The sequence below is a fragment of the Nocardia sp. NPDC004260 genome, assembly GCF_053603155.1.
In genome coordinates, this window is the sequence record NZ_JBSGEZ010000017.1 from 1 (window position 1) to 54,385 (window position 54,385).

57 protein-coding genes and 2 pseudogenes (1 of these 59 cut by a window edge) are annotated in these 54,385 nt (G+C 69.1%); 31 read left to right on the top strand and 28 right to left on the bottom strand.

The genetic code is table 11. The annotated features are described in order from the left end of the window. Both ACWEO7_RS12535 and ACWEO7_RS12540 read right to left on the bottom strand, forming a co-directional pair. Positions 1-1,077 (bottom strand): hypothetical protein (locus tag ACWEO7_RS12535; protein WP_452423081.1); only part of this gene is annotated, 1,077 nt, incomplete at its 3' end. A 285-nt stretch (positions 1,078-1,362) separates the two neighbouring features. Continuing rightward, complete coding sequence (locus ACWEO7_RS12540; RefSeq protein ID WP_379254201.1) at positions 1,363-1,995, bottom strand: TetR/AcrR family transcriptional regulator; 633 nt, start codon at positions 1,993-1,995, stop codon at positions 1,363-1,365. A gap of 148 nt (positions 1,996-2,143) precedes the next feature. Between ACWEO7_RS12540 and ACWEO7_RS12545 the strand changes: the two genes are divergently transcribed. Genes ACWEO7_RS12545 through ACWEO7_RS12555 form a run of 3 tightly spaced genes read left to right on the top strand, consistent with a single transcriptional unit; the run spans position 2,144 to position 3,493 of the window. Then, the gene (locus ACWEO7_RS12545; protein WP_355075803.1) at positions 2,144-2,299 is read left to right on the top strand and encodes a CopG family transcriptional regulator; all 156 of its coding nucleotides are present in this window, start codon (positions 2,144-2,146) and stop codon (positions 2,297-2,299) included. Beyond that, on the top strand, positions 2,296-2,637 hold the full coding sequence (locus ACWEO7_RS12550) for a VOC family protein (RefSeq protein ID WP_452423083.1): 342 nt from the start codon (positions 2,296-2,298) through the stop codon (positions 2,635-2,637). Before ACWEO7_RS12545 ends, ACWEO7_RS12550 begins: the two co-directional genes overlap by 4 nt. A 4-nt stretch (positions 2,638-2,641) precedes the next feature. After that, the gene (locus ACWEO7_RS12555; protein ID WP_452423086.1) at positions 2,642-3,493 is read left to right on the top strand and encodes a class I SAM-dependent methyltransferase; all 852 of its coding nucleotides are present in this window, start codon (positions 2,642-2,644) and stop codon (positions 3,491-3,493) included. Positions 3,494-3,573: 80 nt separating this feature from the next. Here ACWEO7_RS12555 and ACWEO7_RS12560 read toward each other — a convergent pair whose 3' ends face one another. Continuing rightward, positions 3,574-3,732 (bottom strand): DUF6011 domain-containing protein, encoded by a 159-nt coding sequence (locus tag ACWEO7_RS12560; RefSeq protein ID WP_364430161.1) that lies wholly within the window; start codon positions 3,730-3,732, stop codon positions 3,574-3,576. A gap of 228 nt (positions 3,733-3,960) precedes the next feature. Here ACWEO7_RS12560 and ACWEO7_RS12565 point away from each other — a divergent pair, with 228 nt between their 5' ends. Both ACWEO7_RS12565 and ACWEO7_RS12570 read left to right on the top strand, forming a co-directional pair. Further along, positions 3,961-4,377, top strand: a complete 417-nt coding sequence (locus ACWEO7_RS12565) for a hypothetical protein (RefSeq protein WP_452423087.1) — start codon at positions 3,961-3,963, stop codon at positions 4,375-4,377. 188 nt (positions 4,378-4,565) lie between these two features. Further along, positions 4,566-5,516: a serine/threonine-protein kinase gene (locus ACWEO7_RS12570; protein ID WP_452423089.1), complete on the top strand. Its 951-nt coding sequence runs from the start codon at positions 4,566-4,568 to the stop codon at positions 5,514-5,516. On the opposite strand, the gene ACWEO7_RS12575 is transcribed toward ACWEO7_RS12570, so the two are convergent. Next, entirely contained in the window at positions 5,449-6,537 is a 1,089-nt protein-coding gene (locus tag ACWEO7_RS12575) for a Ppx/GppA phosphatase family protein (protein WP_452423091.1), read from the bottom strand. The two genes, ACWEO7_RS12570 and ACWEO7_RS12575, sit on opposite strands and share 68 nt — an antisense overlap. Positions 6,538-6,687: 150 nt before the next feature. Between ACWEO7_RS12575 and ACWEO7_RS12580 the strand changes: the two genes are divergently transcribed. Next, the gene (locus ACWEO7_RS12580; protein WP_355075793.1) at positions 6,688-7,110 is read left to right on the top strand and encodes a hypothetical protein; all 423 of its coding nucleotides are present in this window, start codon (positions 6,688-6,690) and stop codon (positions 7,108-7,110) included. Between the two features lie 43 nt (positions 7,111-7,153). Here ACWEO7_RS12580 and ACWEO7_RS12585 read toward each other — a convergent pair whose 3' ends face one another. Beyond that, positions 7,154-8,077 (bottom strand): SDR family NAD(P)-dependent oxidoreductase, encoded by a 924-nt coding sequence (locus ACWEO7_RS12585; RefSeq protein WP_452423093.1) that lies wholly within the window; start codon positions 8,075-8,077, stop codon positions 7,154-7,156. Between the two features lie 137 nt (positions 8,078-8,214). Here ACWEO7_RS12585 and ACWEO7_RS12590 point away from each other — a divergent pair, with 137 nt between their 5' ends. Continuing rightward, positions 8,215-8,451, top strand: coding sequence for a hypothetical protein (locus ACWEO7_RS12590; RefSeq protein WP_452423095.1), 237 nt, complete (start codon positions 8,215-8,217; stop codon positions 8,449-8,451). A 25-nt stretch (positions 8,452-8,476) separates the two neighbouring features. Here ACWEO7_RS12590 and ACWEO7_RS12595 read toward each other — a convergent pair whose 3' ends face one another. After that, positions 8,477-9,145, bottom strand: a complete 669-nt coding sequence (locus tag ACWEO7_RS12595) for a TetR/AcrR family transcriptional regulator (RefSeq protein WP_452423097.1) — start codon at positions 9,143-9,145, stop codon at positions 8,477-8,479. A 20-nt stretch (positions 9,146-9,165) separates the two neighbouring features. Between ACWEO7_RS12595 and ACWEO7_RS12600 the strand changes: the two genes are divergently transcribed. From ACWEO7_RS12600 to ACWEO7_RS12615, 4 genes are all read left to right on the top strand, one after another. Next, positions 9,166-10,173, top strand: coding sequence for a GlxA family transcriptional regulator (locus ACWEO7_RS12600; protein ID WP_452423099.1), 1,008 nt, complete (start codon positions 9,166-9,168; stop codon positions 10,171-10,173). Between the two features lie 103 nt (positions 10,174-10,276). Continuing rightward, entirely contained in the window at positions 10,277-10,999 is a 723-nt protein-coding gene (locus ACWEO7_RS12605) for an alpha/beta fold hydrolase (RefSeq protein ID WP_452423101.1), read from the top strand. Between the two features lie 39 nt (positions 11,000-11,038). Next, entirely contained in the window at positions 11,039-12,004 is a 966-nt protein-coding gene (locus ACWEO7_RS12610) for an alpha/beta hydrolase (protein WP_452423104.1), read from the top strand. A 37-nt stretch (positions 12,005-12,041) separates the two neighbouring features. Beyond that, positions 12,042-12,770: an alpha/beta fold hydrolase gene (locus tag ACWEO7_RS12615; protein ID WP_452423106.1), complete on the top strand. Its 729-nt coding sequence runs from the start codon at positions 12,042-12,044 to the stop codon at positions 12,768-12,770. 196 nt (positions 12,771-12,966) lie between these two features. Here ACWEO7_RS12615 and ilvD read toward each other — a convergent pair whose 3' ends face one another. After that, positions 12,967-14,673, bottom strand: a complete 1,707-nt coding sequence (gene ilvD, locus ACWEO7_RS12620; RefSeq protein WP_452423108.1) for a dihydroxy-acid dehydratase — start codon at positions 14,671-14,673, stop codon at positions 12,967-12,969. A 129-nt stretch (positions 14,674-14,802) separates the two neighbouring features. Here ilvD and ACWEO7_RS12625 point away from each other — a divergent pair, with 129 nt between their 5' ends. After that, the gene (locus ACWEO7_RS12625) at positions 14,803-15,189 is read left to right on the top strand and encodes a helix-turn-helix domain-containing protein (RefSeq protein ID WP_452423110.1); all 387 of its coding nucleotides are present in this window, start codon (positions 14,803-14,805) and stop codon (positions 15,187-15,189) included. Here ACWEO7_RS12625 and ACWEO7_RS12630 read toward each other — a convergent pair whose 3' ends face one another. From ACWEO7_RS12630 to ACWEO7_RS12645, 4 genes are all read right to left on the bottom strand, one after another. Next, complete coding sequence (locus ACWEO7_RS12630; protein WP_355075775.1) at positions 15,190-15,783, bottom strand: ClpP family protease; 594 nt, start codon at positions 15,781-15,783, stop codon at positions 15,190-15,192. A 219-nt stretch (positions 15,784-16,002) separates the two neighbouring features. Continuing rightward, positions 16,003-16,608 (bottom strand): ClpP family protease, encoded by a 606-nt coding sequence (locus tag ACWEO7_RS12635; protein ID WP_450023977.1) that lies wholly within the window; start codon positions 16,606-16,608, stop codon positions 16,003-16,005. A gap of 63 nt (positions 16,609-16,671) precedes the next feature. Next, entirely contained in the window at positions 16,672-17,514 is an 843-nt protein-coding gene (locus tag ACWEO7_RS12640) for an SDR family NAD(P)-dependent oxidoreductase (protein WP_452423112.1), read from the bottom strand. Next, positions 17,511-18,383 carry an SDR family NAD(P)-dependent oxidoreductase gene (locus tag ACWEO7_RS12645; RefSeq protein ID WP_452423114.1) on the bottom strand — a complete coding sequence of 291 codons (873 nt, stop codon included), beginning with the start codon at positions 18,381-18,383 and terminating at the stop codon, positions 17,511-17,513. The genes ACWEO7_RS12640 and ACWEO7_RS12645 overlap by 4 nt, the downstream gene beginning before the upstream one ends. A 141-nt stretch (positions 18,384-18,524) precedes the next feature. On the opposite strand from ACWEO7_RS12645, the gene ACWEO7_RS12650 reads away from it, so the two are divergent. After that, positions 18,525-19,061, top strand: coding sequence for a PadR family transcriptional regulator (locus ACWEO7_RS12650; RefSeq protein ID WP_452423116.1), 537 nt, complete (start codon positions 18,525-18,527; stop codon positions 19,059-19,061). An 87-nt stretch (positions 19,062-19,148) separates the two neighbouring features. Here ACWEO7_RS12650 and ACWEO7_RS12655 read toward each other — a convergent pair whose 3' ends face one another. Together ACWEO7_RS12655 and ACWEO7_RS12660 are read right to left on the bottom strand one after the other, a co-directional pair. Further along, positions 19,149-20,720 (bottom strand): hypothetical protein, encoded by a 1,572-nt coding sequence (locus tag ACWEO7_RS12655; RefSeq protein WP_452423118.1) that lies wholly within the window; start codon positions 20,718-20,720, stop codon positions 19,149-19,151. Between the two features lie 405 nt (positions 20,721-21,125). Further along, positions 21,126-21,737: a TetR/AcrR family transcriptional regulator gene (locus ACWEO7_RS12660; protein ID WP_356967033.1), complete on the bottom strand. Its 612-nt coding sequence runs from the start codon at positions 21,735-21,737 to the stop codon at positions 21,126-21,128. Positions 21,738-21,827: 90 nt separating this feature from the next. On the opposite strand from ACWEO7_RS12660, the gene ACWEO7_RS12665 reads away from it, so the two are divergent. Together ACWEO7_RS12665 and ACWEO7_RS12670 are read left to right on the top strand one after the other, a co-directional pair. After that, positions 21,828-23,036: an acyl-CoA dehydrogenase family protein gene (locus ACWEO7_RS12665; protein WP_452423120.1), complete on the top strand. Its 1,209-nt coding sequence runs from the start codon at positions 21,828-21,830 to the stop codon at positions 23,034-23,036. After that, positions 23,033-24,088, top strand: a complete 1,056-nt coding sequence (locus ACWEO7_RS12670; protein WP_452423122.1) for a phosphotransferase family protein — start codon at positions 23,033-23,035, stop codon at positions 24,086-24,088. Before ACWEO7_RS12665 ends, ACWEO7_RS12670 begins: the two co-directional genes overlap by 4 nt. Positions 24,089-24,106: 18 nt before the next feature. Here the strand turns inward: ACWEO7_RS12670 and ACWEO7_RS12675 are convergent, their stop codons facing one another. Both ACWEO7_RS12675 and ACWEO7_RS12680 read right to left on the bottom strand, forming a co-directional pair. Next, positions 24,107-25,381, bottom strand: a complete 1,275-nt coding sequence (locus ACWEO7_RS12675; RefSeq protein ID WP_452423124.1) for a lipase family protein — start codon at positions 25,379-25,381, stop codon at positions 24,107-24,109. 110 nt (positions 25,382-25,491) lie between these two features. Further along, positions 25,492-26,166 (bottom strand): hypothetical protein, encoded by a 675-nt coding sequence (locus ACWEO7_RS12680; RefSeq protein ID WP_452358365.1) that lies wholly within the window; start codon positions 26,164-26,166, stop codon positions 25,492-25,494. Positions 26,167-26,528: 362 nt separating this feature from the next. Between ACWEO7_RS12680 and ACWEO7_RS12685 the strand changes: the two are divergent. Next, positions 26,529-26,851, top strand: a pseudogene (locus ACWEO7_RS12685) (YbjQ family protein). A gap of 5 nt (positions 26,852-26,856) precedes the next feature. On the opposite strand, the gene ACWEO7_RS12690 reads toward ACWEO7_RS12685, so the two are convergent. After that, the gene (locus tag ACWEO7_RS12690) at positions 26,857-27,666 is read right to left on the bottom strand and encodes an APH(3'') family aminoglycoside O-phosphotransferase (protein ID WP_452423126.1); all 810 of its coding nucleotides are present in this window, start codon (positions 27,664-27,666) and stop codon (positions 26,857-26,859) included. 134 nt (positions 27,667-27,800) lie between these two features. On the opposite strand from ACWEO7_RS12690, the gene ACWEO7_RS12695 reads away from it, so the two are divergent. Next, the gene (locus ACWEO7_RS12695) at positions 27,801-28,298 is read left to right on the top strand and encodes a MarR family winged helix-turn-helix transcriptional regulator (RefSeq protein WP_450020032.1); all 498 of its coding nucleotides are present in this window, start codon (positions 27,801-27,803) and stop codon (positions 28,296-28,298) included. 9 nt (positions 28,299-28,307) lie between these two features. After that, positions 28,308-30,875 (top strand): MFS transporter, encoded by a 2,568-nt coding sequence (locus ACWEO7_RS12700; protein ID WP_452423128.1) that lies wholly within the window; start codon positions 28,308-28,310, stop codon positions 30,873-30,875. Between the two features lie 103 nt (positions 30,876-30,978). On the opposite strand, the gene ACWEO7_RS12705 is transcribed toward ACWEO7_RS12700, so the two are convergent. Continuing rightward, complete coding sequence (locus tag ACWEO7_RS12705) at positions 30,979-31,998, bottom strand: crotonase/enoyl-CoA hydratase family protein (protein ID WP_452423130.1); 1,020 nt, start codon at positions 31,996-31,998, stop codon at positions 30,979-30,981. Between the two features lie 108 nt (positions 31,999-32,106). Here ACWEO7_RS12705 and ACWEO7_RS12710 point away from each other — a divergent pair, with 108 nt between their 5' ends. Beyond that, entirely contained in the window at positions 32,107-32,706 is a 600-nt protein-coding gene (locus ACWEO7_RS12710; RefSeq protein ID WP_452423132.1) for a TetR/AcrR family transcriptional regulator, read from the top strand. A gap of 221 nt (positions 32,707-32,927) precedes the next feature. Next, positions 32,928-33,830 (top strand): cutinase family protein, encoded by a 903-nt coding sequence (locus tag ACWEO7_RS12715; RefSeq protein WP_452423134.1) that lies wholly within the window; start codon positions 32,928-32,930, stop codon positions 33,828-33,830. Between the two features lies 1 nt (position 33,831). Here ACWEO7_RS12715 and ACWEO7_RS12720 read toward each other — a convergent pair whose 3' ends face one another. After that, on the bottom strand, positions 33,832-34,281 hold the full coding sequence (locus tag ACWEO7_RS12720) for a MarR family winged helix-turn-helix transcriptional regulator (RefSeq protein WP_452423136.1): 450 nt from the start codon (positions 34,279-34,281) through the stop codon (positions 33,832-33,834). A gap of 94 nt (positions 34,282-34,375) precedes the next feature. Between ACWEO7_RS12720 and ACWEO7_RS12725 the strand changes: the two genes are divergently transcribed. After that, entirely contained in the window at positions 34,376-35,161 is a 786-nt protein-coding gene (locus ACWEO7_RS12725; protein WP_452423138.1) for a dioxygenase family protein, read from the top strand. Positions 35,162-35,170: 9 nt separating this feature from the next. Here the strand turns inward: ACWEO7_RS12725 and ACWEO7_RS12730 are convergent, their stop codons facing one another. Beyond that, complete coding sequence (locus ACWEO7_RS12730) at positions 35,171-35,539, bottom strand: Rv3235 family protein (RefSeq protein ID WP_452423140.1); 369 nt, start codon at positions 35,537-35,539, stop codon at positions 35,171-35,173. 346 nt (positions 35,540-35,885) lie between these two features. Between ACWEO7_RS12730 and ACWEO7_RS12735 the strand changes: the two genes are divergently transcribed. The 4 genes from ACWEO7_RS12735 to ACWEO7_RS12750 all read left to right on the top strand — a co-directional run bounded on the left by ACWEO7_RS12735 (position 35,886) and on the right by ACWEO7_RS12750 (position 39,552). Continuing rightward, positions 35,886-37,133, top strand: coding sequence for an alpha/beta hydrolase fold domain-containing protein (locus ACWEO7_RS12735; protein WP_452423142.1), 1,248 nt, complete (start codon positions 35,886-35,888; stop codon positions 37,131-37,133). A gap of 103 nt (positions 37,134-37,236) precedes the next feature. Next, positions 37,237-38,331: an LLM class flavin-dependent oxidoreductase gene (locus ACWEO7_RS12740; protein ID WP_450020014.1), complete on the top strand. Its 1,095-nt coding sequence runs from the start codon at positions 37,237-37,239 to the stop codon at positions 38,329-38,331. After that, positions 38,328-38,933 carry an FMN reductase gene (locus tag ACWEO7_RS12745; RefSeq protein WP_452423144.1) on the top strand — a complete coding sequence of 202 codons (606 nt, stop codon included), beginning with the start codon at positions 38,328-38,330 and terminating at the stop codon, positions 38,931-38,933. Before ACWEO7_RS12740 ends, ACWEO7_RS12745 begins: the two co-directional genes overlap by 4 nt. A gap of 70 nt (positions 38,934-39,003) precedes the next feature. Beyond that, positions 39,004-39,552 (top strand): YceI family protein, encoded by a 549-nt coding sequence (locus tag ACWEO7_RS12750; protein ID WP_397077069.1) that lies wholly within the window; start codon positions 39,004-39,006, stop codon positions 39,550-39,552. A 43-nt stretch (positions 39,553-39,595) separates the two neighbouring features. On the opposite strand, the gene ACWEO7_RS12755 is transcribed toward ACWEO7_RS12750, so the two are convergent. The 3 genes from ACWEO7_RS12755 to ACWEO7_RS12765 are packed head-to-tail and all read right to left on the bottom strand — an operon-like array spanning position 39,596 to position 42,814. Next, a complete protein-coding gene (locus ACWEO7_RS12755) occupies positions 39,596-40,435 on the bottom strand; it encodes a DUF72 domain-containing protein (protein ID WP_452423146.1) in 840 nt (279 codons plus the stop codon). Between the two features lie 48 nt (positions 40,436-40,483). Further along, a complete protein-coding gene (glpK, locus tag ACWEO7_RS12760) occupies positions 40,484-42,001 on the bottom strand; it encodes a glycerol kinase GlpK (protein WP_452423148.1) in 1,518 nt (505 codons plus the stop codon). Positions 42,002-42,049: 48 nt separating this feature from the next. Further along, complete coding sequence (locus tag ACWEO7_RS12765; RefSeq protein WP_452423150.1) at positions 42,050-42,814, bottom strand: IclR family transcriptional regulator; 765 nt, start codon at positions 42,812-42,814, stop codon at positions 42,050-42,052. 256 nt (positions 42,815-43,070) lie between these two features. Here ACWEO7_RS12765 and ACWEO7_RS12770 point away from each other — a divergent pair, with 256 nt between their 5' ends. Genes ACWEO7_RS12770 through glpD form a run of 3 tightly spaced genes read left to right on the top strand, consistent with a single transcriptional unit; the run spans position 43,071 to position 47,170 of the window. Next, positions 43,071-43,880 carry an MIP/aquaporin family protein gene (locus tag ACWEO7_RS12770; RefSeq protein WP_452423152.1) on the top strand — a complete coding sequence of 270 codons (810 nt, stop codon included), beginning with the start codon at positions 43,071-43,073 and terminating at the stop codon, positions 43,878-43,880. Between the two features lie 38 nt (positions 43,881-43,918). Further along, positions 43,919-45,439, top strand: a complete 1,521-nt coding sequence (glpK, locus tag ACWEO7_RS12775) for a glycerol kinase GlpK (protein WP_452423154.1) — start codon at positions 43,919-43,921, stop codon at positions 45,437-45,439. Positions 45,440-45,490: 51 nt separating this feature from the next. After that, positions 45,491-47,170, top strand: coding sequence for a glycerol-3-phosphate dehydrogenase (gene glpD, locus ACWEO7_RS12780; RefSeq protein ID WP_452423156.1), 1,680 nt, complete (start codon positions 45,491-45,493; stop codon positions 47,168-47,170). Positions 47,171-47,218: 48 nt separating this feature from the next. Here the strand turns inward: glpD and ACWEO7_RS12785 are convergent, their stop codons facing one another. Further along, positions 47,219-47,383 (bottom strand): hypothetical protein, encoded by a 165-nt coding sequence (locus ACWEO7_RS12785; protein WP_452423158.1) that lies wholly within the window; start codon positions 47,381-47,383, stop codon positions 47,219-47,221. A gap of 114 nt (positions 47,384-47,497) precedes the next feature. On the opposite strand from ACWEO7_RS12785, the pseudogene ACWEO7_RS12790 reads away from it, so the two are divergent. Beyond that, a pseudogene (locus ACWEO7_RS12790) lies at positions 47,498-48,172 on the top strand (class I SAM-dependent methyltransferase). A gap of 10 nt (positions 48,173-48,182) precedes the next feature. On the opposite strand, the gene ACWEO7_RS12795 reads toward ACWEO7_RS12790, so the two are convergent. Both ACWEO7_RS12795 and ACWEO7_RS12800 read right to left on the bottom strand, forming a co-directional pair. Further along, positions 48,183-49,445, bottom strand: a complete 1,263-nt coding sequence (locus ACWEO7_RS12795; RefSeq protein WP_452423160.1) for an acyl-CoA dehydrogenase family protein — start codon at positions 49,443-49,445, stop codon at positions 48,183-48,185. 190 nt (positions 49,446-49,635) lie between these two features. Then, positions 49,636-50,040, bottom strand: a complete 405-nt coding sequence (locus ACWEO7_RS12800; protein ID WP_452423162.1) for a GNAT family N-acetyltransferase — start codon at positions 50,038-50,040, stop codon at positions 49,636-49,638. Between the two features lie 195 nt (positions 50,041-50,235). On the opposite strand from ACWEO7_RS12800, the gene ACWEO7_RS12805 reads away from it, so the two are divergent. Then, positions 50,236-51,459 (top strand): L,D-transpeptidase, encoded by a 1,224-nt coding sequence (locus ACWEO7_RS12805; protein WP_452423164.1) that lies wholly within the window; start codon positions 50,236-50,238, stop codon positions 51,457-51,459. A gap of 245 nt (positions 51,460-51,704) precedes the next feature. Here ACWEO7_RS12805 and ACWEO7_RS12810 read toward each other — a convergent pair whose 3' ends face one another. After that, a complete protein-coding gene (locus ACWEO7_RS12810; RefSeq protein ID WP_452423165.1) occupies positions 51,705-52,175 on the bottom strand; it encodes a winged helix-turn-helix transcriptional regulator in 471 nt (156 codons plus the stop codon). A 106-nt stretch (positions 52,176-52,281) separates the two neighbouring features. Between ACWEO7_RS12810 and ACWEO7_RS12815 the strand changes: the two genes are divergently transcribed. Next, positions 52,282-53,535 carry a cytochrome P450 gene (locus tag ACWEO7_RS12815; RefSeq protein WP_452423167.1) on the top strand — a complete coding sequence of 418 codons (1,254 nt, stop codon included), beginning with the start codon at positions 52,282-52,284 and terminating at the stop codon, positions 53,533-53,535. Between the two features lies 1 nt (position 53,536). Here ACWEO7_RS12815 and ACWEO7_RS12820 read toward each other — a convergent pair whose 3' ends face one another. After that, positions 53,537-54,190 carry an SDR family NAD(P)-dependent oxidoreductase gene (locus tag ACWEO7_RS12820; RefSeq protein ID WP_452423169.1) on the bottom strand — a complete coding sequence of 218 codons (654 nt, stop codon included), beginning with the start codon at positions 54,188-54,190 and terminating at the stop codon, positions 53,537-53,539. A gap of 31 nt (positions 54,191-54,221) precedes the next feature. Beyond that, a protein-coding gene (locus ACWEO7_RS12825; protein WP_355075977.1) for an SRPBCC family protein crosses the window boundary here: on the bottom strand, positions 54,222-54,385 show its final stretch. It continues 289 nt past the right edge of the window; the window shows 164 of its 453 coding nt (coding positions 290-453); the start codon falls outside the window, past its right edge; the stop codon is at positions 54,222-54,224.

Sequence of the window (54,385 nt, forward strand, 5' to 3'; positions counted from 1 at the left end):
CGCATCGTCAAACGAGCCATCTCCAAACACCGCGCCAAGGGCGACATCGACCGAAACACCTACAAGATTGAGATCGACGTCACCATCAACACCAGTTGACACCAGCCCGACCAGCCTATGTGAGCGGCATTGGGGCCGGGTGAGCTGATATTGCAGCGCCAGTTCGGTGAATCTGTACAACCCGGGTTCGCGTCCGAGTTGCTCTACGGTGTCGAGCAACTCATGGGCTTGGGCAGCGGCGACGGAGACCTGCCGGGGACCCGCGGTCACGACGGTGGCGGTGACCGGCACGCGCGCCGCAACGGACAGCTTGTCGACCACGCTGTCGAGATCGAGGGCGCTGAGCTGGGTGGCGGGAATGAGGATCGTTCCTCCGTCGACCGACAGCAGCGACAGCGCCCGGCCGTCGAACAGGTCGGCGAGGCCGGACTGCAGGCGGCGCAGCTTACGCCGGGCGACGACTCGGCTGTCGAGCTGGGGAAGGCTTTCGTCGGGATGCGCGGGCACGGCGACCGCGAGCACGAAATACTCGTCGGCGACGGGTATTCCACATTCGCGAGCCATCATCGAGGACGCGTGCCCGCCGAGCAGCGCCGAAGTCAAGGTGTGCGTCGCGGTGTGGTCCTCGGCCGCCACGGCTTTGCACTCTCGCACATACGCTTTGCTGACCGTCGCGGTGATGAGGTTCAAGAGCTCGAGCGTGACGGCGGTGCCCGCGATGAGGTCGGCGCGGCCGTCTTTGTCGGCGAACAGCATGCCCAATCCGAATTTGAACCCGGCGTGGATCGCATGGAGGATGCCGTCGATCGGGATCCCCTTCCTGGCCCATCCCGCCGCCGCTGTCTGCAGAATGTCGGTTCGTCCGGCAGATGCCTGCCCGTTCAATCGCTGGACGGCCCACTCCAAGCACATCCGAACCACGGCAGCGGCTTCCGCCTCGGCCGTGCCGCCGGGCAACGCGGCGGAATCGATGAGGTGCGCGACGACCTTCGCGGCTGCCCGATGGGTTTTCGGTGCATGCGGCGTGACGCGCCGCGCCTTGTTCGATTCGACGTGGGCGATGCTCTCGATCGTCACTGGTGACCTCCTTGTCGCCGTGGAACCGATGGAGCGCCGGGTTCGCGCTCGATCGGCGACCGTGACTACCTCGCGGTGTCCGCGGCGCTTTCTGCCGTTCGGTCCGTGGAAAAACGGTAAACCGCAGGCCGACTCAGCTGCTACTCCGCTTCGTGCGGCTGGGGAAGTAACGAAAAAATAGGCTTTGACCAGCAAAGATCATGAGGGAAAGCCCGATTTGGGAAGCACATGCACACCACATACATGGTCAGGTGCTCACTTTTTTGCGCAGAGCGCCACAGCTGCTCAAACGGCCGCGCGCGCCGCCGCCTCGGCTTCGGCCCAAGCGCCGATCATCCGCGCTGTCATGTCGATCGCCTCCGCGCGCGCGGGGTCGTCGACCTCCAGGGCGGACGCGCGCAAAACCGCCGCGAAACCGGTATTGATCACGACGAAGGTCATCACGTCGTACTCGTGATCGTCGCCCGGACCGAGCACTTGGATCAGCATCACTTTCACCAGCAGGCGCAGCCGCGGTTCGAACTCGGGAATGCCACTGCTGTAGAACTGCACACCGGCGACGAGCGCGCGCACCAACTTCGCATTGGCCACCAGCTCTTCGGTGATCACGCCCAGGATGTCGGCGGCGACCTGATGCATCGTTTTTCCCGACAAGTCGAAGACGCGCTGGGTGAAACGCCGCTCCACCGTTTCGAGCAACCGCTCGAGCAGTTCTTCGACCAGGACACCGCGATCGGCGAAGTACCGGTAGACCGTGCCGATGCTCACGCCCGCTTCCGCCGCGATCTTGTTCGTGGAGGTATTGGCGATACCGCGCTCGCCGAACAGCCGCGCCGCCGTGTCCAGGATGTGCTCCCTGGTCGCTTTGGCCCGCGCCTGCGAGGGGCGACGACGTTGACCGACAGCCTTCGGCGGCATGACTTCCTCCCGCCCGTCCACGGAAAATGAGCGTCGCTCATCTTAACCACAGCCACCGGCGTCGTGCTCGAACTCGGGTTCGATGACCCGCTCGACGGGCGATGCCGGAACCCTGTCCCTTAGCATGCTAGTTTGCTAGCATCATCTCGTGGCCGAGGAAGTGAAGCAGTTCAACGTCTACCTGCCGATCGAGCTGATCAAGCAGGTCAAGTACCGGGCGATCGAGTCGGAGATGTCGTTGTCGGCGCTGGTCACCGCCGCGCTGCGCGCCTACCTCGACGACGAAGGAGAGGATCGGCAATGACCACCGATGGCATCGAGGCCGTGTTCCTGGAGACCCACAACTGGGGCCGGATGGCGAAATTCCTGCAAGGGCTGGGCTTCACGGTCGACTTCGAGACCGATCACAATTCCGGCCGGTTCCGCAACGGCGAGGGAGCCTACGTCTTCGTGGCCGAGGTGCCGCCGACACAGCAGACGAGCACCCGGTTGGTGCTGAAGGTGGCGAGCCCAGAGGTACGTCCGGGCGACGGCGTCGAGATCCGCACCGACTTCGAGCCGACCCATTACGGGACGAGGGAAATGACCGTCTACGACCCGGACGGGCGGGTTTGGAGCCTGCAAGCGCCGGGAGAGGAGTGAGCCGATGACACCCGAGACGATCGCGCCGGACAGCACCGCGGTCCGGGTAGCGCTGTGGCGAGCCGTGCACGTGCTGCACGACCAGGCACCGCACGTGTTCGACGACCGCGTCGGCCTACGCCTGGCCGCGCCCGAGGACGGCTGGCGGGACCGCCCGGACATGGATCCGCAGTCCACCGCGCCGATGCGCGCGGGCATCGTGTCCCGGGCGCGTTTCGTAGAGGATCTGCTGGCCGAGCAAGCCGAGCGCGGCGTGGATCAGTACGTGGTACTCGGCGCGGGGCTGGACACCTTCGCCCAGCGCAGACTCGAACTGGCCGCACGGTTCACCGTCTTCGAGGTCGACCAACCCGGACCCCAGGCATGGAAACGGCAGCGCCTCACCGAACTCGGCTTCGACATCCCGCCGTGGTTACGGCTGGTTCCGGTCGATTTCGAAGTGGACGCGTGGTGGCAACGCCTCCTCGAAGCCGGTTTCGACCCCGCTCGTCCGGCGCTCGTCGCCTCAACCGGCGTCTCGATGTACCTGACCCGCGAGGCAAATCTCGCTACTCTGCAGCAGCTTTCGGCGCTCGCGCCGGGCTCCGCTCTGGTCACGACCTTCCTGCTGCCGCTCGAACTCGTCGACGCCGATGAACAGGTAATGCGCGGATTCGCCGAGGAGGGCGCCCGCCGATCCGGCACGCCGTTCATCAGTTTCTTCCGTCCCGAGGACATGGTGCGGCTGGCCGAAGACGCGGGATTCGCCGCCACCCGGCACGTCTCCGCCGCGGAGCTGACCGGCCGCTACTTCGCCGACCGGACCGACGGGCTGCGACCGGCCGAATCGGAACAGATTCTGATCGCGACGACCTGAACGCATCGGTCCGCCGGGCCGTCTCGCTCCCCATGCCACACGGCTATGGAGTCGATGCGGACAACGTACCGAACCCCCGGCTACGCCGCGACATCGAAAAGAGTGAGCTCTCGGGTAGATTGGGCGCGCAGCTCCGCGCGTTCACGGATCGCACAGGTCGGGCCGATTCCTTGTGCGACCGATTGTGGCGACAGCAGCCAACCGTGACAACGACGGCAATGCGCGACCAGTCGCACCACGGGGCGGTCATCAATGTCGGCCAATTCGTTCTCCTCTGGCCAGGTGACTACACCGCCAGTGTGGCATGAGGCACCGACATCTTCCCGTCCATTGCCGGTGTTTCCATCCGTGATCGGTCACTGTGGCGCCTTCGTCTGTGCGGTGATCACGCGCGATCCCCGGGCGTAGCCATCGGTTTACCGCAGCCTCATGAGATCTCGCACGCGCGCTGAGGAAAGATGGTGCCCATGACCGCTTCTCGACTGATTCGTTCGTTGGTGGGTACCGTGCCCGCGGTGCTCGCCGTCGTCAGCTTCACCGCGGCCGGAGGGGCCGCGACCGCCCAGGCCGCGCCCGGTATTCCTTCGGTTCCCGGCGTCGTGCAACGCCTGCAGATCGCTCCCGGCCAGAACAGCGCCGAGATCAGCGGCAACGTCGCGCAGGGCAAGGCCGACAGCTACTCCATCGCCACCGCGCCGGGGCAGCGCCTGAGCTTGGACGTCGCGGGCAATGCCCGCATCTCGGTGGCCCCGCTGATCGGGCCGCAGGTCGCCAACGAGGTACCGCACGCCGATCTCGTCGCCGACGGCAACGACTACCAGGTCCTCGTCTCCTCCGCCGACGGCTCGGCGGCTGGTTACACCCTCAAGATCACCCTCGTCTGATCCACCGCTGTACTGCCCGTCGGCCTGATGTGTCGTGCCACGACCTTCGGGCCGACGGGAGAAGTCTCGCGTCCCGCAGGCTGCGCGTCGGCGGGCATCATCGCGCTTACCGCGCGGGCGCAGTGCCGTTGAGCACACCGAAGGCAAACACCGGCGTGCGGCTGGAGGCATCGCACTATGGTGAGGCGGTGCTGCTAGAACCAGGTGACCAGTTCGCGGGCTTCGTCGTGCGGGCCCCGCTGGGACACGGTGGCAGCAGCCACGTGTACCTGGCCGAGGATCCGGAGTGGTCACGCCCGGTGTCCTTGAAGATCCTGGGGCCCGAGGACAGTCGGTCACCCGAGGCGCGCGCCCGATTCGTGCACGAGTTCGACATCTTGTCGGCGTTGCGACACCCCGACATCGTGCGGATGTACACGCACGGGGAAACCGACGGCAGGCTGTGGTCGGCACACGAGTACGTGGCGGGCGCGACGGGTTCGACATTGGTGCGTTCACCGCATCGGTACCCGGACCTGCGGCGGGTGCTCCACGTACTGACGCACGTCGCGGCGGGATTGGATTTCGCGCACGCCAACGGAGTGGTCCATCTCGACGTGAAACCGGCGAACGTGCTGGTCGGGACGGACGAGTCGACGGTGAAGATCTCGGATTTCGATTCGGCGCGGTGGCTGGATCGGCCGGAACCGCCTTTGGCCACCAACGGGTTCGTCGTCGTATCGGTGCCGTATGCCGCGCCGGAACTGCTGCGGGCGGAGACGGTGTCACCGGCCACCGACCAGTACGCGTTGGCCTGTTCCGCCGTCGAGCTGCTCACCGGCCACACGCCGTTCTCTCGCGTGAACCTCATGGCCACCGCCGAAGCGCAGCTGCACGAGCCGCCACCGGCGCTCTCCGCACAGCACCGCTGGATCCCGCCCGAGGTCGACGCGATCCTGCACCGGGCACTCGCGAAAGCCCCCGGTGACCGCTACGACTCCTGCGCCGAACCCGTCCGCCTGCTCACCGAGGCGCTTCGCGACGTCGACCCCCGCCCCATCGCCCCCATTTTGAACCGCCTCAAAGTCACGGTCACCCGCTCGCCACTGATGAATGCCACATTCGGACGATTCGGCGGCAAAGCGTTCGGCAACCGCTGATGCCCTGATCACACCCGCCGCGGGAGCACGCTGACCGGGGACTCCGGGCCGTGCCGGGCAGCTCGAGCGCGTGCAACGGCAGCGTCCGGTCGCTGTCGACGCGCGTGGAGATGTGTTCCAGGACGACCCCTTCTCGCAAGGCCCACGGGCTCACTTCCAGGCTGTCGATGTCCAGTGCCGCCATGGTCGCGTCCGCCACCATCGCTCCGGCCAGGATCTGACTCGCGCGTGCCGGGGAGACCCCGCGCAGGGCCGCCCGCTTCTCGGCAGGCATGACGGCCAGCTTGCGGACGCTGCCATGCACTTGGCCCCGCCGCAAGGTGCGCGCGATGAAGGGTCCGTGGCGTTGCGATGCGGCTCCCGAGAGGCGGGCGAGCTGTTTGAACGTCTTCGAGCTGCCGATCACGTGTCGTGGGGGCCCTTCCCACAGCAAGCGGTCGCGCACCTGTCCCAGGCAGTCGCGGATGTGCCTGCGCATCAGCTCGAGCTCCGACCGCCGCGGTGGGTCCTGGGCGAAGAACGCCCGTGTGAGCCTGCCCGCGCCGAGCGGCAGCGACAGCGACAGGCTCGGCTCGGCGTCGCGGCCGAGTGCGATCTCCATGGAGCCGCCGCCGATATCGAGCATGAGCAGCGTGCCCGCACACCAGCCGAACCAGTGGCGAACGGCCAGATACGTCAGTCGCGCCTCCTGCACGCCGCTGAGGAACTGGGGCCGGATGCCGCTGGCGGCCTCGATCTTGTCGAGCACCGCCTGCTGGTTCGGCGCGTCGCGGATCGCCGCGGTGACGAACGCGTAGAAGCTGTCGATGTCGTAGCGCGTGGCCTCGGACAGCACCCGTTCGACGGCGTCGGCGACCCGCTGCGCCCCGTCCGCGGTGATCACCCCGGCCGCGTCGATGTCGTCGCCGAGCAGCACCGGCTCCTTCAACGCGCGCAGTGGCAACGGAGGCGCCCCGCGAGAGGCGTCCACCACCAGAAACTGCGCGGAATTCGAACCGATGTCCAGCACACCCAGTCGCACGCCTGTCGCCTACCCTGCGCGGCGGCTTTCATACCCGACTCCGGCGCGGTTTCGGCGCCCGGTTGCGCCTACGCCTTCGGGTCCGCCCCGGTGTAGCGCTGATTTGCCGGTTTCCTTGCGATGAGCCGGTGCTGCGGCCACCCTGAAGGTATGCGGACCCGCGATATCGAGGTCGGGTGCACCTATATGGTGTTGGTCCCGCAGCGCTTGCCACGCAGTCGCTACCCCGACTGCGACCAGCCGGGTTCGCTCACGTGGGCGTGGTCGTGGCTGCGCGGCGGCCGGTTCCGGCTCACCGTCACCGACATCGACCACACCAGCGAGCCGACCACCGTCGAAGGGCTGCGGATCACCGCGAACTCCCGCATCGCGGTGATGCTGACCAGCGAGCAAGCCGACGCGCTCGGACTGCCCATGGGTGTATTCCGGGTGCGCGGGACCTTGTTCGACGGCGAGGACCGGCCCGTGCGCCTGCCCGAGGTCGAACCGCTGCGAGTCCCCGCCCGCTGGCTGCGGCCGGTCGAGCAGCCCTGCCTGACGCACCGCGATATCGATTGCTTCCCTTACCTGTGAGCGCTGGAAACTATCGTTTCCGGCCGGGTGGCGCGGAGCAGGCTCAGGCCGCGTAAGGCGCGATGAGCCGCTCGACGGCATCCCAGAGTTCGGCCTCGCGCGGCGGATCGTACGACTCCTCCGACGAGCGGGCGACCCGGTCGCGGTCGACGTAGGAGCCGGTCGGCGCGGCGGTGGCGCCGAGGACAACGTCCGCGAGATGGCGCCCGGCGGCAGCGCGGCTGGTCGCGAACGGCGTGCGGGTCAGTACCGGCAGGACGCGGCGCATCGCGAACCGGGAGACCGGACCCGCGTTGCGAGCGAGGTCGGTGCCGGGGACGAAGCCCGGGTTGAAGCCGATGGCATCGATGCCGTCCGGCAGGCGGCGGGCGTACTCGTGCAAGAGGTGGATGGCGGCGAGTTTGCTCGTCGAGTACGCGGTGCGCCCGGCGGCGGTGGTGCCCGGCTCGGAGAACGCGCCGGGGCGGGCGAGGACGTCCGCGGACCGCCAGACCGGGCCGGGCACCATGCCCAAGTTGTGCCGGAAGTCGCCGAAGTGAGTGTCACTCACGGTGATCACGATGCGGGACGGGGTGCGGAAGCGATCCTCGAGCAGGCGGATGAACAGGTGGTTGGCGAGCACGTTGACGGTGAAGGTGGACTCGAATCCGTCCGGCCCTTCGGTGAGCGCGTTCGTGTACTGGATTCCCGCATTGCCCACGAAACCGTGCAGCGGCGGCAGCTCGCCCAGGTCGAGCCCGCTGCGGATCTCGTCCGCGGCCGATCGCACGCTGTCCAGCGAATCGAGGTCCACCGGGACGTGCGAGACCCGGTGCCCGCCCGCGCCGAGTTCGGCCGCCAGTCGCGCACCGGTGGACCCGCGTGCGGCGACGACGAGATGCGCCTGCGGCGCCGCGTGCACGATGCGCTCCGCGGCGACGCGGCCGATCCCGCGACTCGCCCCGGTCATCACGATGGTCGAGGGCATGGCGGCTCCTTCACTGGATGACAGCCCGTCGGTCGCCTCGATGGTCACCGCCGCGGCCCTCGGCAGCCAGTGCCGCGCCCGTCACCAGGACTGACAGTACCCAGGCTGATGCGGCGCGCGGCGGCGAGAATGAGCGCATGGCTTCCGCTCGCTCCGGTTTCGGCGCGCTCCTGCACGCCTGGCGGGATCGTCTCGCGCCCGCGGACGCCGCGGTTCCCCAACTCGGCGACATCACCCTCGACTGCGACGTCCTCGTCGTTCCGGGCGCCGACCTGCGCATGGTCACCTACACGGCGGCGGGCGGCAGCGAGGATGCGGGGAAGCTCGACCTGCTGCGCGTCACCAACGGGCACACGGCGGGCACACTGCCCTGAACGCACGGCGATCGACGTCCCGGGGTCAGTGCACGAGCTGATCGGCCCATTCCCGCGGCAAGGCCGCGCTCGACACATCGGCGATCTCGTGCAGCCGCTGTGCGGGAAATCCCTGACGGCTGAGCTGGATCAGGCCTTGGGCGACCACCACGACAGCGGCGCTGACCGCCGAGAGCGTGGCTTCGTCGTCGTCTCCCGCGTCGTGCATCGCGGGCCGCAGCCGGTCGGCGACGCCCCGCTCCATCTCGGTGGTGGTGCGGCTGCCGATGGTGGCGACTTCGGGGATCCGGGTGCCGAGCTGCGCGATGCTGTTGATCATCAGGCAACCGCGCCGATCGGGTTGCGCCGCACAGTCTTCGATGATCGTTTGATACAGCGCGCGCACCGCGGAGCGCGCCGAACCGCGCGCCGAACCGATGGCATCGCGCACCAGACGCGCACGGCCCTCGCAATAGCGTTCGAACGCGGCCAGGAACAGTCCGCGCTTGCTGCCGTAGGCGGCGTAAATGCTCCCGTTCCCGACGCCGGTCGCGAGCGAGACGTCTTCCACCGAAGTGCTGTCGAAACCCTTCGACCAGAACAACTCGGTTGCGGCGTCGAGCAGGTTCGACTCGTCGAATCGTCGCGGCCGTCCCATGTGCTCACCGTACCAATCGGCGTGCGAACTGCGGCACATCGCTTGTTCTGGAGCCATGCCTCCACAATAATGGTGACATGTCCAACAACTTCCCCGCCTCGCCCAGCAAACGGGTGGGCATCCTGGTCTTCGACGGCGTGAAGATGCTCGACTTCGTCGGCCCCGCGGAGGTGTTCGTCGAGGCCAATCAGTCGGTGGCGGGGTACGAGGTGGTGCTGGTCTCGGCCGACGGCAAGGACGCGCAGACCTCGATCGGGGCGCGGGTGGAGGTGAGCTGCGCGGCAGCCGACGCGGGTCGTTTCGACACCGTGGTGATTCCGGGCAGCGAGCTGCCACCAGGGAAGTTCATGACGCCGGAGGTCTTGGCGGCCGCACGGCATCTTTCCTGCAACACCCGCAGGCTGGCGTCCATTTGCAGCGGTGCGTTCGTCCTGGCCGATCTGGGCCTGTTCGACGGGCGCCGCGCGACCACGCACTGGAAGTTCGCGACCGAACTCGCGCGACGCTATCCATCGATCGAGGTGGACCCGGACGCGATCTTCGTACGGGACGGCAACCTGTACAGCTCGGCCGGGGTCGCCGCGGGCGTCGATCTCGCGCTGGCGCTGGTCGAAGAAGACCACGGCGCGGGCGTCGCGCGGCGCGTCGCGCAGGCGCTGGTGGTCTACATGCAGCGCGCGGGCGGTCAGTCACAGTTCTCCGCGTCGCTGACCGGACCGGCGCCGCGCAGCCCGCTGGTGCGCGGAGTGGTGGATCTGATCTGCGCGGACCCGGCGTATCCGCATACGGTGCAGACGCTGGCCGCCCACGCGCGGGTCAGCGTCCGGCATCTGACCCGGCTGTTCCGCGCGGAACTGGAACGCTCGCCCGCGGAATACGTCGCGTTCATCCGCTTCGGCACGGCCAGGGACATGCTGCACGCCGGATACAGCGTGACGGAGACCGCCATGGCCGCGGGGTACGGCACCAGCGAGGCGTTGCGCCGGGCCTTCGTGGCACGCGTGGGCATCTCCCCGCGCAAGTACCAGCAGCGTTTCCGGTCGACCGCCCGCATCGATCCGGCGCTGGAGCAGGCCGTGTCCTGAACGGAGGCTTTTGTGGCCGGTGGGGAGGGGCGCGCGGCGGGGCCTACGGCCGAGACTGAGTCGGCCACAGCGCCGCTCACCGAGCGCTGGAGAAAGGAAAACGATGTCCGCCCCGGCAAGTCCGACCATCGTTCTGGTGCACGGCGCCTTCGCCGACGCCTCGAGCTGGTCCCCCGTCGCCGCACGGCTGCTGGACCAAGGCCATCGCGTCGTGGTTCCCCCGGTGTTCAACCGCAGCCTGTCGGCGGACGCGGCTTACATCAAGTCGTTCGTGGAACGGATCGACGGCCCCGTCCTGCTGGCCGGCCACTCCTATGGCGGTGCCGTCATCACCGTCGCGGGCGTCGCCGACAACGTGGTGGGCTTGGTCTACGTGTCCGGTTACGCTCTGGAAGAAGGCGAGAGCCTCGGACAATTACAGGGCGGATTCCCGGATTCCGATCTGGCGACCAACCTCGTCTACGCGCCGTACCCGATCGACGGTGACGAGCCCGGCACGGACGTCTCGGTCGCCATCCACGCATTCCCCGACGTCTTCGCCGCGGGCCTGGACCCGGCGAAGGCCGCGGTCCTCGCGGTCTCGCAGCGCCCGCTGTCGGCGTTCGCGTTCACCGAGCCCGCCTCGGCGGCAGCGTGGAAGACGAAACCGGCCTGGGGCATCGTGTCCAGCGCCGACCGCACCATCAATCCCGACGTCGAACGATTCGGCTACCAGCGAGCCGGAATGCGCGCGGTGGTCGAGATCGACGGACCACACCTGGTGATGCAGACCCACCCCGACGAAGTCGTGGCCGTCATCACCGACGCGATCGATCAATCCGCCTGAATTACCGCAGTTTCCACCACTTCTACGAGAGGCACGATCATGTCAGGTAACCCGCTGGGCATCTCGCTCGAACCGGCGGCGCAGGAGTTCGTCGACGCGACCTCGCAGCCGCCGTTCCTCTACCAGCTCCCGCCCGAGGAGGGGCGCAAGGCGGTGGACTCCGTGCAGGACGCGCCGATCTTCAAGCCCGAGGTCGACGAGGAGTGGATCACGGTCGAGGGCGGGCCGACGGGCTCGGTGCGGGTTCGGATCGTCAAGCCGCAGGGCGGCACCGAACCGCTGCCGGTGATCATCTACACCCACGGCGCGGGATGGGTATTCGGCGACGCGCACACCCACGACCGCCTGGTGCGCGACCTGGCCGTCGGCACGCACGCCGCCGTGGTCTTCCCCGAATACGACCGGTCGCCCGATGTGCGGTATCCCGTGGCCAACGAGCAGTCCTACCGGGTGGCGCGGTGGGTTACCGCGGAGGGCGCGGCGAAGGGCCTCGACTCGTCCCGGATCGCGATCGCGGGTGACTCTGTCGGTGGCAACATGGCCATCGCGCTGACCCTGATGGCCAAGGAGCGCGGCGACGTCTCCTTCGTTCAGCAGGTGCTGTTCTACCCGGTCACCGACGCCAACTTCGACACCGGCTCCTACCAGCAGTTCGCCGAGGGCTACTTCCTCACCCGCGAGGGCATGAAGTGGTTCTGGGATCAGTACACCACCAGCGCCGACGAGCGGGCGCAGATCACCGTCTCACCGCTGCGGGCGACCACCGAGCAACTGGCCGGGCTGCCGCCCGCGCTGGTCATCACCGCCGAAGCCGACGTGCTGCGCGACGAGGGCGAGGCCTTCGCGGGCAAGTTGCGCGCCGCGGGCGTGCCGGTCACCCAGGTGCGCTACGGCGGGATCGTCCACGACTTCGTGATGGTCAACTCGCTGCACGACACCCATGCCGCCAAAGCCGCGGTGGCTCAGGCCATCGCGACGTTGCGGTCCGCGCTGTACACCGACTGACCGGTCCCCGACCACCCGATTCGAAGGAACCACACTTGTGAGCACCGAGCCCGCCAGTCCTTCCACGCCGACCATCGTGCTGGTCCACGGCGCGTTCGCCGACTCGTCCAGCTGGAACGGGGTCATCGAACGGCTGCGCGCCCAGGGACATCCCGTGATCGCGGCCGCTAATCCACTGCGCGGTCTGGACAGTGACGCGGCCTATGTCGCGTCGGTACTCGATTCCGTGGAAGGGCCGAGCGTTCTGGTCGGCCATTCCTACGGCGGAAGCGTCATCACGGTCGCCGCCGCCGGAAGGAGCGACGTCGAAGCGCTCGTCTATATCGCCGCGTTCATTCCGGATGTGGGCGAGAGCGCACTCCAATTGACCGACAAGTTCCCCGGATCGACGCTCGGGCCCACCACGCGGGCCGCGTCCTATCCGCTTCCCGACGGGGGCACCGGTACCGAACTCTACATCCGGCAGGCGGAATTTCACCAGCAGTTCGCCGCCGACGTGCCCGCCGCCACGGCCGAGCTGATGGCCGCGACCCAGCGACCGGTCGCCCTCGACGCGTTGCAACAGCCCGCGACCGCCACCGCTTGGCGGGGCATCCGGTCGTTCGCGCTGGTCACCGGCGAGGACAAGAACATTCCGGTGGAAGCGCAGCGGTTCATGGCCGAACGCGCGAGCGCCGAGATCGTCGAGGTCTCGGCCTCGCACGCGGTCTCGGTGTCCGCTCCCGACGTGGTCGGTGGGCTGATCGCCCGGGCCGCAGCCGGTTAGGGATCCGCGCGGTCACGCAAAGCGGCCCGCGCGGCAGAAGAATCCGCCGCGCGGGCTCGCCCCGTCCTCTGCCTCATCTGCTCGACTGGTGGTGAAGCCGTCGAGCAGTACGCCACGGTGCGAAACGGCGGCTTCGGTTCCCAACCAGCGCGGCCGTGGTATTCCGCCCGGGTCTCGTGCGCTGCACCGAACGTCCTCAGCCGCAGACGGCCCCGGTCGAAGCCGAGCCCACCAGCTTCGTGTACTTGGCCAGGACGCCGCGGGTGTAGCGGGGCGGCAACGGTTCCCAGCCGGCGCGGCGGCGGGCGAGTTCGTCGGCATCGACGAGCAGGTCGAGCGTGCCCTCGGCGACATCGAGCCGAATGGGGTCGCCGTCGCGCACGAAGGCGATCGGGCCGCCGTCGACGGCTTCCGGCGCGATGTGCCCGACGCAGAGGCCCGTGGTGCCGCCGGAGAACCGCCCGTCGGTGAGCAGCAGCACGTCCTTGCCCAGGCCCGCGCCTTTGATGGCCGCGGTGATGGCCAGCATCTCGCGCATCCCGGGACCGCCCTTCGGCCCCTCGTACCGGATGACGACCACGTCGCCTGCCGCGATCGTGCCGTCTTCGAGGGCGTCCATCGCGGCCCGTTCCCGATCGAAAACCCGTGCCGTGCCGGTGAACACGTCGGAGTCGAAACCCGCCGACTTGACCACGGCGCCATCCGGTGCGAGAGAACCGGAGAGGATGGTGATGCCACCGGTCGGATGGATCGGCGCGGCCATCGCGCGGATCACCTTGCCGTCGGGGTCCGGCGGAGTGATGTCGGCCAGGTTCTCCGCCACCGTCCGTCCCGTCACGGTCAGGCAGTCGCCGTGCAGCAAACCGGCATCGAGCAAGGCTTTCATCATGACCGGCACGCCGCCGATCCGGTCCACATCGGTCATCACGTGGTTGCCGAAGGGCTTGACGTCCGCCAGGTGCGGCACACGGCGACCGATGCGCGCGAAGTCGTCCAGCGACAGGTCGACATTCGCCTCGTGCGCGATGGCCAGCAGGTGCAGCACCGCATTGGTGGAGCCGCCGAACGCCATGACGACCGCGATCGCGTTCTCGAATGCGGGTTTGGTGAGAATGTCCGACGGGGTGATGCCCTGACGGATCAACTCGACCACGGCCTCGCCGCTGCGCCGGGCGTAACCGTCGCGGCGCCGGTCGGTCGCGGGCGGCGCCGCGCTGCCGGGCAGCGACATGCCCAGCGCCTCGGCCGCGCTGGCCATGGTGTTGGCGGTGTACATGCCGCCGCATGCGCCTTCGCCGGGACAGATCGCCCGCTCGATCGCGGCGACGTCGTCCCGGCTCATCAACCCTCGGGCGCAGGCGCCGACCGCTTCGAAGGCGTCGATGATCGTCACTTCGCGCTCGCTGCCGTCGGAGAGCTTCGCGATTCCGGGCAGGATCGACCCCGCGTACAGGAACACGCTCGCCAGGTTCAGCCGGGCCGCGGCCATCAGCATCCCGGGCAGCGATTTGTCACAGCCGGCCAGCAGCACCGAACCGTCGAGCCGCTCGGCCTGCATCACCGTCTCGACGGAGTCGGCGATCACCTCACGTGAGACCAGGGAGAAGTGCATCCCCTCGTGTCCCATGGAGATGCCGTCGGACACCGAGATGGTGCCGAATTGCATGGGGAAGCCGCCGCCGGAGAAGACGCCGTCCTTGCAGCCCCGGGCGAGTCGCTCCAGAGACAGATTGCAGGGCGTGATCTCGTTCCACGAGGACGCCACGCCGATCTGCGGCTTCTCCCAGTCGTCGTCGCCCATGCCGACCGCGCGCAACATCCCGCGAGCGGCGGTCTTCTCCAGCCCGTCGGTGACGTCACGGCTGCGCGGTTTCAGATCGGGGACTTTCGAGTTCTCGGGCACGGTTCTCCATCATGCTCGCCTCCGCGCCGATTACCGCGACGACCACGCCGAATTCGCGAAGACCCGCCGCTCGTCCGCCCTGAGCGTAATGCCGGGCACTCCGGCGGCCCGGAACCGTACGCTCAGCTCATGAGCGAGCACCCGAGACTGCACTCGATTCCCGGTGGACGCGATGACCGGACCCCGCAACCGGACTCGCGAACACCGCCGGAACCCTTGTGGCGCGAGGTGCTCGGCGAACAGTTGCGCACCCTGCGGCAAGACCGCGGCGAGACGCTGGTCGAGACGGCCCGGCGGGCGGGCATCTCCCCGCAGTATCTGTCGGAGGTCGAGCGGGGACGCAAGGAGCCGTCGAGCGAGATGATCGCCGCCCTGGCCGGATCGCACGGCACCACGCTGGGTGAGCTCACCGGCCAGGTGGCGGACGAACTCCGCGCGCGCCGCCGGATCGCCCTCCTGCCGCGGTCGGCGCCGCGTTCCGGCACCGGGCCCACGCTCATGGCGCTGGCGGCCTGATCAGTCGCGCCGTCCCAGAACCTGGTCGACCAGGCCGTACTCGATCGCGGCCGACGCGGTGAAGACCCGGTCGCGGTCGGTGTCGTGCCGTAGTCGCTCCACCGACTGCCCGGTGTGCCGGGACAGGATCGACTCGATCTCCGCCCGCAGCCGCACCAGCTCGTCGGCCTGCAGGATCAGGTCGGGAATCGCGCCCTGTCCACGTGCGGCGGGTTGGTGTAGCACCACCCTGGCGTGCGGGAGCATGGCACGACGGCCCGGTTCGCCGCCCGCCAGCAGCACCGCGCCGACCGCGATCGCCTGGCCGACGCAGGTGGTCTGGATGGGCGAACGAATGTGCTGCATGGTGTCGTACACGGCGAGCATGGAGGACAGATCGCCGCCCTCGCAGTTGATGTAGAGGTTGATCTCCTGCTCCGGGCTCTCCGATTCCAGGTGCAGCAGCTGCGCGATGAGCGCGTTGGCGACCCCGGAGTCGATCGGCGTGCCGAGGTAGACGATGCGCTCGGCGAGCAGGTGGGAGTAGATGTCGGTGATCCGCTCCCCGCCACGCGGATGCTGCGCGATCACATTCGGGATGGTGTAGGTGCTCATGCTGTGTCCTTTCCGGCATGATCGGGCCCCTCCGTGGTCACGCTGCGCTGCCGCCTCCGGGGCTGACCGATCATGCTGTGCCCGCTTCCGGCACGATCGGGCCCCTCCGTGGTCACGCTGCGCTGCCGCCTCCGGGGCTGACCGATCATGCTGTGTCCTTTCCGGCATGATCGGGCCCCTCCGTGGTCACGCTGCGCTGCCGCCTCCGGGGCTGACCGATCATGCCGAGATCCCGATTCGCTGGCGTTGCGGGACGATCTGCCCGAACGAGTCGACGATGTGGTCGATGAAGCCGTACTCCTTGGCCTGCGCCGCCGTGAACCACCGGTCGTGCAGCGAATCCTCGTAGATCCGATCGAACGGCTGACCGGTGTCCTCGGCGATGATCCCGAGCACGGTGTCCACGGTGTAGCGCAGATCGTCGGCCTGCACCTCGACGTCGACGGCCGTGCCGCCGATGCCCGCCGACCCCTGGTGCATCAGCACCCGGGCGTGCGGCAACGCGAAACGTTTACCCTTGGTGCCCGACGACAAGAGGAATTGACCTGCGCTGCAAGCTAATCCGAGCGCTAGCGTGGAGACTTCACACGGCACCAGCCGCATGACGTCGCGGATGGCGAGCATCGAGGGGACCGATCCGCCCGGTGAATGGATCCACAGTGAGATACCCGCCTCGGGATCCTCGGCGGCGAGCGTGAGCAGCTGGGTCATCAGCAGCGTCCCGTTGTCGTCGTCGAGCGCGCCGTCGAGCACGACGATGCGGCGACTGAGCAGTTGCTCGCGTGCCCGCCAGCTGAACATCGGAGTCTTGTCATCGTGAGCCATGGCTCCACGGTGCCGCACGCGTGGCGCCGGACCGTTCCCTTGCTGCCCTCGGCAGATCCGCTCTCAGCAGTCGAGCAAGGGATCCCGAACCGGTGCGGCGAACGGGCCACGCAGCCGTTCGGTCACCTCCCACAGCCGCAGCGCGGTATCCCGGTCGTAGGATGCGTCCGAGCTGCGCGTCTCGGTGAAGCGGTTGTAATAGGCCCCGTTCACCAGATCCCGCGTCGTCGCCAGGTGGACGACCGGCGCGGCGCCTTGCCGCGCGGACAACGCCGTCAGGTGCAGCATCGCCACCCGCGCCCGTGGAAATTCCCGGCCGAGGTCGGTGCGCACGAAGCCGGGATGCAGTGCGGCCACAGTCAATTGCGGGTACCTGCGACGCAGTTCGTAGGTGAACAACAGGTTGGCCAACTTGGTGCGGCTGTAGGTCACGAACGGGTCGAAGTTCCGCTCGCTCGGCAAGTCGTCGAAGTCGATGCGCACCGGGCCCGCGCGGAACATCGACTGCCGGTGGCCTTCGGAATTGACGTTGACCACCCGGCCGCCGCCGCGACACAGCAACGGCAGCAGTCGTCCGGTCAGCGAGAAGGGCGCGAGATGATGGACGGCGAGATTCAGCTCGATTCCCTCGCCGGTCACGCGACGTTCGGGAGTCATGACACCGGCGTTGTTGATCAAGATGTCCACGCCGTCGAACCGCTCGGCGACCCGCTCCGCGACGTGGTCGATACCCGTCGAGACCGCCAGATCCGCACGCACGAACCGGCCACCGGTCTCGCGAGCCAGCCGCGCGCCTTTTTCCGCGTCGCGGCCGACCAGCACGAGCTCGTGGCCGTCCTTCGCCAGCCGCAGTGCCGCTTGCCGTCCCAGCCCGGACGTGGCCCCGGCGAACACGATCCGGCTCATCGCGCCGCTCCGGCCGCCACGTCGGATTTGCCCAAGCCCAATGCACCGGCGATCACCCGATCGCGCAGGCGGAAAGGCAGATACGCGAGCATCCGCAGCATGCGTGCGTCCGAACTCGCGACGTAGCAGTCTTTGGGCCGCCTGGCCTCGGCTGCCCGCACGATCGCGTCGACCACCGTGCCGACCGGCCGTGTCTTCTGTTCCGCCAGCGCCTTTTCGACGGCGGCCAATTGTGCGCGGTACAGCTCGACACGGTCGGCGTCGGCCAGCAAGAGTGCTTCGCGTGCAGCCGATTCGGCCTTGGCGAAGATCGTCGTCTCGAGCGCGCCCGGCTCCACCACCGAGACCGGGATGCCCCAGGGCGCGAGCTCGACGCGGGCCGCGTGGGACAACGATTCGAGCGCGGCCTTGCTCGCCGAGATGGGTCCCAGGTACGGCATCGCGGTGCGAGCGCTCGCCGCGCTGATGTTGATCACCCGGCCGCCGCCCGCCCGCAACAGCGGAAGTGCGGCCACCAGGACCCGGTGCGGGCCGTAGACATTGATGTCGAACTGCCGGTGCAGTTCCGCGTCGGGGACCAGCTCCAGCGGGCCCTGCACGATGACGCCCGCGTTGTTCACCAGCACCTGTAACCCGGCTGGGCCACGGTCGGCCGCGACCGCGTCGAGCGCATGGCGAACGCCGGCGCTGTCGGTCACATCGAGTTCCACCGGCACGACGTTCGCGTGCCCGAACCGGGGGGTGTTTCGCAGCGTCCGCACTCCGGCGTAGACGCGGTAGCCCCGCCCGGCGAACGCCTCGACGGTGGCGGAGCCGATTCCGCCGCCCGCACCGGTGATCAGCACCGCCTTCGAACCCTGAGTCGTCATATCAGCCTCCATAAGTAGCCAGCTACATGTTTCTTTCAACATGTATAAAGCTACATGTTGGTACAGTCAAGACGGTGAACTGCGGCAGAACGACAGAGGTACGCTCCAGCCGGGCCACCGATCACGGAATAGGGAGCGTCGATGTCACTGCGTCACGGGTTACTCGGACTTCTCGCCGACCAGCCCGGCAGCGGCTACGACCTGACGCGCCGATTCGAGGAGATGCTCGGCGCGATCTGGCCCGCCAAGCATCCCCAGATCTACGGGGAGCTGACCAGGCTCGCGGAAGAAGGACTGGTCGAGGCGGCGGCGGAGGGCCCACGCCGGCGTAAGGAGTACCGCATCACCGAGGACGGCGTCGCCGAGTTGCGCCGCTGGCTGGTGCACGTCGATGTGGACCACACCATCCGTCTGGAACCGGTCCTGCGCTCGTTGTTCTTCTGGCTGTTGAACTCCGACGAACTGGAGGCGCACCTCACCAGGGAAGCCCGGTTCTACCGGGAGAAGGCGGAGATCTACCGCGAGTACGCGAACGCCAAGGACCGCGGGGACTTCGGCGACTCCCCGCAGACCCGTTCGATGCGTGTCACGGTCGAAGCCGCGGTCCGACTGTACGACGCCCTCGCCGAGTGGGCGGAGTGGGCGAAGACAGCGCCTTTGTCCGACCCGGAATCCTGACGCTCCGAGCGCATTCCGACCGGAAAGACGCCGATGCCCGCCGGGCGCGTGGCGCGCCGGCGGGCATCCTTACCGGGGGCGAGCTCGCTAGGACTCGCGACCCGCGGTGGAGGCGGAACGCTGCCTGCTGGTGCGGGCGCGGCGGCGTTCGGCCTGCAGTTCGGCGAGCTCCTGCTCGAGGATGTCGGCGACGCGGAACGAACCGGTGTCGTAGATGTCCGGCGGGCGAGCCGTCGGCGCTTGCGCGACGTCGGGCGCGGGGCTGTCCTTGCCGTTCTTCGGCTCCGGCGTCGAGTTGTCACTCTTGCTGTCCGCCAGCGGTTGCCGGGTGACGGCCGGGATCTCGGCCGTCGAGATCTCCGTCTCGGCCACCGGCGTACGCGGCTTGGCCGGCGGCGTCTGCCGGACGACCACCTTCGCCGCGGCGGAGTCTTCTGCGGGCACGCGCGCGGCCGGACGGGACTCGGCCTTCGCGACCGATACCGGTACGGGCTCGCTCGCAGCGAGCTTCTTCCCGTTGGCGGCGGGCGCACCGCCATTGGTGACGATGACGTCGGTGTCCTTGACCTGCACCGGCGACGTGGGGCGCGCGTCGAAAGCCGCCATCGCGTCGAGATCTTCGATGGACTCGGGCAGCACGGGCTTGCGCGGCGCCTCGACCGGCGGCCGCTTCTTCTCGGCTTTCACCGTGGCCACGGGCGGCTCGTCGGAGACCTCCGACAGGAACTGGATTTCGGCGACCTCGACCACCTCCTGCTCGACGACCTCCTCCGGGGGCGCCGCGACAACAGGAGGCGGTTCGTAGTGCACCTGTTCGGGTGGAGCGCTCGGCGCCTCGGGCGCGACCGGCGCGCGGTATCTGGGCAGCGTGAGCCGGATCTGCTCGGCCGGGTCGGGCAGGTCGCGGACCTGCTCGGTGGCCCTGGCGATGGCGAGGCCGTAGCGAGCGCTCGCGGCGTCGTGGATGAGCAGCGCGACACCGATCATCACCGGCGCGATGGCGTGCACGGCCGCGTCGTACCAGGCGCCCGCGCGCAAGTAGGGGTAGGTGTTGAGGCTGACGGTCAGCGCCAGCAGGGCGACTTCGGCGGTCGCGACCTGGCGGCGGTTGTCGATCACACCCCATTCGGCGACCTTGTTCGTGCCGATCATGATGATGATCAGGCAGACGCTGATCATGCCTTCGAGCAGGTAGCTGAACCAGTAGAGCGGATCGGTCGCGCCGCCGGGAGCGATGTTGTGCTGGACGTTGACCGCCGACCACAACATGCCCGCCGCGACGACACCCGCCAGCGCGCGCAGCGACCAGGACCGATGCCGATACAGCGAGGCCAGCTTCGCGTGCGGACTGGATTCGCGTCGCTGCGCGGCAATCGCCTTGCGGGCGAGCAGGAGATCTCGCATGTCGGCCTTCTCGATCGCTTCTGTGGTCTGCCTGGCGCGGTCGGATGCCGCGGCGGCAGCCTGCGCCTCTTTCCAGCGCTGTCCGCGCTCCTGGGTGCGAATCCGTTCGGCGAGCTCACGTTCGGCATACAGTTCGTCCTCCGACAGCGCCTCGGTGAGCGCGGGATCGAACTGGTAGGCGAGCCGTCCACGGGCCTTCTCGACCCGCCTCGCCAGCTGTGTAACCTCGTCCTCGATGGGATGTTCGATGACCATCAGCGCTCTCCGCACGGGAGACTCGATGGCAGACAAGTGATCACGTATGGCAACGGCACGTTTTATTCATAGTCGATCCACCGCTACCGGCGAAACTGTTCATTTGCCATCTCGCAAAACTATTCGGCGTGCCGCGGACGACACACGCTGTGCGGCGTGATTCCCGGCGGTCGCAAGCGCTTCCTTCCCCGCGCGTCAGACCATTGATCGCTCTATGCTGAACTGGCGCGCTTTCCCTTCGCGGCGGCGCGTGCGCTCCCGCAGCGCGTTCGGATACGCCGGTGCCGTCGAGATTCGCCCCTCGGCGGCACCGGGCCGACCGCGTTCCGCCATTTCCGCGCACCGAGTATTTCGCGCGGCCATTCCGGCCCGCCGAATCGCGGAGACCTTCTCGCACCGGGCGGCTCACTCCGCAGGCGGATCCGCCCGGCATTCGGCGTCCACCGAGTCGAGCACCCGCGACAACGTGTCGAACAGCAACGAGTCCAGCCGGTCCTGGTCGACGTCGTCGCGGGACAACCACTGCACCGTAAGGTCCTCGGCCATCGCCCACCACGAACGCACCACCAGGCGCTCGGCGGTCGACCGCGCGGGCCTGCCGAGCGCGGCGAACACCCGATCGGTCAGTTCGTCGTGCATCCGCTCCATGATCGATTCGAGGACCGGGTCCTGCCCGGCGGCGCGCAGCAGCCCCACCAGCGGTCCGCTGCGCTTGCGCATGTAGCTCACGAAGTTCGCGATCATCGACGCGAGCGGATCCGCGGCGTCGGGGTCCGGGCCGGTGGCGCGCAGGAATCGCTGCGACGCGGCGCGGACGAGTTGCGCGTAATAGTCCTGCTTGGTCGGGAAGTAGTGGAACAGCAGCCCGCGCGAGATGCCCGCCTGCTGCGCGACCGCGTCGACGGTGATCCGGTGCCAGGGCCGGTCGATCAGCATGCCCAGGCCGATTCCGATCAGCTGCCTGCGCCGGTCGTCCGCCGAGCGGCGGCCGCCCGGCTCCACGGCGACCTCGGTCATCCACCCTCCTCTATTGAGCAATGCTCAACAATATGCTACCAATGACCTGACCGGAAGTTGAGCAATGCTCAGCAGACCTCGAGGATGGGTATGGACTTCACGCATTCCGATCGAGCCGTCCGCCTCACCGATCAGGTGCGGCAGTTCGTGCGCGAGGAGATCGAGCCGCGCGACGAGGAGCACGCCGCCGCCCTGCGGGAATCGCCATGGGCGGTTCCGCCGGTGGTCGAGGAGCTCAAGAAGAAGGCGCGGGACGCGGGTCTGTGGAACCTCTTCCTGCCCGATCCGGAACTCGGCGCGGGCCTGAGCAACGTCGACTACGCCCCGATGGCGGAGGCGATGGGCAGTTCCGGGTGGGCGCCGGAAGTGTTCAACTGCAACGCGCCCGACACCGGCAACGCCGAGGTGCTCCTGCACTACGGCAGCACCGAGCAGCGGCAGCAGTGGCTGCGGCCGCTGCTGGACGGCACGATCCGCTCGGCGTTCTGCATGACCGAACCCGAGGTGGCCTCCTCCGACGCGACCAATATGGCCGCGACCGCCGTGGTGGACGGTGAGGAGATCGTGCTCAACGGCCGCAAATGGTGGAGCACCGGCATCGGCCATCCGAACTGCAAGTTCGTCATCTTCATGGGCCTCACGGACCCGGAGGCGCACCCCTACCAGCGGCATTCGATGGTGCTGGTTCCGCTGGACACGCCGGGCGTGCGGGTCGAACGGATGCTCACCACCTTCGGCTACCTGGACGAGCCCTTCGGCCACGGCGAGGTCACCTTCACCGACGTGCGGCTGCCGCTGGACGCCGTGATCGCCGGGCCGGGACGTGGCTTCGAGATCGCGCAGGGCCGTCTCGGTCCCGGCCGCATCCACCACTGCATGCGCGCCATCGGCCTCGCCGAGCGCGCGCTCGAACTGGGCTGCCGCCGCGCCCTGTCGCGCACCGCGTTCGGCAAGCCGCTGGCCAACCTCGGCGGGAACCGCGAGCGCATCGCCAACGCGCGCGTCGCGATCGATCAGGCGCGGTTGCTGGTCCTGCACACCGCCTGGCTGCTTGACACCAAGGGCTTGGCCGGCGCGCGCAGCGAGGTCTCCCAGATCAAAGCGGTCGTGCCGAGGATGACCCAAGAGGTGCTGGACATGGCGATCCAATTGCACGGCGGGGCGGGGCTTTCCGATGACTTCCCGCTGGCGCGCGCGTTCGCGGGCATTCGTTCGCTGCGCTTCGCCGACGGCCCCGACGAGGTGCACCTCGGCGTGATCGCCCGGCAGGAGCTGCGTAAATACGGGACCGACCGGTGAGTGCTCCGGAGGCCACCGCCGTCCGCGCGGAGGACGCCTTCGACGTCGCCGCCCTGCACACCTGGCTCGCCGAGCGGGTTCCCGGTCTGAGCGAGCCGCCCGAGGTGCGCCAATTCTCCGGCGGCGCGTCCAATTTGACGTACCTGCTGCGCTACCCGGATCGTGACCTGATCCTGCGCCGTCCGCCGAGCGGAACGAAGGCGGCCTCCGCGCACGACATGGGCCGTGAGTTCCTGGTGCAGGAGCGGTTGCGTCCGCACTATCGCTACGTGCCGCGGATGGTGGCCCGGTGCGCCGATCCGGACGTGATCGGCAGCGATTTCTACGTGATGGAGCGGGTGGCGGGGACGATCCTGCGCGGCGATCTGCCAGAGGGCACCAGCCTGTCCCCCGATCAGGCGAAGCGGTTGTCCACCACGGCTTTCGACTGCTTGATCGAATTGCACCAGGTCGACCCCGAGGCGGCCGGTCTCACCGGAATCGGCAAAGGCGCGGGCTATGTCGGCCGCCAAGTCGCGGGGTGGTCGCGGCGCTTCGTGAACGCGCGCACCGACAACGTCAGCGATTTCGCCGCGGTGACGGCCTGGCTCGATGCCAACCAGCCCGCGGACGTCGCCACCACCGTCATCCACAACGACTTCCGGCTCGACAATCTGGTGCTGGATCCGTCGGGCTCCGGCGCGATCGTCGGTGTGCTGGATTGGGAAATGGCGACGCTGGGCGACCCGCTGATGGATCTCGGTGGCGCGCTGGCCTACTGGGTGCAGGCGGACGACGACGAGGTCATGCGGGCCTCCCGACGCCAGCCGAGTCACCTGCCCGGCATGCTGACCCGCGCGCAAATCGTCGAACACTATTGCGCGCGCACCGGCCGTTCCGCCGAGAACTGGCCGTTCTACGAGGTCTTCGGGCTGTTCCGCCTGGCCGTCATCGCCCAGCAGATCTACTACCGCTACCACCACGGCCAGACCACGAACCCGGCGTTCAAGGATTTCTGGATGATGATCAACTACCTGGATTTCCGCTGCCGGAAGATCGCGGGCCTCGAGTAACGCGTCACGCGAACTCCGTCATCGACCGAGCGCGATGGACCCCATATCCGTGACGGCGCAGCCGTTGGCGACCGGTATCCCGGCGAATCGGGCGCGCAGCCAAGCGACCACGCTCTGCTCGGCAAGGGTGTTGAGGGTCAGATGTTCGCTCGCGTGATCACGGATGTAGGTGACGCGAGCGGCGGGGTCGCGGCAGTAGGCGGCGGCGAGTGCGTCGGCGGGACCGATCGGGACGAGCCAGTCCGCGGTCGCGTGGTAGAGGAAGACCGGTGCGTCGGGCACCGACTTGCCCATTCGGGTGCGGTCGAAGACCGCGCGCAGCACCGGCGTGTGCAGTAGACCGCCCTGGACCAGGCTGTCTACGTCGAGGAACGGTTCCGTCGCGGCCTGATACAGCACGCAGCCGCTGTCCTTCGCGTCGAGCAACCGCCGTCCCGGCGGCGTCGCGTTCGCCCGCAGGTAGGCGTCCAATTCCGGCTCCTCGCGGGCCAGACCGATGATGGCGGCCGCGACCAGGCCCGCACCCGGGCCCTTGTTCGCCGCCAGCGACAACGCCTCGAGGTCGACGTCGGTGCCGCCGGAGACGACGCCGACCAGGTTCACCTCCGGCGCGTAGGAGCTGCGCGACTCGGCGCCGTGCAACGTGGGGACCGAACCTCCGGAATAGCCCCACATCGCCACTTCGGTATCCGGTCCGGGCAGTCCCAGCGGACCGAACCGCTCCGCGGCGCGGATGCCGTCCAGGGCGATCCGCGCGGCCAGCGGGCCGTGGGCGAACGCCGAGTTCGGCCCTTGATGATCCGGCACGACGACCGTCCACCCCTGCGCCAACAGCGCCGGAGCGCTGCGCAACGGGTCGAGCTGCCCGTCCAGCAGACCGGCCTGCATCGACCGGCGCACCTGATAGGACGGCGCGCAGAACAACCCGGTGGAGTCCTCGGCGGCGTGCAGCGACACCAGCTTCCCGTTCGCCGCACGCGGTTTCAGCAGCGTCGCGACGGCGGCGATGGGCTGGTCGGCGCTGTTGTTCGACCGGTAGGAGATCTGCCATGCCTCGGCATTCAGGGCCCCGGGCACCTGATTCATGATGGTGACCGGCCGCGCGGCGAGGATCCCGCCGGGCCGCTGGGCGCCGACCAGCTCGGCGGGCGGCCGGTAGAAGGGGTCCTGCTCCGGCGGCGCCGGATCCGCCACCGCCGGGAGTTCCGGCTCCGCCCGCGACGGCGGGCCCGGTATCGCCAGCAGCATCGAAAGAGCCGTTCCGACAACCGCGCAGCACCGTGCGAACACCACCGACGACCTCCCCTTGGAATCGATCGCTTATGCACCGCATTTCGCGCCGATCGACCGCCCCGGCAGTGGCATCGTAGCGAAAGTGCCCGCAGTCGAACGGGAGATCGGGCTCAGTTCGGTGCGGTGATCTTGGCGATGGTGGATCCGCCGTCGGCGGTGACCACGGTGACGAACTGCCGGTAGGTGCGGCTCGTGGCGTCGGGGCGCAACTCGGTGATGACCACGTCGTAGCGTCCGTCGAGCATGGGGGTGATCATGACGCAGTGCTGCGTTCCGGTGGGGACGGAGGCGATGCCCGCATCGATCACGGCGACCGGCGGCACCACGGCGTCGGGCGCCGTCAACGATCGCGCTACCGCTCCGGACCGGGTCGCGTAGTAGGCGTGCTGGAAGGCCAGGATCACGTCCGGTCCCGAGGCGGTGGAGCCGGTCCCGTTGCCGCGCACCAACTGTGCGCCTCGGGTCGGCTCACAGCCGGGACCGCCGCCGAGCACCGGGTCCGCTACCGTGGCCGATTGCCGGGGAGCCGACGCCGCGTCGGTGTAGACCAGGACCAGCGCGGCCGCGGCGAGCGAGGCGGCCAGCCCGGCGCCGCCGACCAGCCACGCGCGCCGAGCGCCGCGCCGGGCACGGCGTCGATCGCGGTGCGTCCGATGCCGGTCGCGTTCCCGGCGCGGCGGCGGCTCGTGGGCGGAGATCATCCCGGGCCACGTGGGCACGCGTTCGGCCCCGGCCCGGCCTGGGCGGGCGCGTCGGCCGCCGGGCTCGGACGTGTTCGACGACATGATCTCGCCGCACCCCCTTTTACCGGTGCCTATTCGGCCACCGTGGGTTCCCTCTCAATGCCGTTGCGCAATAACAACATTGCATATCTCTTCGGATTCTGTCGGTCGAATGCTCAACAGGCAAGGACGAACTCCGCCACGACAGTCCCCGGAACACGCGAAACCGGCGGATCGGGACCGGGCGGTCGGTGCGATTCCGCCGCCTCCGGGCGATCTCGCCGCGGACGGAAGCGACGCGGCCGCCCTGCCGCCGTAGCATCCCGCACATGAGCCAGCCGATGCCGCCGCCCTACCCGCAACATCCCGCGCACCAGCCGCCGCAGCCGTATCCTCCGCCCCCGCCACCCGGACCGCAGTTCCCCATCCTGGTCTCGACCATGAACGACGTTCCAGGACAGGAGATCGCCCGGGTGTTCGGCGAGGTCGCCGGGCTGACCGTGCGCAGCCGCAGCTTCGGCTCGAACTTCAGCGCCGGTTTCCGCTCGCTGGGCGGCGGGGAGATCCCGAGTACACCCAACTGCTCTATCAGTCCCGGCACGAGGCGATCATGCGGATGTGCCAGCACGCCATGTCGTTCGGCGCGAACGCGGTCATCGCGATGCGCTTCGACTGCAACGAGATCGCCGGGACGATGAGCGAGGTGGCGGCGTACGGCACCGCCGTTCTGCTCAAACCCCCTGCGTGATCGGGCTAACCCCAGGTCAGCGGATCCAGATGGAGGAAGAAGCGCTGACGATCGGCGTCCAGCTCGATGCCGTAGCGGGCGGCGAATGTCCGGTCGGCCTGTTCGGCGCGCCGCTCGTCTTGCCATGACTCCCGGGAATTGGCGAGCAGCAGGGCGATATCGGCGTAGGGGTCGGCGATGCCGAGACGCCCGAGGTCGACGAAACCGGCCACCGTGTGCGTTTCCGGATCGAGGATGATGTTGGGCAGGCACAGATCGCCGTGGCACACCACGGCTTCGGCGAACTCCTGGGTCATCCTCGGCTCCAGCTCACCGGCCAGCCTGGTGAGCAGGACGGTGGGCGGAGTGCTTTGCTGTTCCTCCGGGAGGAACTCGGCGTGCACCGCACCCCGGACCACCACGTCCTGGGCCATAGCGAACATCCGCGCCAGGCCACGATCGAACGGGCACTGCTCGGTGGGCACCTCGTGCAGGCGCCGCACGGTGTCCGCGATGGATTCCCAAGCGCGGCCGAGCGTCTCGCCGGATACCGCGTCCGCGGGCACGCCCGGGACCGCGCTGGTCACCAGGCAGGCGCCATCGTCGCAGGCCCGCCAGTCCAGCGCCAGGGGGCCGGGGATACCGTGGCCGTCGAGCCAGACGATCTTGTCCCGCTCCAGCGCGAGGTCCGCGACCCCGCCGGGATCGACGCACTTGGCGTAGCGGGAGCCGTCGGCGGACCGGAACACCTCGGCGCCGGACTCCCCGCTGCCGACCGGCGCCCATCGGCAATCGGACGGCAAGGCGGCGCGGAAGCGGACAAGCGACTCGGACACGCCATCGACGGTAGCAACGGAGCCAGCGCGTGACCCACCTCGCAGACCTCCCGCAACCCGGATGTATAGTTGCTTAAAGCAACTAGTTGTGGTTGCCAATCAATGTGCTGGTGGGGAACATCGAGGTGAGTGTCATGTCCGCAACCGCTCGCGAGCGCCGGATCACGGCGGCCGAACTCGCGGCCGCCGACGAACTCGGTCAGCGGCTGGTCCGGTTCATGCGCGCGGTCAACCGGGCGAAATGGCAGCCCGTCCGGCCCGGTCCGGACGGACTGGAGCGACTCGCCTACGCCGTGCTGTTCTCCCTCGTGCACGAGGGACCGCAGCGCGCGGGCAGGCTCGCCGAAGTGCTGCACGCCGAGGCATCCACCATCAGCAGACAGAGCAGACAACTCGTGGCACACGGTCTGGTCGAGCGCCGGGCCGACCCGGTCGACGGCCGGGCGTGCGTGCTGGCGGCCACCGCGGAAGGCGTTCGTGTCTTCGAGGAGAATCGCGCCCAGCGCAACCGGTGGCTGGCCGACATCCTGGCCGACTGGCCCGCACCGGACCGCGACACCTTGACCGCGCTGCTCGACCGGCTCACCGCAGGAATAGAGACCACCACCCGACACCCAGCCGATCCGAAATAGGGCTCATTCATGACGACTTCCACCACCCGGGCTCCGCGGAACCCGGCCGCAGGCGCGGACACATCACTGTCGCACCGGCAGATCCTGACCATCCTGTCCGGGCTGCTGCTCGGCATGTTCCTGGCCGCGCTCGACCAGAACATCGTCAGCGTCGCGATCGTCAAGATCGCCAACAGCCTGCACGGTTTCGACGAACAGGCCTGGGCGACCACCGCTTACCTGATCACCGCCACGATCACCACGCCGCTGTACGGCAAATTGGCCGACATCTACGGCCGTAAGCCGTTCTACCTCACGGCGATCAGCCTGTTCGTCATCGGTTCGGTGGCGTGCACCTTCGCCACCTCGATGTACCAGCTCGCCGCGTTCCGCGCGTTCCAGGGCCTGGGCGCGGGCGGCCTGATGTCGCTGGCGTTCACCATCATCGGCGACATCGTCCCGGCGCGCGAACGAGTGCGCTACCAGGGCTATTTCATGATGGTCTTCGGCACGGCCACGGTGCTGGGCCCGGTGCTCGGCGGCTTCTTCTCCGACTACGAACAGCTCGGCGGCATCGAGGGCTGGCGGTGGGTGTTCCTGGTGAACGTCCCGGTCGGCGTGCTCGCGCTGCTCGTGGTCGCCAAGGTGCTCAACGTGCCGCACCAGCGCCAGCATCACCGGATCGACTGGTTCGGCGCGCTGACGCTGACCATCTGCGTGGTGCCGCTGCTGATCGTCGCGGAACAAGGCAGGCACTGGGGATGGTCCTCGCACCGCTCGCTGCTCTGCTACGGCATCGGCGCGGCGGGTCTGGTGCTGTTCCTCCTGGTCGAGTTCTTCATGAAGGACTCCGCGCTGATCCCGTTGCGGCTGTTCAAGAATTCGACCTTCAGCGTCACCATCGCGGGCGGATTCATCGTCGGCGTCGCGATGTTCGGCGCGATCACCATGGTTCCGCAGTACTTCCAGGTCGTGCGCGGCTACTCGCCGACCAAGGCCGGTCTGCTGATGCTGCCCTTGGTGCTCGGCATCATGATCGGCTCGCAGACCGCGGGACGGATCACCAAGAGCACGGGCCGCTACAAGATCCTGCCGGTGACGGGCACGTTCATCGTCGCGGTCGGCGCGGTCCTGTACGCGCAGGTGCACTACAACAGCCCGCTGTGGCAGCCGCTGGCCATCGGCGGACTGATCGGGCTCGGGCTCGGCTGTTGTATGCAGACGCTGATCATCGCGGCGCAGAACGCCGGTCCGCGCTCCGACATGGGTGTTTCCACCGCGTCGGCCACCTTCTTCCGGCAGATGGGCGGCACGCTCGGCGTCGCGGTGTTCCTGACCATTCTGTTCAATCTGCTGCCGCACCGGATCACCGATGCGTTCGGCGGCGCGCTGCCACCCGGGTTCGGGGCCGAGCAGCTCAGCGGCATGCAGTCCAATACCAGCGGCATCGCGGCGCTGCCCGACGCGCTGAAGGTGCCGATCCTCACCGGCTTCACCAACTCCATGCACGGGGTGTTCTACGCCGCGGGCGCGGTCGCGCTGCTGGCCTGCGTAGTGCTGATGTTCATGAAAGAGATCCCGCTCCAGGACACTCCGGCGCCCGCCGCGCAGACGCCGGCCGAGCAGACCGAGGCCGCCGAGTCGCACTGGGACGCGGATCAGGTGTGGGAGGGCGCCGCGCAGGCGCTGTCGGAGCCGGAACCGGTGCTCGCCGCGGCCGCGGGCGGCTACGCCTCGGGCGAACCGGCGGCCAACGGCGCGTACCTGCGCGAGCCGCGGGCGAGTTTCGATGGCGCCGAGTACGAAGGCCGTTCGCTCAACGGCTATGTCCATCGCGAAGACGGCAGGCCGGTGCCCGCCGCCGCACTCACGCTGATCGACCATCAGGGGCGGCAGGCCGCGCGGACGAACGGCGGCGCGGACGGCCGTTACCTCGTCGGCGCGCCCGACGCGGGCAACTACGTGCTGATCGTGTCGGCCGCGGGACATCAGCCCGCCGCGGTCAACGTGACCGTCGCGGACCGGCCGCAGCAATTCGACATCACCTTGCTCGGCTCCGGCGAAGTGTCCGGCGTGGTCCGGTCCAGCACCCTGGGCGAGCCGCTGCCGGGCGCGACCATCACGCTGACCGATCTGGACGGCGAGGTCGTCGGATCCGCGACCGCCGAGGGCGACGGCGGCTACGTTTGCCACGGCGTGGTGCCCGGCACGTACACCCTCGTGGCGGTCGCCGAGCACATGCGTCCCAGCGCGACCGCGCTGACCGTGCCGGACAGCGGATTGCTGCACCACGACATCGTTCTCACGCCGATGGCGGTGCTGGCCGGGTCGGCGTGGGCGGACGGGGGCCGGGCGGTCGCGGACGTGCAGATCAGCGTGCTCGACGCGGCGGGCGTGCTGACCGCGACGACGCGCACCGACGAGAACGGCCGTTATGTCGTCGCGGATCTCGCCGAAGGCGACTACACGGTCGTCGCCCGGGGCTATCCCGCGGTGACCAGCCGGATCACCGTGAGCGGCGGCGAGGTGGCCCACGACGTGCGGCTGGGCTACGACCTCGAGGACGAGGCGACCGGGAAGATCCCGCCCGTCCGCTGACGAATTTTCCGGCGTACGGATGAGGGGCGGTGGTCACCGGACCACCGCCCCTCGCCGTTCGCGCCGGCGGATTCGGCCGATTCTCACTCGGCTCAGAAGCGAATCATCCCTCCGGCCGGTCGCGTTTGTGGTCGCCGAATGGTTCGTCGCGTTCCCGGACCGCCGTGCGGAAACCGGCGGTGGCAGCGCGGGTTTGGAAGGCGTAACCCTCCGTGGTGTGCCGGGAGATCCCGTCGAAGACGGTGCTGATCATGCCGGAGTTCGCCACACCCTGGGCGTACAGCGCCGAGTTCAGCGCCAGTTTGGCCATCATCAGTTGGTTGATCGGCATGCGCGCGATCCGCGTGACGAATTCCTCTGTGCGCGCGTCGAGTTCGTCGGCCGGCCAGGATTCGATCGCCAGGCCCCATTCCACCGCTTGCCTGCCCGTGAGGCAGTCGCCGGTGAACAGCAGACGCTTGGCGCGCTGGTCGCCGAGGCGGTGCGCCCACATGCCCGCCGCCGGGACACCCCAGACCCGGGTGGGCGGGTAGCCGATCTTGGTGTCGTCGGCGCAGATGATCTGATCGGCGAACAGGGCGATGTCGCTGCCGCCCGCCACGGCGAAGCCGTGCAGTTTGGCCACGGTCGGCTTGTTCGCCTGCATCAGGCTGGCGAAACCGCGGTTGAACCGGCTCATCATCGCGTAGTCGATCATCGGGTCCCAGGTCCGCGCCGGATCGTGATTGCGGCCTTGCACCACCGGGTCGACGACCGTCCCCGCCGCGTCGCCGGGACCGCCTGCCACCGCGAAACTCTGCTCGGCGAACATGCTCAGGTCGTATCCGCCGCAGAATCCCTTGCCGCGCCCGGACAACAGGATCACGTGCACCCGCGGGTCCAGATCCGCGCGTTCCACCGCGTGCGCCAGGTCGTTCGGTGTGTCGGGCGTGATCGCGTTGCCCTTCTCCGGCCGGTTGAAGGTGATGCGCGCGACGCGGCCGTCCCGCTCGTAAGTCAGCGTCCGGTACTCGCGTGCGTCGTCCGGGTCCGGGCGTCCGGCCCACGGTGAGTCCGGCTGCTCGGTCCACCCGCGATACCACGCGCCCGAGTCGCCATCGGCCCTGATGTCACTGTCGGTCATCGCTTTCCCTTCGACGCTGGTCCCGCACCCGTCTCCGCAGTCTGGCGCAAACGCCGATTGACAGTCAACATTGACTGTGAAAATGCCGCGTCGACGGAGGGAGCCGGAATGGCCGGACTACGCGAGGAACAGAAACGGGCGACCCGCGCCCGCATCCTCGACGCCGCCGCCGACCTGCTGGCCGAACAGGGCTACCGGGCGCTGTCCACCCTCTCCGTCCAGCGTGCCGCGCGGGTCAGCCGCGGAGCGCTGCTGCATCACTTCCCGACCCTCGGCGCGTTGATCACCGACCTGGTCGGCCATCTGGTCGCGCGCAACGAAGCGGCGGTACGAGAGATCGCGGCCGGACTCGGCGACGGAGCCGATCCCGTCCTGCGCGCCTTGACCGCCCTCTACGAATCGATGGCGCGACCGGCGGCGCAAGCCGAGTTCGAACTGTGGACGGCCGCGCGGACCGATCCGGCGCTTGCCGAGGCGTTGCGCGTGGCCGAACGAGAAGCCGGGCGCGACTTGCGGCGCGTGGTGGACGCACTGTTCGGCCCGAGCCTCGTCGCCCACCCCGGTTATCCGGCCGTCCGCGATCTCACCATCGCGATCCTGCGCGGCACCGCGATGTCCCGTCCGCTGCGCACTTCGGAGCGCGCCGCCACGGCAACCATCAACCGATGGGCGCAGGCCATCGCAGTTCTGCTCGCACCGGGCATTTAGCAATCAGGGAGCGTCGAGGCGACCGAACTCGCTGTGATACGTGTCACTTACGCTCCGGATTGTGCCGTCTCACACACTCTCGCTATCCTGTCTGCACTTTGAGACCACCGAGTCTCAATGCAGCCTTCGACGGGGCCGGGTTCGACCACCGCGCGGCGCCCGGCGAAGGCCTTTCCTGCCGGGGAGCGCCTGCGGCGCCTGTACTACCAGGAGCAAACGCCATGCGATCGAAGTGGATCTCGGCGGCCATCGGTTTCACGGCGATGGCGCTGTCGTGTGTAGGACCGGGCAGCGGGCCCGCCGTCGCCGAGCCGGAGTGCCCGAGCATGTACGTGGTGGCGATCCCGGGCACCTGGGAGACCCGGACCGACGGCGAGCCTCCCGCCCCCGGGATGCTGGCCGGAGTCACCAACGGCCTGCCGTCCTCGGTACGGGTCGACTACGTCAGCTACGCCGCGACCGCCTTCCCCTGGGAGAGCGAGGTTTACGGCGCGTCCAAACGCGAGGCCGTCGACAACGCGCGCGGCATGATCGGAGCGATGGCCAGGGCGTGCGGCGCGACCAAGATCGCATTGGTCGGCTACAGCCAGGGCGCGGACGCCGCGGGCGATCTGGCCGCCGAGATCGGCACCGGGATCGGCGTCGTGCCGCCGTACCGGATCGCGGCGGTCGGACTCATCTCCGATCCGCGCCGCTCCCCCACCGACGCGCTGGTCGGTCCGCCGGTGGGCGGCGCGGGCGCGGGCGGTCCCCGCATCGGCGGCTTCGGCTTCGTCAGCCCGGAGACCCGCACCATCTGCGCGGTCGGCGATCTGTACTGCACCACGGCGTCGGACGATTTCGTGACCCGGTTCGCGGGCTTCCTGGCCCAGACCTCCCATCCCGACCCGGCCAATCTCTGGCGCTACCAGATGGAAATGGGCGCCATCGTCGGCGATCTGATGTCCAACGGCGGGATCCCGTTGTTGCAGAGCCAGTTGTCGGAGTCGGCGAACCAGGAACGGGCCCGGTTGCTGGACCAGTTCTACCGCTCCGAGGCGCACACCGCCTACGGCAGCTACCGCGTCGGCGGTGGCGCGACGGCGCTGTCGTGGATGCACGACTGGCTGGCGTCGCTGGCCTGAGTCAGGGCGCGAGCCGCCGCGCCACCTCGCCCAGCCCCTCCGCGACGGCGCTCTGCTGAGCGGCGCTGAGCACGTCGACGAGGACGCGGCGGACGGTCGCGACATGGTCCGGCGCGATCTGCGCCAGCCGTTCCCGGCCCGCGCCGGTGAGCACGGCGATGACCCCGCGCACGTCGGTCGGGCAGGCCTCGCGCATCAGCAGTCCGGCCTTCTCCAACTGCGTCACCTGGTAGGTCAGCCCGCTTTTGGAGGTGTAGAGCGCGTCGGCGAGTTCGGTCATCCGCAGGCGGCCCTCCGGCGCGGCCGCGAGCCGTACCAGCACCTCGTACTGTGTATGGGACAGCCCTTCCCGCTTGAGCTGCCGTTCCACCTCACGGCCCACCAGCGCGCCCGCCGCGAGGAAGCTGTGCCACACCTGCATCTCGCGCGCGTTCAGCCACCTGGTCTCCACAGCTCCACCCTAACCATATTGTTCGAATTTGAACAATCAGCTAGAGTTGAGTTCGAATTTGAACTACCTGCGCGGCCGAGCAAGGAGGAGCGCCATGACCAGCGTGCACACCGGAAGAATGCCGGTGCTCTATCTCTCCCACGGCGCTCCGCCACTGGCCGATCACGCGAGCTGGCCCGCCGAGCTGGCGGCGTGGTCGCGCGCGTTGCCGCTCCCCCGGGCGATCCTGATCGTCTCCGCGCACTGGGAGGCCGCGCCGATCGCGCTCGGCGCCACCGAGACGGTGCCGCTGGTCTACGACTTCTGGGGCTTCCCCGAGCGGTACTACCAGGTGCGCTATCCCGCGCCGGGCGCGCCGGAGCTGGCCGAGAAGGTGCGAAACCTGTTGCGCGGACCCGGTGTCACCGTGGCGGACGTCCCGGAGCGCGGGCTCGACCACGGCGCCTACGTGCCGCTGAAGGAGATGTACCCGGACGCCGGCGTCCCGGTGTTGCAACTGTCCATGCCGACGCTGGACCCTCGGGCGCTGCTGGACATCGGACAGAAGCTGGCGCCCCTGCGCGACGAGGGCGTGCTGATCGTCGGCAGCGGTTTCTTCACCCACAACCTGCGCGCCCTGACGGCCGACGACGAACACGTGCACTCCTTCACCACCGAATTCGACGAGTGGGGCCGCGAGGCGCTGGCCGCACACGACCTGGACGCGCTGCTCGATTTCGAGCGGAAAGCGCCCGCCGCGCGCCTGGCCCACCCCCGCGCCGAGCACTTCGCACCGCTGTTCGTCGCGCTCGGCGCGGGCGAAGACGACCTCGGCGCGCTGCGCACAGTCATCGACGGCTACTGGTTCGGCATGGCGCGCCGATCCGTCCAGCTCGGCTGACGCACCACGTCATCGGATGCGCAGCGCCGTCAGCCGCCAGCCTGCCGAGCGCGTCCGGACGATCCTCGCCGCCACGGCGAAACGGCGACCGCCGCGGGCGTATGCGGCGAAGACCTCGGCGGTCCTGGCATCCACGAGCGCCACGCTCACCCGGATCGGCATCGCGACGCCGAGTGCGCGACCGGGCACGAGACCGGCGTCGAGCAATGTGCGCACCGCCGCGACGACCGTGGCGTCGGCGACCGCGGCCAGTTGCGGTACGGGTCTCCTACGGTCGAGTACCTCGAGGACGATGCGCACCGCCGACTCGGCGAACCGGCGTGCCGCCGAGCGGGTTTCGTCCCCCGCCTGCGCGGCGGACGCATGACTACGCCGCACCGCGCTACGTATCCCGGCACTCGACCGGCCGGACACGGCGCGCGGCCCCGTGCGGCAAGGTCGCGCCCGAGCGGGCGCGGGATCGCGAACTTCGGCGCGCCCGCGGCTGTCCAAGGGCGGCTCCGGATTCGGAGCAGGCGCCAACCAACCGTGATAACCAGCCATGTAAATCCCTTCGAAACCCCGATGTCGAAACCCTGTGGCGACCGATTCTGCGGACGAGACACGGGAAAACGCGCGTAGTCGGCTACCCGATTCCGCCCCGACTCACCAGCACCCGCATCCGGCACGCACGAAGACCGACCTAGGTTGGAGGGCAGCCCCGACCCGGAAACGGAGACCTTGGATGACCGACGAGCCAGGAGCGGATGTGACCGCACCCGGAGAATCCGCGACCCCGCGTCGCCTGGCCCGCCTCGCGCTGCTGGTATCCGCCGGAGTCCTCGCCGTGTATCTCGCGCTCGGCCAATTGATCGCGATCCTGCCGGTTTCCTGGACGATGCCGCTGCTGGACAACGCGATCGCGCAGTCGGCGGTGCTCTTGCTCGGCTCGGTCCGCGACGCGCTCGGCTCGTGGAACATGGTTCTGGCGATGGTCGCGACCGGGCTGGCGCTCGCTGCGCTTCGCTCCGGCGAGCGGGGACGGCGCCCGGCGGCCGCGGTGACCGGCGTGGCCGTCGTCGGCCTGGTGCTGTCCGTCGTCACCAGCGCGACGCTGGTGTTCGCGGCGCACGACGCGGCGGGCGTCTGGGTTCCGTTCGCCCCGGTCGTCCCGTTCAGCACCGTCGGTGACGCGCCGGACGAGACCGTCACCTACGCGACCGTCGACGGGCAGCCGATCCAGGCGGATCTGTATCTGCCCGCCCCGGGAACGGCCCCGGCCCCACTGGTGGTGAGCATCCACGGCGGCGCGTTCGTCGCGGGCAGCCGCGGCACCGACGCCTACACGACCTGGCTGGCCGACAACGGATACGCCGTCCTCGACGTCGACTACCGCCTCTCCGGCGCGACCGAGCACCGCTGGGACACCGCGGACGCCGACGTCGCCTGCGCGCTGACCTGGGCCGCCGCGAACGCGCAGCGGTACAACTGGGACCTGCGGCGGATCGCCACGTTCGGCGAATCCGCGGGCGGCAATCTGGCTGTCAACGTCGCGAACAAGATCAACGCGAGCGCCTTGCGGCCCAGCTGTGGCAGCGCGGAGGAACTGCCCGAGGTGCGCGCCGCGGTCGCGCTGTACCCGGCGGTCGATCTCGCCGCTTCCGGCACCGAGACCGCGCTCGGCGTCGACGCGGCCCGGCAGTATCTCGGCGGTACGCCCGACCAGTATCCCGAGCGCTACACCGCGACGAGCTCCGCTCCGCACGTCAGCGCAGCCTCCCCACCCACCCTGTTGATCCAGGGGTCCAGCAATCACTTGGTGCGGGCCGAGCACACCGCGGCCTACGCCGCCGCGCTCGAGACCGCGGGCGTCCCGCAGCGCTACGTCGAGCTGCCCTACGTGGAACACGCCTTCGGCACCACCGAACTCGACACTGGCGCGCGGGTCACCCGCGAACTCACCAGGACCTGGCTGGCGGAATACCTGCCGTAACCAGCGTCACACCGTCGCGCGGGGAATACCCGGGCACCCCACCTGGTTCCTTTGGTTGCCATATCCACCAAATTGAGTCAGACTGAAATCGTAAGGAGGCGTCGTGCAGTTCGGAATCTTCACGGTCGGTGATGTGACGACCGACCCCACGACCGGCCGGACGCCGAGTGAGCACGAGCGCATCACCGCCATGGTGACGATCGCGCGCAAGGCCGAGGAGGTCGGTCTGGACGTGTTCGCCACCGGCGAGCACCACAACCGGCCGTTCGTGCCGTCGTCGCCGACGACGATGCTCGGCTATATCGCGGCGCGGACCGAGCGGCTCCAGCTCTCCACCGCGACGACCCTGATCACCACGAACGATCCGGTGAAGATCGCCGAGGACTTCGCGATGTTGCAGCACTTGGCCGAGGGGCGGGTGGACCTCATGCTCGGCCGCGGCAACACCGGCCCGGTCTACCCGTGGTTCGGCAAGGACATCCGCGACGGCATCCCGCTGGCCATCGAGAACTACCACCTGCTGCACCGGCTCTGGCGCGAAGACGTGGTCGACTGGGAAGGCAAATTCCGGACGCCGTTGCAGTCGTTCACCTCCACACCGCGCCCGCTGGACGACGTTCCGCCGTTCGTCTGGCACGGCTCGATCCGCAGCCCCGAGATCGCCGAGCAGGCGGCCTACTACGGCGACGGCTTCTTCGCCAACAACATCTTCTGGCCGAAAGAGCACTTCCAGCGACTGATCGGGCTGTACCGGCAGCGCTACGAGCACTACGGTCACGGCTCCGCCGATCAGGCGATCGTCGGCCTGGGCGGACAGGTCTTCATGCGCAAGAACTCCCAGGACGCGGTGCGCGAGTTCCGCCCCTACTTCGACAACGCGCCGGTGTACGGACACGGACCGTCGCTGGAGGAGTTCACCGAGCAGACCCCGCTCACCGTGGGCAGCCCGCAGCAGGTCATCGACAAGACGCTCACCTTCCGCGAAACGTTCGGCGACTACCAGCGCCAACTGTTCCTGATGGACCACGCAGGCCTTCCGCTGAAGACCGTGCTGGAGCAGCTGGACCTGCTCGGCGAGGAAGTGGTGCCGGTGCTGCGCAAGGAGTTCGCGGCCCTGCGCCCGGCGCACGTGCCGGACGCCCCGACGCACGCGAGCCTGGTCGCCGCCCGCGACGCAGCCGTGGAGGCGACCCGATGACCCGCATCGCCGTCGTCTCCGCGGGCCTGTCGCAGCCCTCGTCGACCCGGCTGCTCGCCGACCGGCTCACCGCGGCCACCGCGGCGGCGCTGTCCGCGTCCGGCGCGGACGTGACCGTCGACGTGGTCGAGGTGCGCGAGCACGCGCGGGATCTGGCCGACAACCTGCTGACCGGATTCGCGCCGGCCGGGTTGCGCGCGACGCTCGACACCGTGGCGGGCGCCGACGGCCTGATCGCCGTCACGCCGATCTTCAACGCCTCCTACAGCGGCCTGTTCAAGACGTTCTTCGACGTGCTGGAACCGGACTCGCTGGCCGGAATGCCGGTGTTGCTCGGCGCGACCGGCGGCTCGGCGCGCCACTCCCTCGCGTTGGAGCACGCGCTGCGGCCGATGTTCAGCTACCTGCACGCGGTGGTCGCGCCCACCGCGGTGTACGCGGCGTCGGAAGACTGGGCCTCCGCCGCGACCGAGGGGTTGAGCTCTCGGATCGACCGCGCCGCAGCGGAATTCGCCGCCGCGCTGACCAACACGCCGCGAGCGCGTGCCACCGATCCGTACGACGACCCGGTACCGTTCGCACAGCTGCTCGGCACTCACTGATCTTCCCCCGACCGATCCCACCCCCATTCACACCCAAGTAGTTCAAATCTCAACTATGAAGGAGAACGTCATGTCGACCGGAACCACCAACGCTCTCACCGCGGGCACCTGGGCCATCGACCCCGCCCACTCCACGCTCGGCTTCTCGGTGCGCCACCTGATGGTCAGCAAGGTGCGCGGCCGCTTCACCGACTTCTCCGGCAAGCTGGTGATCGGCGAGGACGGCAGCGCCTCGGCCGAGGCCGAGATCCGGGTCGACTCGGTCACCACCGACAACGAACAGCGCGACGCCCACCTGCGCACCGCGGACTTCTTCCAGGCCGAGCAGTTCCCGGTGGCCACGTTCAAGTCCACCGGTTTCCGGGTGAACGGTGACGATTTCGTGGTGGACGGCGAATTCACCATTCGCGGTGTCACCAAGCCGGTATCGCTCGAGGTGGAGTTCCTCGGCGTCAACCCCGGCATGGGCCAGGGGCCGGTCGCAGGCTTCGAGGCCAAGACCGTGATCAACCGCCGCGACTTCGGCATCACCATCGACATGCCGCTGCCCGACGGCGGCGCGGTGATCGGCGACAAGATCACGCTCACCCTCGAGGTCGAGGTCGGCCTGCAGGCCTGATCCGCGCGGTCTCGCGGCTCGATGCCGCGGGAGGCGTTTTCCGTCAGAACAGCGTCATGGGCTCGGCGGCGGCGGGCTCGGGCAGCGGCTCGAGCTCGGGCAGCCGGGCCCTGACCGCGTCGTGGAAACGGCGGGCCAGCTCCAGCGAGCCCGCATTGTCCGGCGTGTGCACGAACACCGTGGGCGAGCGACCTTCACGCAGCCATTCGGCGACCGTCCCGACCCACGGCCGCCAGCCGTCGACGGTGCGCTGGACATCGTCGCGGCCGTGATAGCGCACGATCGGGTATTCGGTCAGCGCGCGCATCCTGCGCCGCACCCGCGGCTTCTTCGCGGCCGCTTCCTGTTCCGCCGCGCTGACGGGAGGACCGTCGAAAAGCACGGTGGTGTCGAACGGCACCCATTCGGCGCCGACCCTGGACAGCACGTATTCCAGCCTGCGCGCCGCCTGCTCGTCCTCGAAGAACGCGGGGTGACGCACCTCGACGGCGGCCCGGTACGAGCGCGGGAAGTCGCGCAGGAAACCGGCCAGCACACCGAGATCGGTGGGTCCGAACGAGCCCGGCAGCTGGATCCACAGGGCGTGGATGCGTTCGCCGAGCGGTTCCATCGCGGTGAGGAAGGACCGCAACTCCTGCTCGACGCCGGTCAGCCTGCGTTCGTGGGTGATCGGCTTGGGCAGCTTGGGGACGAATCGGAACGCGGGATCGCATTGCGCCGCCCATGATTCGACTGTGCGCCGCGACGGCGTGGCGTAGAACGTCGTATTGCCTTCGACCGCGTTGCACCACGTGGCGTACCAGCGCAACCGCTCCCCCGGGGAGAGCTGCCGTTCCTGCCAGGCCGCGTGCGTCCACATCGCACATCCCACGTGAAGCCGCATGCTCTCGACGCTAACCCACACTCCCGACACGAGCGCCTGGCACCGGACTCACCGCCGCGCCCGCTTCTTCGACCGCACCCAGCCGAAGGTCAACTCGACCGCGCGTTTCCAGTTCTCGTACTCGTCCTCCCGCAGCTCCGCGTCCATGCGCGGAACCCATTGGGCGGCAAGGCGCCAATTGTTGCGCAATCCCTCTAGGTCGGGCCAATACCCCACGGCGAGGCCCGCGGCGTACGCCGCGCCCAGTGAGACCGTCTCGGCGACGAACGGCCGCAGCACCGGAACATCCAGCACATCGGCCACGATCTGCATGAGCAGGTTGTTCGAGGTCATCCCGCCGTCCACGCGCAGCGCCGCGGCTTGCAGGCCGGAGTCGGCGTTCATCGCCTCCACCACGTCCCGGGTCTGCCAAGCGGTCGCCTCCAGCACGGCGCGCGCGATGTGGCCCTTGGTGATGTAGGAGGTCAGCCCGGCGATGAGACCGCGCGCGTCGCTGCGCCAATGCGGCGCGTACAGCCCGGAGAACGCGGGCACGACGTAGCAGCCGCCGTTGTCTTCGACGGTGCGCGCGAGGGTTTCGATCTCCGGCGCACTGGTGACCAATCCGATGTTGTCGCGCACCCACTGCACGAGCGATCCCGTGACCGCGATCGGCCCCTCCAGCGCGTAGACCGGCTCGGGGCCGATCTGGTAGCCGATCGTGGTGAGCAGGCCGTGCTCGGAACGCACCAGGTCGCGTCCGGTGTTCATCATGAGGAAGCCGCCGGTGCCGTAGGTGCACTTGGTCTCCCCACGCGCGAAACAGGTTTGGCCGAACAGCGCGGCGTGCTGGTCGCCGAGGGCGGCGGCGATCGGGATGCCCGGCACCACCCGGCGCGTGTTGCCGTAGGACGCGATCGAGGGCTGGATGCGCGGCAGCATGCGGGCGGGGATGCCGAAGAACTCCAGCAGTTCGTCGTCCCAGGCGAGGGTGCGCAGGTTCATCAGAAGGGTGCGGCTGGCGTTGGTGACGTCGGTGCAATGCAGCCCGCCGTCGGGGCCTCCGGTGAGGTTCCAGATCAGCCAGGTCTCCATGGTGCCGAACAGCACCTCGCCCCGTTCCGCGCGCTCGCGCAGACCTGGCACCGAGTCCAGCATCCAGCGCAGCCGCGGCGCGGCGAAGTAGCTGGCCAGTGGCAGGCCGCACAGCTCGCGGATCCGGTCGGCGCCCGGCTTGTTCCCCAGTCCGCGGACCAGTTCCTCGGTGCGCACGTCCTGCCAGACGATGGCGCGCCCGATCGGCGTGCCGGTGCGGCGGTCCCACACCACGGTGGTCTCGCGCTGGTTGGCGATGCCGAGCGCGGCGATCCGGTCGGCCGTCACACCGGAATCCCGCAGGGCCTGCGGCACGATCCGCTCGACATTGCGCCAGATCTCCAGCGCGTCCTGCTCCGCCCAGCCCGGCCGCGGATAGTGCTGCCGGTGCGGGCGCTGCGCGACGCCGACGAGCCGGGCACGCTGGTCGAACAGGATGCACCGCGTGGAGGTGGTGCCCTGGTCGATGGCCAGCACGTAACGCTGCTTCATGCTCGGCTGCTCCTGATCGACATCGGACGGTCACCGCGGGGACGAAAGTCAGTGACTCGTACCGAGATCGCGCGACACCGCCCGTGCGGCGTCGAGCACCTGACCGACCAGCGTGGGCCGGTGCCGCAACTGGGCGTCACAGAGCCGGTCCACCGCGCCGGTGATGCCGATGGCGCCGACCACGAGGCCACCGGGCGCCCGGATCGGCGCCGCGATACCCGCCTCGCCCGTCCGGAATTCCTCGGTGTCGCCCGCCCATCCGGCCTGCCGGACGCCGCCCAGCGCCCTGGCGAGCGCGGTGCGGTCGACCAGGGTGCGGTGTGTGAGCGGGGCCAGCTCGGCGCTGCGTGTCGTGGCGGCCAGCTCGGCGTCGTAGGCGAGCAGGACTTTGCCCAGCGCGGTGGCGTGCGGCGGCAGCAGTTCGCCGAGTTCGAGCGCCTGCTGGGTATTGTCCGGCCGGAACACGTGATGCACCACGACCACCGCGCCGTCCATCGGCGCGCCGATCCGCACCGACTCGCCCGTGCGCGCCGCCAGCGCGTCGGCCCAGTTGATCGCGCGGGAGCGCAACTCGTTCGCGTCGAGGTAGCTGGTGCCCAGGTGCAGCAGCGCCGCGCCGAGTTGGTACTTGCCGGTGGCCGGATCCTGTTCGACGAAGCCGACGCCTTGCAGCGTGCGCAGGATGCCGTGCGCGGTCGGCTTGGGCAGGTCGAGCGCGCCCGCGATGTCGCCGACGCCGAGCCGCCCGGAGCCGCGGGCCAGCAGCCGCAGAACGGCCGCCGCCCGCTCGATCGATTGGATCGCACCTGGCATATCGGGGAACCTACCCGTGTCGTGATTCGACAATGTCGAACGGCTGGTGATACCTGAGCAACATCATTGAAACCCAGTGTGAGCTGCGCCATACATCCTCCTCGCGCGTCGGACGGTAGCGTCGCCGCCTTCCGGCAACCAGTCGAGGCGTTCGACATTGTCGAACGGCAGCTGTATCCGGGTTCCGCATCCCGCCGTAGTTTCCGTTTCACGCACGGTCGCGTCCGCGACCTGCGGGGCGAACGGAGGCTCAACGATGAACTTCGGCTCGATCTTCCTCAGTGAAGCACTCGGCACAGGCGTGCTGGTGCTGCTCGGGGTCGGTGTGGTCGCGAACGTACTGCTGGCGAAGTCCAAAGGATTGGACGGCGGCTGGCTGCTGATCAACGTGGGATGGGGGTTCGCGGTCCTTGCGGGCGTCTACGTCGCCTACAAGACCGGCGGCCATCTCAACCCCGCGGTCACCGTCGGCATCCTGTTCAGCGGGGCCGACGAGTTCGCCCCCGGCATCGCGATCTCCGGCTCGACGACACTCGCCTACCTGAGCGGCCAATTCGCCGGCGCCTTCCTCGGCGCGACCGTGGCCTACGTCGCCTACAAGCGCCACTTCGACGCTGACACCGACGAGGAGAAGAAGCTCGCGGTGTTCGCCACCGGCCCCGCGATTCGCGCCCTGCGCTGGAACTTCGTCACCGAAGTGATCGGCACCTTCATCCTCGTCCTGGTGATCCTCACCTTCGGCCACACCCCGAGCGGGCTCGGCCCGGCCGCCGCCGCGCTCCTGGTCGTCGGCATCGGCGCCTCCCTGGGCGGCCCGACCGGATACGCCATCAACCCCGCTCGCGATCTCGGTCCGCGCATCGCGCACGCGCTGCTGCCGGTGAGCAAGCCCGCCCCCGCCGACGCGGTCCTGGTCCCCGTGGGCGCGGGTGCGCCCGCTCCGGCCGAATCGCCCGACGCCGCACCGCACGGCAAGGACTCCGACTGGGGTTACGCCTGGGTGCCGGTGCTCGGCCCGCTGCTCGGCGGCGCGCTGGCCGGACTCGCCGCGCAGTTCCTGTTCTGAATCCTTCTCTTCCCCAGTAGTTTCCCGAAAGGACCGCGATGAGCCAGTACGTCGGCGCCATCGACCAGGGCACCACGAGCACCCGCTTCATGGTGTTCGATCACGGTGGCAACGAGGTCGCCCGCCACCAGCTCGAGCACGAGCAGATCCTGCCGCGCCCGGGCTGGGTGGAGCACAATCCGACCGAGATCTGGGAGCGCACCCGCGCGGTCATCCAGACCACCTTGACCAAGGCCGATCTGGTCGCGAGCGACCTGGCCGCGGTCGGCGTCACCAACCAGCGCGAGACCACGGTGGTGTGGAACCGCAAGACCGGGCGGCCGTACTGCAACGCGATCGTCTGGCAGGACACCCGCACCGACCGGATCGCCGCCGAGCTGGAACGAGCCGGGCACGGCGACATCATCCGGCGCAAGGCGGGCCTGCCGCCCGCCACGTACTTCTCCGGCGGCAAGCTGCGTTGGATCCTGGACAACGTCCCCGGGGTGGCGGAGGACGCCGAACGCGGCGACGCGCTGTTCGGCACCACCGACACCTGGCTGCTGTGGCAGCTGACCGGCGGTGTCGACGGCGGCGTGCACATCACCGACCCGACCAACGCCAGCCGCACCATGCTGATGAACCTGGAGACCCTGGACTGGGACGACGAACTGCTGTCCCTGTTCGGGGTGCCGCGCGCGATGCTGCCCCGGATCGCTCCCTCGGCGAACCCGGAACTGTTCGGCACCACCCGCGCCGACGGACCGTTCGGCGGCGCGGTGCCGCTGGCGGGCGTGCTCGGCGACCAGCAGGCCGCCACCGTCGGACAGGTCTGCTTCCGTCCCGGCGAGGCGAAGAACACCTACGGCACCGGCAACTTCCTGCTCCTCAACACCGGAACCGAGATCGTGCGCTCGCAGCACGGCCTGCTGACCACGGTGGCCTACCAGTTGGGCGGGGAGAAGCCGGTGTACGCGCTGGAAGGTTCCATCGCGGTGACCGGCTCGGCGGTGCAGTGGCTGCGCGACCAGCTGGGCATCATCTCCGGTGCGGCGCAGAGCGAATCGCTCGCCCGGCAGGCCGAGGACAACGGCGGGGTGTATTTCGTGCCCGCGTTCTCCGGACTGTTCGCGCCGTACTGGCGCTCGGACGCGCGCGGCGCGATCGTCGGTCTGTCCCGCTACAGCACCAACGCCCATCTCGCGCGGGCGACGCTGGAATCGATCTGCTACCAGACCCGCGACGTGGTCGAGGCGATGCAGGCCGACTCCGGCGTGCGGCTGGACGTGCTGCGGGTGGACGGCGGCGTCACCGCCAACGAGCTGTGCATGCAGCTGCAGGCCGACTTCCTCGGTGTGCCGGTGTCGCGTCCGGTGGTCGCCGAGACCACCGCGCTCGGCGCGGCCTACGCGGCGGGGCTCGCGGTCGGCTTCTGGAACGACACCGACGAGCTGGAACAGAACTGGAACGAAGCCAAGCGCTGGCATCCGACCTGGTCGGAGGAACAGCGCGAGCGTGGCTACGCGCGCTGGAAGAAGGCCGTCACCCGCACCCTCGACTGGATCGACGTCGACGAATGAGGGGCGACGCCGTCCTACCCGAATAACCCCGAAACAAGGAGAGATACCGCTGTGTCCGCACGATTGGACGCCCAGTACCGCGCCCGCGCGGTGAACGCACTCGGCGACACCGAGATCGATGTACTCGTCATCGGCGGCGGCGTGGTCGGCGCGGGCGCCGCCCTCGACGCCGCCGCCCGCGGCCTCACCGTGACCCTGGTGGAGGCCAGGGACTTCGCGGCAGGCACCTCCAGCCGCTCCAGCAAGCTCATCCACGGCGGGCTGCGCTACCTGGAGCAGCTGGACTTCTGGCTGGTGCGGGAGGCGCTGAAGGAACGCGGCCTGCTGTTGCGCCGGCTGGCCCCGCACCTGGTGCGGCCGGTGTCGTTCCTGCTGCCGCTGCGGCATCGCGTCTGGGAACGCGCCTACATCGGCGCGGGCGTCGCCCTGTACGACACGATCGGCGGCGCCCGCGCCTTGCCGATGCATCGGCACCTGTCGCACACCCGCGCGCTGGAGTTGGCGCCCGCGCTGCGCGAGGACGCGCTGACCGGCGCGATCCGGTACTTCGACGCGCAGGTCGACGACGCCAGACACACGATGATGGTCGCGCGTACCGCCGCTCAGCACGGCGCGACCGTGCTCACCCGCACCAAGGTGACGGCGCTGCTGCGCGACGGCGAGCGCGTCGTGGGCGCGGAGGTCACCGACCTGGAAACCGGCCGGGTGCACACGGTGCGCGCGCGCCGGGTGATCAGCGCCACCGGCGTGTGGACCGACGAGATGAACCGGATGACCGGCGTCGAGTTCCCGTTCCACGTCCGCATGTCGAAAGGCGTGCACATCCTGGTGCCGCGTCATCGCCTGCATCTGGACACCGGCCTGATCATGCGCACCGAGAAGAGCGTGCTGTTCGTCATCCCGTGGCACGGCCACTGGATCATCGGCACCACCGATACGGACTGGTCGCTGAGCAAGGACCATCCGGCCGCCAGCGACGCCGACGTGCAATACCTGCTCGACCACGTCAACCAGGTGCTGCGCGAGCCGCTCACCCGCGACGACATCGTCGGCACGTACGCGGGGCTGCGCCCGCTGCTGTCCGGCGCGTCGGCCGACACCGCGACGCTCTCGCGGGAGCACGCGGTCGCCGAACCGGCTCCCGGTCTGTTCGTGATCGCGGGCGGCAAGTACACCACCTACCGGGTGATGGCCGCCGACGTCGTGGACGCGGCGGTGGCGGGACTGGGCCGCGCGGTCGCGCCGTCGGTGACCGAGCACCTGCCGATCCTCGGCGCGGTGGGTTATCAGGAACTCGCGGCCGACCTCGACAGCCTTGCGCAACGCGCGGGCCTGCCGCGGGCGACGGTCGAGCGTCTGCTCGGCCGCTACGGTTCGGCGATCACCGACCTGTTCGACCTGATCGCCCGCGAACCGGACCTGGGCCGTCCGCTCACCGGCGCGCCGGAGTACCTCGGCGCGGAGGCGGTGTACGCGGTGACGCACGAAGGCGCGCTGCACCTGGACGACGTGCTCACCCGCCGCACCCGCGTATCCATCGAGGCCGCCGACCGCGGTCTGGCCGCCGCGCCCGAGGTGGCCTGGCTGATCGGCGCGCACCTCGGCTGGGACGCCGCCGCCACCGAGCGGGAGATCACCCGGTACCGCGAGCGGGTGCACGCCGAACTGGCCGCCAACCAGGCGGCCGACGACGAATCCGCCAACGCGGCCCGGATGGTCGCCATCGCGTGAGCGCGGTCGCGTGGCACGGTTTCCGCGTGGAACCGTGCCACGCCGTGCTCACCGATCCATTCCGCCGTGGCCGCGCGGGGTCGACTCATCGGTCTCGAGCTGCTCACCGGTCGGGTGCTCGTCGGCGTGCGTCGGTTTGGTGTGCTCCTCGGCGAAATCCGCGTCCTGCTGCATCGACTCCGCCGTTTCGGGATCGATATTCGGTGTGCTCATACCCAGCGCGTACCCGCGACCATCGCGTCGACGCAGTCCACATGCTCCGGACCTGGCACAACTCCCGACCGTGTCGGGTTGACCTCAACGGTGGTTGAGGATGAAGCAGGTGGCATGACTCGTCCAGCTGAAGCATGGAACATCGTCTATGACAACGACACCGCCCCTTGGGTGATCGGCGAGCCGCAACCGGCCATTGTCGCGCTGGAGCGGGAGGGCGGCATCACCGGCCGCGTGCTCGACCCGGGCTGCGGCACGGGTGAGCACACGATCCTGCTGACCCGACTGTGATACGACGTGCGCGGAATAGATATGTCGCCGAGCGCGGTGGCGTGCGCGCGCGCCAACGCGGCCGAGCAGGGTGTGCCATCCGCCTCGTTCGAGGTGGCGGACGCGCTGGCCCTCGGCGACCGGCCGGACTTCTCCGGTGACCCGCCCGGCTCCGCGCCCGCGTTCGACACCGTCGTCGACAGCGCGTTGTTCCACGTCTTCGGGACCGAGGACGAGGCGCGCGCCGCATACGTCCGCAGCTTGCACGCGGTCTGCAAGCCAGGCGGCACGGTCTATGTCCTCGCGCTTTCGGATGCCGAGCCGGGGTTCGGCCCACGGATCAGCGACACCGTGATCCGGGATTCGTTCCGCGACGGCTGGACGCTGGAGGACCTGCGAGCCACCAAGTACCGCGGACGGGTCACCGAAGTGGTGGCCCAAGAGGCGGCGGACTTGGACATCTCCGAGTCCGGCAAGGTCGACGCCGCCGCCTGGCTGGCCCGCATCCGCCGCCTTTGAACCGTCCGCTTCACACCCCCTTCGGCGCTTTGCCGCCCATGAAGCCGAACAGGTAGCCCGCGACGCGCCGCATCTGGATCTCCTCGGCGCCCTCGGTGATCCGGTAGCGCCGGTGGTGGCGGTAGATGTGCTCGAACGGCTTGTGCCGGGAGTAGCCGAGGCCGCCGTGCACCTGCATGGCGCGGTCCGCGGCCTCGCAGCACAACCGGTTGGCCCAGTAGTTGCACATCGAGACCTGCTCGGAGACGGCGAACGTGCCGTAGGTGTCCATCGACCAAGCGGTCTTGTGAATGAGGGCGCGCAACATCTCGCACTGGGTGTGCAGTTCCACCAAGGGGAACTGGATCGCCTGGTTGGTGGCCAACGGCTTGCCGAAGGGCTTGCGCTGTTTGGCGTACGCCACCGACTGGTCGATGCAGTACTGCGCCGCGCCGAGACTGGACGCGGCCTGGCGGATGCGGTTCTCGTTGAAGAAGTGCTGGACCACCGCCAAGCCGCGTCCCTCGCCGCCGAAGACGGCGGAGTCCGGGACCCGGACGCCGTCCAGCGCGACCCGGGCGTGGTCGGTGGGCATGTTGAAGGTCCAGAGGTACTCCTCGACGACGAACCCGGGTGCGTCGGTGGGCACCAGGAACGCCGTGATGCCGGTCGCGTCGCCGGGGCCGCCCGAGGTGCGCGCGAAGATCAGATCGGCGTCGGCGATGTGCACGCCGGTGTTCCAGGTCTTGCGCCCGGTGATCACCCAGTCGTCGCCGTCGCGGACCGCCGAGGTCTCCATGTGCGTCGCGTCGGAGCCGTGCTCGGGCTCGGTGATGCCGAAGGCGAAGAACTTCGTTCCCGAGGCCAGTCCGTCCACCCACTCCGCCTGCTGCTCGGGCGTGCCGTACTCGAGCATGAGCAACAGGCCGACGTTGTTGGCCACGATCGCGTGCTCGTTCTGCAGATCGCAGTGCAATCCGAGGCCACGCCGGGCCAAGTACTCGCGGATCACGGCCATGCCGAGGTTGGTGCCGTCCCGCCCGCCGTAGTGCGCGGGGAACGCGTAGCGCAGGTGACCGGCTGCGTCGGCGCGCCTGCGGACCTCCGCCAGCAGCTCCTCCCACTCCTCGTTCGGCAGGCCGCCGCGCTCCCAGTCGGTGCGTGCGTCCTCGCGGCGGTGGTCGAAGAAGCGGATGTTGTCGTCGGCCTGCTCGAGCGGGGCGATCTCCCGATCGATGAACGCGTCGAGTTCGGCGAGGTAATCGACCAGTTCCGCAGGTAGCTCGAAATCCATCGGGCATTCACCCTTTCGCAGTGTGCCGCAACCCCGCGGGCGGGGCGGGTAGCAGCGTCTCCTCGAGCAGCTCGGCGAGCGAGTCCAGCAACTCCGCTGCCGATGGGCGATTCCGCATTCGTTCCCCTCGGTCGACTCCGGCCCTCAGCATGGCACGCGCCGACGTGGTCCCGATCGGTACTTTCGGCCGTCACCCGTGGCCGCGCAGTCGCAAAAGTCCGGCTGTCGTGGCGCGGAAACCACAGGCATCGAAGTAGAACGGCGCGAGGCGATCCTCGAAATCGACGTGCAACCAGGTGCGGCCCGCCGTCCTGGCGCCTTGCGCGGCGTTGGCGACGAGTTCGGTGCCGATGCCTCGATGCTGCCACTCGGACCGCACCTTCGGGTCGAGCAGGAACGCGTGGTCGCCGCCGTCCCACGCCACGTTGACGAAACCGGCAAGCGAGTTATCGCCGGTCCGGGCGGTGACCCAGCCGAGGCTGTGCCGCGCCGCGCGGTCCCACCATCCCGGGTCCGCGTCGCCGCCGTGCAATCTCGTCAAGTCGGCCAGTTCGCTGTCGGTCAGAGCGCCTCGCCATCGGTAGTCGATCTCCATACGCCGCGACGGTAGAAAGGTCGACCGCCCGGGAGCCAGCGGTTTTCCGCCGAGGCCCTTCCTGTGTAGTGGCTGGGAGTCTGCCGTGGGCAGCGCTCCGCACGGGTTCGCGCGCGAGACGGGTCGGTAAACTGCGAGGGGGATATACAGGCGCGAATGCGCCATTCGTTGCGCTGGGCGGATACAGGAGATTTCATGGCGACCAGTCGCGTCCGATCCGGAATCGTCGCGGGGCTCGCCCTGATCATGGCGGTGCTCGTGGCGGCGTGCTCATCCTCGTCGGGGCCGGGGAAGACACCGGGTGCGGCGGGCCCAGCGCCCGCGCCGATCACGATCACCCCCTCCTCCGGCGCGGGCAATGTCGATCCGCTGGCGCCGGTGCAGGTGAGCACCGCCGACGGCCAGCTGACCCGGGTCACCATGACCAACGAGCAGGGCAAGACGGTCGACGGGATCATGACGCCGGACAAGACGGCGTGGAAACCCATCGAGCCGCTCGGCTACGGCCGCACCTACTCGGTGACCGCGGAGGGTTTGAGCATCACCGGCAGAACCGGCCCGGCCACCTCGACCTTCTCCACACTGACCCCCAACAATCAGACGAAGGTGTCCCTGGCCACCACGGGTGGCATCCCACTGTCCGACGGCGGCACGTTCGGCGTGGGCACCGTGGTGGTGGCCCACTTCGACGAGAACATTCCCGACCACGCCGCCGCCGAGAAGCACCTCGCGGTCACCACCGATCCGCCGGTGGAGGGCTCCTGGTACTGGCTGGACGACCGCAACGCGCACTGGCGCCCGAGGGAGTACTACACGCCGGGCACCAAGGTCAGCGTGGCGGCGAACGTCTACGGCCAGGAACTCGGCCGCGGGCTCTACGGCCAGGAGGACACCAAGACCACGTTCACCATCGGCGCGGCGCACGTCTCGATCGCCGATGACAACACCAAACAGGTCCAGGTCTTCGAGAACGGCAGGCTGATCCGCACCATGCCGACCTCGATGGGCAGGGGCGGCAGCGAGGTCGTCGGTGGCAAGACGATCACGTTCTGGACCCAGCCCGGGATCTACACGGTCATGGACAAGGCCAATCCGGTGATCATGGATTCCTCCACCTACGGACTGCCGATCAACTCCCGGCTCGGCTACAAGGAGGCCATCGGCTGGGCCACCCGGATCAGCACCGACGGCATCTATTTGCACCAGCTCGACTCCACCGTCTGGGCCCAGGGCAACACCGACGTCTCGCACGGCTGCCTCAACCTCAGCGGCGAGAACGCCCAGTGGTTCTTCAATTTCGCCGTCCCCGGTGACGTGGTGGAGATCCGCAACACCGGCGGAGCCCCGCTGGAGGTCTGGCAGAACGGCGACTGGGGTGTGCCCTGGGATCAGTGGGTGCAGGGCAGCGCGCTCCACTAGACCCGACACGCTGCCCGGTGTTGCCGATGGTGGGAAGCTGCACTACATTCCTGCACTCGCGAGACCACCCGGTCTCCCATCCCTGCGCGACGTTCCCGCGACGGCACCGCGTGGGACCCGCGTTGACGATCGGAGCCGGCTCGATGGCGATGCTGCTGTACTACCTACTCCTACCGCTGTACTTGGCCGAGGGATTCGTCAACCTGCTGGATTGAGCGCGGAGCGAGTCGGGGTTCACGGATCCCTCAACCGGCTTGTTCGGCCCCGGGTGGCTGGTGGAAGCCGGGCCCGGCCTTGGGTTCCACATCGCGCGGATCGATCGGTTCGCGGCAGTGGTCGCAGACCAGCATGGGTGAGGTCTCGTGTCCGCAGGTGCGATGTTCCAGGACGATCGGCCTGCCCTCCGGCCCGGTCAGGTGGTTGTCGCCCCACACCATCATCGCGGTGACGATCGGATACAGTTCGCGGCCCGCTCCGGTGAGGTGATAGTCGATCCGGCCGCCGCCGTGGTCGGTGCGGGTGAAGATGCCCGCGTCGATCAGCATGCGCAGGCGGCTGGTGAGCAGGTTGCGGTTGGTGATGCCGATATTGCGCGCGAAATCGCTGAAGCGGTGCACCCCGAAGAACGCCTCGGCGATGAGCAGGATGGTCCACCGGTCGCCGAGTAGTTCGACGACGCGGGTGACCGAATCGTCGACCGGGCGCCGCAGTGTCATGGCGACATTTTCGCATCCCACAACGGTATTGCTTTCCTACCGACGGTATCGGAATAATACCGAGCAAGACCGGCGCCCGCTCCGGGCCGGACAGCTGGGAGTGTCGATGACGACCATGAACCACCCGACCGACGACTACGTGCGCCTGCTCGACCCCGCCGTGCGGCCGGACCCGTACCCCGTCTTCGCACGGCTGCGTGACTCCGGCTCGTTCCGGATCGGCACGGCTCCGGTCGTCGTGCTCACCCGCTACGCCGACTGCGCCGCCGTGCTGCGCGATCCGCGCGCGAGCGTCGACCGGTCGCTGGCCCGGCTGCAGCTGGGCTCGATGCCGATCCACGACGGCACGCGGGAAGACGGTGCGGCCCAAGCGAAACCCTCGTTCTTGTTCCTGGATCCGCCCGATCACACTCGCCTGCGCCGCCTGGTGTCCAAGGCGTTCACCCCGCGCGTGGTGCGGCAACTGGAGCCTCGGATCATCGAGATCGTCGACGACCTGCTCGACCAGCGCGCCCGTGCGGGGAGCTTCGACGCCGTCGATCACTTCGCCTATCCCCTGCCGGTGACCGTGATCTGCGAACTACTCGGCGTCCCGCTGGCGGACGAAGCCAAGCTCAGCGCCTGGTCCGCCCTGCTGTCCCGCACGCTCGACCCGACTTCTCGCGCGGCCGCCCAGTTCCGCGCCGACCCGGCGGAGATTCAGCGCGCCGGGACCGAGTTGTACGCCTACTTCGAAGAACTCACCGACCGCCGCCGCCACGCTCCCGGCCCCGATCTGCTGTCCGAACTCATCGCCGCCGAAGACGCCGGAGACGTGCTCACCCATGCGGAACTGATCTCGACCTGCGCACTGCTGCTGGTCGCCGGGCACGAGACGACGGTCAACCTGATCGCCAACGCGACCCTCGCCCTGCTGCGCAGGCCGGACGAACTCGCCGCCCTCCGCGCGGACCCTGACCGCGCGGCCGGCGTCGTCGAAGAGACGCTGCGCTTCGACCCGCCGGTCCAGTTGATCCCGCGCATCGCCGCCGACGATCTGACCATCGGCGGCACGGACATTCAGCGCGGCGATCTGGTGGTGCTGCTGATCGCCGCCGCGCACCGCGACCCCGCGATGTTCGGCGACCCCGACGGATTCGACCCGGCGCGCGAGAACCGCCATCTGGCCTTCGGCCTCGGGGCTCACTTCTGCGTCGGCGCTCCCCTGGCCCGCCTGGAGGCGCGGGTGGCGTTGACCCGGTTCGCGCAACGAGTCGAGGCACCGCGGCTGACGGTCGACCCGCCACCGTATCGGGAGCACGTCAATCTGCGCGGGCCCGCGCACTTGCCCATCGAGTTCGCGGCGATCCGGCCCAGGTAGGTCAGCCGTCGTAGGAGACGTGCGGCGTCCATCCCTCGGCGGGGCGCGTGGCCGCCGCGTACAGCGCCCCGGCGACCCGGTCCCGGGTGAACGCTCCCTCGCCGAGAACGCCGTTGATCTGCACCGCGACCGCTCGGATGCCCTCGGGCGCGAGGGTGGTGTCCACACTGGTCACCAGGTTGCGCACCGCCGCCTTCTGGACACCGAGCGAAGCGGCCCGATGCCAGGGCTTGTCCGCTGCCGCGCTGCCGGTGACCAGCACGCGGGCGCCCTCGGACAGGAAGGGACGCGCCGCTTGCACGGCGGGCAGCAGCGCCCCGGCGCCCACGGTGAGGTCCTCGAGCAACTCGGCGACCGACAGCCGCAACGGATCGGCCTCGCGGAAGACGCTGGGATTGAAGTGCAGCACGTCGATGCGGCCGTGCCGCTCGCCCATCCCCGCGACGACTCGGGCCACGTCGGCGGGATCGCGCAGATCCACGCCGACGCCCTCCGCGTCGAAGCCCTGCTCGCGCAATTGTTCGGCCAGAGGCTCGGCCTCTTCGGACAACCGGCAGGCCAGCACGGCGGTGAAGCCGTCGGCGGCGAACAGGCGGGCGACCGACAGCCCGACGCCGGGACCGGCGCCGAGCACGAGGAGTACGGGACCGGTCATGCTTTCCCGCCTCGGGTCTCGTGCGTCCCGATCATTCGACGACGGCCTTGATCCGGTTGAGGGTCTCGCGCATTCCCTCGACGTTCGTCTTGCCGCGCGCCCACCCGGCCAGCAACCAATACAGCCGCAGCACCGGATTGCTGTGCAGCTGAAACGACTCGGTGACCTCGGTGCCGCCGTCCACCGGGCGGAAAA

What these genes read in the sequence shown, in the direction of transcription:
- ACWEO7_RS12540 (WP_379254201.1), bottom strand. Translation starts at nt 1,995, where the DNA reads ATGCCGCCGAAGGCTGTCGGTCAACGTCGTCGCCCCTCGCAGGCGCGG.
- ACWEO7_RS12550 (WP_452423083.1), top strand. Translation starts at nt 2,296, where the DNA reads ATGACCACCGATGGCATCGAGGCCGTGTTCCTGGAGACCCACAACTGG.
- ACWEO7_RS12555 (WP_452423086.1), top strand. Translation starts at nt 2,642, where the DNA reads ATGACACCCGAGACGATCGCGCCGGACAGCACCGCGGTCCGGGTAGCG.
- ACWEO7_RS12565 (WP_452423087.1), top strand. Translation starts at nt 3,961, where the DNA reads ATGACCGCTTCTCGACTGATTCGTTCGTTGGTGGGTACCGTGCCCGCG.
- ACWEO7_RS12580 (WP_355075793.1), top strand. Translation starts at nt 6,688, where the DNA reads ATGCGGACCCGCGATATCGAGGTCGGGTGCACCTATATGGTGTTGGTC.
- ACWEO7_RS12585 (WP_452423093.1), bottom strand. Translation starts at nt 8,077, where the DNA reads ATGCCCTCGACCATCGTGATGACCGGGGCGAGTCGCGGGATCGGCCGC.
- ACWEO7_RS12590 (WP_452423095.1), top strand. Translation starts at nt 8,215, where the DNA reads ATGGCTTCCGCTCGCTCCGGTTTCGGCGCGCTCCTGCACGCCTGGCGG.
- ACWEO7_RS12595 (WP_452423097.1), bottom strand. Translation starts at nt 9,145, where the DNA reads ATGGCTCCAGAACAAGCGATGTGCCGCAGTTCGCACGCCGATTGGTAC.
- ACWEO7_RS12600 (WP_452423099.1), top strand. Translation starts at nt 9,166, where the DNA reads ATGTCCAACAACTTCCCCGCCTCGCCCAGCAAACGGGTGGGCATCCTG.
- ACWEO7_RS12605 (WP_452423101.1), top strand. Translation starts at nt 10,277, where the DNA reads ATGTCCGCCCCGGCAAGTCCGACCATCGTTCTGGTGCACGGCGCCTTC.
- ACWEO7_RS12610 (WP_452423104.1), top strand. Translation starts at nt 11,039, where the DNA reads ATGTCAGGTAACCCGCTGGGCATCTCGCTCGAACCGGCGGCGCAGGAG.
- ACWEO7_RS12625 (WP_452423110.1), top strand. Translation starts at nt 14,803, where the DNA reads ATGAGCGAGCACCCGAGACTGCACTCGATTCCCGGTGGACGCGATGAC.
- ACWEO7_RS12630 (WP_355075775.1), bottom strand. Translation starts at nt 15,783, where the DNA reads ATGAGCACCTACACCATCCCGAATGTGATCGCGCAGCATCCGCGTGGC.
- ACWEO7_RS12635 (WP_450023977.1), bottom strand. Translation starts at nt 16,608, where the DNA reads ATGGCTCACGATGACAAGACTCCGATGTTCAGCTGGCGGGCACGCGAG.
- ACWEO7_RS12640 (WP_452423112.1), bottom strand. Translation starts at nt 17,514, where the DNA reads ATGAGCCGGATCGTGTTCGCCGGGGCCACGTCCGGGCTGGGACGGCAA.
- ACWEO7_RS12645 (WP_452423114.1), bottom strand. Translation starts at nt 18,383, where the DNA reads ATGACGACTCAGGGTTCGAAGGCGGTGCTGATCACCGGTGCGGGCGGC.
- ACWEO7_RS12650 (WP_452423116.1), top strand. Translation starts at nt 18,525, where the DNA reads ATGTCACTGCGTCACGGGTTACTCGGACTTCTCGCCGACCAGCCCGGC.
- ACWEO7_RS12655 (WP_452423118.1), bottom strand. Translation starts at nt 20,720, where the DNA reads ATGGTCATCGAACATCCCATCGAGGACGAGGTTACACAGCTGGCGAGG.
- ACWEO7_RS12660 (WP_356967033.1), bottom strand. Translation starts at nt 21,737, where the DNA reads ATGACCGAGGTCGCCGTGGAGCCGGGCGGCCGCCGCTCGGCGGACGAC.
- ACWEO7_RS12665 (WP_452423120.1), top strand. Translation starts at nt 21,828, where the DNA reads ATGGACTTCACGCATTCCGATCGAGCCGTCCGCCTCACCGATCAGGTG.
- ACWEO7_RS12680 (WP_452358365.1), bottom strand. Translation starts at nt 26,166, where the DNA reads ATGTCGTCGAACACGTCCGAGCCCGGCGGCCGACGCGCCCGCCCAGGC.
- ACWEO7_RS12695 (WP_450020032.1), top strand. Translation starts at nt 27,801, where the DNA reads ATGTCCGCAACCGCTCGCGAGCGCCGGATCACGGCGGCCGAACTCGCG.
- ACWEO7_RS12700 (WP_452423128.1), top strand. Translation starts at nt 28,308, where the DNA reads ATGACGACTTCCACCACCCGGGCTCCGCGGAACCCGGCCGCAGGCGCG.
- ACWEO7_RS12705 (WP_452423130.1), bottom strand. Translation starts at nt 31,998, where the DNA reads ATGACCGACAGTGACATCAGGGCCGATGGCGACTCGGGCGCGTGGTAT.
- ACWEO7_RS12710 (WP_452423132.1), top strand. Translation starts at nt 32,107, where the DNA reads ATGGCCGGACTACGCGAGGAACAGAAACGGGCGACCCGCGCCCGCATC.
- ACWEO7_RS12715 (WP_452423134.1), top strand. Translation starts at nt 32,928, where the DNA reads ATGCGATCGAAGTGGATCTCGGCGGCCATCGGTTTCACGGCGATGGCG.
- ACWEO7_RS12725 (WP_452423138.1), top strand. Translation starts at nt 34,376, where the DNA reads ATGACCAGCGTGCACACCGGAAGAATGCCGGTGCTCTATCTCTCCCAC.
- ACWEO7_RS12735 (WP_452423142.1), top strand. Translation starts at nt 35,886, where the DNA reads ATGACCGACGAGCCAGGAGCGGATGTGACCGCACCCGGAGAATCCGCG.
- ACWEO7_RS12745 (WP_452423144.1), top strand. Translation starts at nt 38,328, where the DNA reads ATGACCCGCATCGCCGTCGTCTCCGCGGGCCTGTCGCAGCCCTCGTCG.
- ACWEO7_RS12750 (WP_397077069.1), top strand. Translation starts at nt 39,004, where the DNA reads ATGTCGACCGGAACCACCAACGCTCTCACCGCGGGCACCTGGGCCATC.
- ACWEO7_RS12755 (WP_452423146.1), bottom strand. Translation starts at nt 40,435, where the DNA reads ATGCGGCTTCACGTGGGATGTGCGATGTGGACGCACGCGGCCTGGCAG.
- glpK (WP_452423148.1), bottom strand. Translation starts at nt 42,001, where the DNA reads ATGAAGCAGCGTTACGTGCTGGCCATCGACCAGGGCACCACCTCCACG.
- ACWEO7_RS12765 (WP_452423150.1), bottom strand. Translation starts at nt 42,814, where the DNA reads ATGCCAGGTGCGATCCAATCGATCGAGCGGGCGGCGGCCGTTCTGCGG.
- ACWEO7_RS12770 (WP_452423152.1), top strand. Translation starts at nt 43,071, where the DNA reads ATGAACTTCGGCTCGATCTTCCTCAGTGAAGCACTCGGCACAGGCGTG.
- glpK (WP_452423154.1), top strand. Translation starts at nt 43,919, where the DNA reads ATGAGCCAGTACGTCGGCGCCATCGACCAGGGCACCACGAGCACCCGC.
- ACWEO7_RS12785 (WP_452423158.1), bottom strand. Translation starts at nt 47,383, where the DNA reads ATGAGCACACCGAATATCGATCCCGAAACGGCGGAGTCGATGCAGCAG.
- ACWEO7_RS12795 (WP_452423160.1), bottom strand. Translation starts at nt 49,445, where the DNA reads ATGGATTTCGAGCTACCTGCGGAACTGGTCGATTACCTCGCCGAACTC.
- ACWEO7_RS12800 (WP_452423162.1), bottom strand. Translation starts at nt 50,040, where the DNA reads ATGGAGATCGACTACCGATGGCGAGGCGCTCTGACCGACAGCGAACTG.
- ACWEO7_RS12805 (WP_452423164.1), top strand. Translation starts at nt 50,236, where the DNA reads ATGGCGACCAGTCGCGTCCGATCCGGAATCGTCGCGGGGCTCGCCCTG.
- ACWEO7_RS12810 (WP_452423165.1), bottom strand. Translation starts at nt 52,175, where the DNA reads ATGACACTGCGGCGCCCGGTCGACGATTCGGTCACCCGCGTCGTCGAA.
- ACWEO7_RS12815 (WP_452423167.1), top strand. Translation starts at nt 52,282, where the DNA reads ATGACGACCATGAACCACCCGACCGACGACTACGTGCGCCTGCTCGAC.
- ACWEO7_RS12820 (WP_452423169.1), bottom strand. Translation starts at nt 54,190, where the DNA reads ATGACCGGTCCCGTACTCCTCGTGCTCGGCGCCGGTCCCGGCGTCGGG.